39 protein-coding genes (1 of these 39 running past the window's edge) are annotated in these 46,046 nt (G+C 68.6%); 24 read left to right on the top strand and 15 right to left on the bottom strand.

Going from position 1 to position 46,046, the window contains the following annotated elements; translation table 11 throughout:
- Positions 1–149: 149 nt before the first annotated feature.
- Complete coding sequence (gene ald, locus ACFXI3_RS20695; protein ID WP_378401332.1) at positions 150–1,265, bottom strand: alanine dehydrogenase; 1,116 nt, start codon at positions 1,263–1,265, stop codon at positions 150–152.
- A gap of 189 nt (positions 1,266–1,454) precedes the next feature.
- On the opposite strand from ald, the gene ACFXI3_RS20690 reads away from it, so the two are divergent.
- Positions 1,455–2,396, top strand: coding sequence for a zinc-binding dehydrogenase (locus ACFXI3_RS20690; RefSeq protein ID WP_378401330.1), 942 nt, complete (start codon positions 1,455–1,457; stop codon positions 2,394–2,396).
- Positions 2,393–2,854, top strand: coding sequence for a pyridoxamine 5'-phosphate oxidase family protein (locus ACFXI3_RS20685; RefSeq protein WP_378401328.1), 462 nt, complete (start codon positions 2,393–2,395; stop codon positions 2,852–2,854). The genes ACFXI3_RS20690 and ACFXI3_RS20685 overlap by 4 nt, the downstream gene beginning before the upstream one ends.
- Here ACFXI3_RS20685 and ACFXI3_RS20680 read toward each other — a convergent pair.
- Together ACFXI3_RS20680 and ACFXI3_RS20675 are read right to left on the bottom strand one after the other, a co-directional pair.
- Positions 2,823–4,391, bottom strand: coding sequence for a helix-turn-helix domain-containing protein (locus ACFXI3_RS20680; protein ID WP_344270924.1), 1,569 nt, complete (start codon positions 4,389–4,391; stop codon positions 2,823–2,825). The genes ACFXI3_RS20685 and ACFXI3_RS20680 overlap by 32 nt on opposite strands.
- A 71-nt stretch (positions 4,392–4,462) precedes the next feature.
- Positions 4,463–4,951, bottom strand: a complete 489-nt coding sequence (locus ACFXI3_RS20675) for a hypothetical protein (protein WP_344270927.1) — start codon at positions 4,949–4,951, stop codon at positions 4,463–4,465.
- A gap of 171 nt (positions 4,952–5,122) precedes the next feature.
- Here ACFXI3_RS20675 and ACFXI3_RS20670 point away from each other — a divergent pair, with 171 nt between their 5' ends.
- The gene (locus ACFXI3_RS20670; RefSeq protein ID WP_344270930.1) at positions 5,123–6,430 is read left to right on the top strand and encodes a bifunctional o-acetylhomoserine/o-acetylserine sulfhydrylase; all 1,308 of its coding nucleotides are present in this window, start codon (positions 5,123–5,125) and stop codon (positions 6,428–6,430) included.
- On the top strand, positions 6,427–7,554 hold the full coding sequence (locus ACFXI3_RS20665) for a homoserine O-acetyltransferase (protein WP_378401326.1): 1,128 nt from the start codon (positions 6,427–6,429) through the stop codon (positions 7,552–7,554). Before ACFXI3_RS20670 ends, ACFXI3_RS20665 begins: the two co-directional genes overlap by 4 nt.
- 58 nt (positions 7,555–7,612) lie before the next feature.
- Here ACFXI3_RS20665 and ACFXI3_RS20660 read toward each other — a convergent pair whose 3' ends face one another.
- Positions 7,613–8,383: an SGNH/GDSL hydrolase family protein gene (locus ACFXI3_RS20660; RefSeq protein ID WP_344272287.1), complete on the bottom strand. Its 771-nt coding sequence runs from the start codon at positions 8,381–8,383 to the stop codon at positions 7,613–7,615.
- A gap of 195 nt (positions 8,384–8,578) precedes the next feature.
- Between ACFXI3_RS20660 and ACFXI3_RS20655 the strand changes: the two genes are divergently transcribed.
- The 8 genes from ACFXI3_RS20655 (at position 8,579) to ACFXI3_RS20620 (ending at position 17,344) form a co-directional block, all read left to right on the top strand.
- On the top strand, positions 8,579–9,169 hold the full coding sequence (locus ACFXI3_RS20655) for a TetR/AcrR family transcriptional regulator (protein WP_344270935.1): 591 nt from the start codon (positions 8,579–8,581) through the stop codon (positions 9,167–9,169).
- Positions 9,170–9,221: 52 nt separating this feature from the next.
- Positions 9,222–9,719, top strand: coding sequence for a hypothetical protein (locus ACFXI3_RS20650; RefSeq protein WP_086024916.1), 498 nt, complete (start codon positions 9,222–9,224; stop codon positions 9,717–9,719).
- Between the two features lie 196 nt (positions 9,720–9,915).
- Positions 9,916–11,529, top strand: a complete 1,614-nt coding sequence (locus ACFXI3_RS20645) for a carboxyl transferase domain-containing protein (protein ID WP_344270940.1) — start codon at positions 9,916–9,918, stop codon at positions 11,527–11,529.
- Between the two features lie 5 nt (positions 11,530–11,534).
- Positions 11,535–13,520: an acetyl/propionyl/methylcrotonyl-CoA carboxylase subunit alpha gene (locus tag ACFXI3_RS20640; protein ID WP_378401323.1), complete on the top strand. Its 1,986-nt coding sequence runs from the start codon at positions 11,535–11,537 to the stop codon at positions 13,518–13,520.
- Entirely contained in the window at positions 13,517–14,674 is a 1,158-nt protein-coding gene (locus tag ACFXI3_RS20635; RefSeq protein ID WP_344270946.1) for an acyl-CoA dehydrogenase family protein, read from the top strand. Before ACFXI3_RS20640 ends, ACFXI3_RS20635 begins: the two co-directional genes overlap by 4 nt.
- Positions 14,675–14,745: 71 nt before the next feature.
- Positions 14,746–15,255, top strand: a complete 510-nt coding sequence (locus tag ACFXI3_RS20630; RefSeq protein WP_378401321.1) for a GNAT family N-acetyltransferase — start codon at positions 14,746–14,748, stop codon at positions 15,253–15,255.
- Positions 15,256–15,315: 60 nt separating this feature from the next.
- Complete coding sequence (locus ACFXI3_RS20625) at positions 15,316–16,182, top strand: SDR family oxidoreductase (RefSeq protein ID WP_378401319.1); 867 nt, start codon at positions 15,316–15,318, stop codon at positions 16,180–16,182.
- Positions 16,183–16,285: 103 nt separating this feature from the next.
- Positions 16,286–17,344, top strand: a complete 1,059-nt coding sequence (locus ACFXI3_RS20620; protein ID WP_344270955.1) for an alpha/beta fold hydrolase — start codon at positions 16,286–16,288, stop codon at positions 17,342–17,344.
- Here the strand turns inward: ACFXI3_RS20620 and ACFXI3_RS20615 are convergent.
- Positions 17,333–17,728 carry a hypothetical protein gene (locus ACFXI3_RS20615; protein ID WP_378401317.1) on the bottom strand — a complete coding sequence of 132 codons (396 nt, stop codon included), beginning with the start codon at positions 17,726–17,728 and terminating at the stop codon, positions 17,333–17,335. The genes ACFXI3_RS20620 and ACFXI3_RS20615 overlap by 12 nt on opposite strands.
- A 108-nt stretch (positions 17,729–17,836) precedes the next feature.
- Here ACFXI3_RS20615 and ACFXI3_RS20610 point away from each other — a divergent pair, with 108 nt between their 5' ends.
- Positions 17,837–18,784 (top strand): NADPH:quinone reductase, encoded by a 948-nt coding sequence (locus tag ACFXI3_RS20610; RefSeq protein WP_378401315.1) that lies wholly within the window; start codon positions 17,837–17,839, stop codon positions 18,782–18,784.
- Between the two features lie 7 nt (positions 18,785–18,791).
- Here ACFXI3_RS20610 and ACFXI3_RS20605 read toward each other — a convergent pair whose 3' ends face one another.
- Positions 18,792–19,718, bottom strand: a complete 927-nt coding sequence (locus tag ACFXI3_RS20605; protein WP_378401313.1) for an NADP-dependent oxidoreductase — start codon at positions 19,716–19,718, stop codon at positions 18,792–18,794.
- Between the two features lie 75 nt (positions 19,719–19,793).
- Between ACFXI3_RS20605 and ACFXI3_RS20600 the strand changes: the two genes are divergently transcribed.
- Entirely contained in the window at positions 19,794–20,156 is a 363-nt protein-coding gene (locus tag ACFXI3_RS20600) for a winged helix-turn-helix transcriptional regulator (protein WP_378401311.1), read from the top strand.
- A gap of 206 nt (positions 20,157–20,362) precedes the next feature.
- Positions 20,363–21,103: a hypothetical protein gene (locus tag ACFXI3_RS20595; protein ID WP_378401309.1), complete on the top strand. Its 741-nt coding sequence runs from the start codon at positions 20,363–20,365 to the stop codon at positions 21,101–21,103.
- A 1,195-nt stretch (positions 21,104–22,298) separates the two neighbouring features.
- Here the strand turns inward: ACFXI3_RS20595 and ACFXI3_RS20590 are convergent.
- The 5 genes from ACFXI3_RS20590 to ACFXI3_RS20570 all read right to left on the bottom strand — a co-directional run bounded on the left by ACFXI3_RS20590 (position 22,299) and on the right by ACFXI3_RS20570 (position 28,266).
- On the bottom strand, positions 22,299–22,655 hold the full coding sequence (locus ACFXI3_RS20590; RefSeq protein WP_344270973.1) for a VOC family protein: 357 nt from the start codon (positions 22,653–22,655) through the stop codon (positions 22,299–22,301).
- Positions 22,656–23,215: 560 nt separating this feature from the next.
- Positions 23,216–24,427, bottom strand: coding sequence for an acyl-CoA dehydrogenase family protein (locus tag ACFXI3_RS20585; RefSeq protein ID WP_378401306.1), 1,212 nt, complete (start codon positions 24,425–24,427; stop codon positions 23,216–23,218).
- Between the two features lie 28 nt (positions 24,428–24,455).
- Entirely contained in the window at positions 24,456–25,751 is a 1,296-nt protein-coding gene (locus ACFXI3_RS20580) for an acyl-CoA dehydrogenase family protein (protein WP_344272290.1), read from the bottom strand.
- 101 nt (positions 25,752–25,852) lie between these two features.
- On the bottom strand, positions 25,853–27,031 hold the full coding sequence (locus tag ACFXI3_RS20575) for a low temperature requirement protein A (protein WP_378401305.1): 1,179 nt from the start codon (positions 27,029–27,031) through the stop codon (positions 25,853–25,855).
- 53 nt (positions 27,032–27,084) lie between these two features.
- Positions 27,085–28,266, bottom strand: coding sequence for a helix-turn-helix domain-containing protein (locus tag ACFXI3_RS20570; protein ID WP_344270985.1), 1,182 nt, complete (start codon positions 28,264–28,266; stop codon positions 27,085–27,087).
- A gap of 173 nt (positions 28,267–28,439) precedes the next feature.
- Here ACFXI3_RS20570 and ACFXI3_RS20565 point away from each other — a divergent pair, with 173 nt between their 5' ends.
- From ACFXI3_RS20565 to ACFXI3_RS20540, 6 genes are all read left to right on the top strand, one after another.
- The gene (locus ACFXI3_RS20565) at positions 28,440–29,651 is read left to right on the top strand and encodes an acetyl-CoA C-acetyltransferase (RefSeq protein ID WP_344270988.1); all 1,212 of its coding nucleotides are present in this window, start codon (positions 28,440–28,442) and stop codon (positions 29,649–29,651) included.
- A 7-nt stretch (positions 29,652–29,658) separates the two neighbouring features.
- Positions 29,659–31,830, top strand: a complete 2,172-nt coding sequence (locus ACFXI3_RS20560; RefSeq protein ID WP_344270991.1) for a 3-hydroxyacyl-CoA dehydrogenase NAD-binding domain-containing protein — start codon at positions 29,659–29,661, stop codon at positions 31,828–31,830.
- A 72-nt stretch (positions 31,831–31,902) separates the two neighbouring features.
- Entirely contained in the window at positions 31,903–32,352 is a 450-nt protein-coding gene (locus tag ACFXI3_RS20555; protein WP_378401302.1) for a hypothetical protein, read from the top strand.
- Positions 32,353–32,570: 218 nt separating this feature from the next.
- Positions 32,571–35,384: a hypothetical protein gene (locus tag ACFXI3_RS20550; RefSeq protein ID WP_378401300.1), complete on the top strand. Its 2,814-nt coding sequence runs from the start codon at positions 32,571–32,573 to the stop codon at positions 35,382–35,384.
- A gap of 66 nt (positions 35,385–35,450) precedes the next feature.
- Positions 35,451–35,921, top strand: a complete 471-nt coding sequence (locus tag ACFXI3_RS20545; RefSeq protein WP_378401298.1) for a DUF3761 domain-containing protein — start codon at positions 35,451–35,453, stop codon at positions 35,919–35,921.
- 131 nt (positions 35,922–36,052) lie between these two features.
- Positions 36,053–37,456, top strand: coding sequence for an MFS transporter (locus tag ACFXI3_RS20540; RefSeq protein WP_378401344.1), 1,404 nt, complete (start codon positions 36,053–36,055; stop codon positions 37,454–37,456).
- Here ACFXI3_RS20540 and ACFXI3_RS20535 read toward each other — a convergent pair.
- The 4 genes from ACFXI3_RS20535 to ACFXI3_RS20520 all read right to left on the bottom strand — a co-directional run bounded on the left by ACFXI3_RS20535 (position 37,453) and on the right by ACFXI3_RS20520 (position 42,958).
- Positions 37,453–39,015: an acetolactate synthase large subunit gene (locus ACFXI3_RS20535; RefSeq protein ID WP_378401297.1), complete on the bottom strand. Its 1,563-nt coding sequence runs from the start codon at positions 39,013–39,015 to the stop codon at positions 37,453–37,455. The two genes, ACFXI3_RS20540 and ACFXI3_RS20535, sit on opposite strands and share 4 nt — an antisense overlap.
- A 5-nt stretch (positions 39,016–39,020) precedes the next feature.
- Positions 39,021–40,406, bottom strand: a complete 1,386-nt coding sequence (locus tag ACFXI3_RS20530) for an FAD-binding oxidoreductase (protein ID WP_378401295.1) — start codon at positions 40,404–40,406, stop codon at positions 39,021–39,023.
- Positions 40,407–41,197: 791 nt separating this feature from the next.
- A complete protein-coding gene (locus ACFXI3_RS20525) occupies positions 41,198–41,698 on the bottom strand; it encodes a DUF3830 family protein (protein ID WP_067576183.1) in 501 nt (166 codons plus the stop codon).
- Positions 41,699–41,701: 3 nt separating this feature from the next.
- Positions 41,702–42,958, bottom strand: a complete 1,257-nt coding sequence (locus tag ACFXI3_RS20520; RefSeq protein WP_378401293.1) for an aspartate aminotransferase family protein — start codon at positions 42,956–42,958, stop codon at positions 41,702–41,704.
- 94 nt (positions 42,959–43,052) lie between these two features.
- On the opposite strand from ACFXI3_RS20520, the gene ACFXI3_RS20515 reads away from it, so the two are divergent.
- The 3 genes from ACFXI3_RS20515 to ACFXI3_RS20505 form a co-directional block, all read left to right on the top strand.
- Positions 43,053–44,516, top strand: coding sequence for an NAD-dependent succinate-semialdehyde dehydrogenase (locus ACFXI3_RS20515; RefSeq protein ID WP_378401291.1), 1,464 nt, complete (start codon positions 43,053–43,055; stop codon positions 44,514–44,516).
- Complete coding sequence (locus ACFXI3_RS20510; RefSeq protein ID WP_378401289.1) at positions 44,513–45,568, top strand: tartrate dehydrogenase; 1,056 nt, start codon at positions 44,513–44,515, stop codon at positions 45,566–45,568. The genes ACFXI3_RS20515 and ACFXI3_RS20510 overlap by 4 nt, the downstream gene beginning before the upstream one ends.
- Before the next feature lie 72 nt (positions 45,569–45,640).
- Positions 45,641–46,046, top strand: partial view of a DUF4262 domain-containing protein gene (locus ACFXI3_RS20505; RefSeq protein ID WP_378401287.1) — the 5' portion only. 62 nt of this gene lie beyond the right edge of the window; only the first 406 of its 468 coding nucleotides appear in the window; the start codon lies at positions 45,641–45,643; its stop codon lies beyond the right edge, outside the window.

Genomic DNA, 46,046 nt, shown 5'->3' with positions numbered 1-46,046 from the left:
TCTTTGACCCGGGGGGGCCGCCCCCCCCGGTACCCCCTGGGTGCCTCCGGGGGGGTTGGGGTGTTGGTTTTTGTTGTTAAAAAATTATTTGTGGTCAACTACACGCGGCGTGGTCCCTGAGGGCCTCGCCGCTTTTCGTGTTTGGTTGGTTACGCCAGGGCGGTTTCCACTGGGGTGTGGGGGAGGTTGTGGGCGGTGGCGACGGGGGCGTTGGTCAGGGCGCCTGCGTGGGTGTTGAGGCCCAGGGCCAGGGAGGGGTCTGCCGCCAAGGCCTGCTTCCAGCCCTTGTCTGCCAACTGCACTGCGTAGGGGAGGGTCACGTTGGTGAGGCCGTAGGTGCTCGTGCGCGGGACTGCGCCGGGCATGTTGGCCACGCAGTAGAAGACCGAGTTGTGGACCGTGTAGGTCGGGTCGTCGTGCGTGGTGGGGCGCGAGTCGGCGAAGCAGCCGCCCTGGTCGATGGCGATGTCTACCAGGACGCTGCCCGGCTTCATGCGGGAGACCAGGTCGTTGGAGACCAGCTTGGGGGCCTTGGCACCGGGGACCAGGACCGCGCCGATGACCAGGTCTGCTTCCAGGACCGACTCTTCGACCGACAGGCGGTTCGAGGTGACGGTGCGGATGCGGCCGCCGAAGTCGTTGTCGATCTGGCGGAGGCGGTCGACGTTGGTGTCGAGGATTTCCACGTCGGAGCCGAGGCCCAGTGCGACGCGGGCGGCGTTGAGCCCGGCGACGCCGCCGCCGATGACGACCACGCGGGCCGGGTGCACGCCGGGGATGCCGCCGGGCAGAACGCCGCGGCCGCCGCTCGGCTTCATCAGGGCGTACGCGCCGACCTGCGGGGCCAGCCGGCCCGCGACCTCGGACATCGGGGCCAGCAGCGGCAGCGCGCCGTTCGGCTTCTGCACCGTCTCGTAGGCGATCGCGGTGGTGCCCGCGGCCAGCAGCGCGTCGGTCAGCGGACGGTCCGCGGCGATGTGCAGGTAGGTGAACAGCACCAGATCCTTGCGCAGGCGCGGGTACTCCTCGGCGATCGGCTCCTTCACCTTCAGCACGAGTTCGCCCTCGGACCACGTCTCTTCCGCCGTGGCGAGCACCTTCGCGCCCGCGGCGACGTACTCCTCGTCCGTGATGGACGACCCGGTCCCGGCACCCGTCTCGACGAAGACGTCGTGCCCGCGACCGACCAGTTCGTGCACGCCGGCCGGGGTCAAGGCGACCCGGTACTCGTGCTTCTTGATCTCACGGGGAACGGCGATGCGCACTGCTTGCCTCCTGGCGGCGGTTCTGGCGAAGGTGTTGCCACTCACGGTGATCTACCCGGACGGCGGTGTCATCATCCCGTCGCCACAGTCTTGCGCCGGGTCAGTAGTGCTGCCAGGACAACGCACTTGACCTCGACCGCACTTGAGGTAGTTGGCTGGCTCATGGCGGAGACTCGAGGAAGGGCTTACATGCGAGCGGTGTGGCTGCGGGAGTTCGGCGGGCCGGCGGTACTGGAGGCGGGGGACGCCCCCGATCCGGCTCCCGGGCCGGGGCAGGTGCTGATCGAGGTGGCGTTCGCCAACGTCACCTTCGTGGAAACGCAGTTCAGGGCGACCGGCACCGGGCCGTTCGCGGGCGCGCTGCCGATGGTGCCCGGCAACGGCGTCGGGGGCGTGATCAGCCGTGCCGGGGAGGGCGTGAACCCGGCGCTGATCGGAAAACGCGTGGTGACGTCGACCGGCGGCAGCGGCGGTTACGCCCAGCGCGTGGTCGTGGACGCGGAGTTGGTGTTCCCGGTGCCGCACGCGCTCAGCCTCGACGCGGCCGTCGCGCTGCTGGCCGACGGCCGCACGGCGACCGGGTTGGTGCACGCGACCGCGGTGGCGCCAGGGGAACGGGTGCTCGTCGAGGCTGCCGCAGGAGGGGTCGGCAGCCTCTTGGTGCAGTTGGCGAAGGCTGCGGGCGCGGAGGTCGTGGCGGCTGCGGGCGGGGCGGAAAAGGTTGCCCGTGCTCGGGAATTGGGCGCGGACTTGGCCGTCGACTACACCGATCCGGAGTGGACTGCGTTGGCTGGGGAGGTGGATGTGGTGTTCGACGGTGTGGGAGGTGCTGTTGGTACGGCGGCGTTCTCTCTGGTGCGGCCTGGCGGGCGGATGGCGATGTACGGGTTGGCAAGCGGTTCGTGGGCTGAAGTGTCCGAAGAGGACGCTGCGGCGCGGGGCGTGAAGCTGGTCCGGTCGATCGGTGATGCGGCGGCGATGCGCGGGTACACGGAATCGGCGCTGGAGGCGGCTGCGGCTGGGCAGCTCACTCCGGTGATCGGGCAGCGGTTTCCGTTGGAGCGGGCGGCTGATGCGCACGCGGCGATCGAATCTCGGGGGACGATCGGGAAGACGTTGTTGATCGCGTGAGGGACTTCGACGTCGACAGTTTCCTCGCGCAGCCCCTGACCGCCCGGGTCGCGACCGCGGGTCCGACGGTCCGGCCTGCCTGGTATCTCTGGGAGGACGGCGCGTTCTGGATCCTCAGCGGCCCGTGGTCGCGGCTGCCCGACCGGGTGCGTGCGGAGCCGCGGATCGCGGTGACGGTGGACGTCTGCGACCTCGAGACCGGCTTGGTGCGTCAGGTGATCGCGCGCGGACCGGCCGGGATCGAGCCGTTCGACGTCCCCCGGGGACGCCGGAAACTGGCGCGGTATCTGGGCCCGGACGAGTCCGCGTGGGATCCGCGGTTCCGCGCGTATCTGCTGGACGACCCGGCCGAGCGCGGCACGGTGTGGATCCGGATGCGGCCGGAATCGTTGCGGGCCAACGATCTCAGCTACCAAGCCAGCACCGTCAGCTCCAGCGGAGCGCGATCAGCTGGGTGAGCAACGCGAGCCGGACGTCGGGGTCGTCCAGGTTCAGCGGGACCAGTTCCAGCAGCCGTTTCATCCGGTATCGCAACGTGTTCGGGTGAATTCGCAGCCGTTCCGCGGCGGCGCGGGGGTCGCCGGGATGGCGCAGCCACTCGTAGAGCGTGTCGACGTACCCGGCGTTGCTCGTCTCGTCGTGCGCGCGCAGTACGCCGAGCGGGCCGAGTTCCGACACCTGCGCCGCCGCTGCTCCGGCGGCGGCGCGGTGCAGGACCAGCGCGGTCCACGCTTCGTCGTACGCCACGACGCGGCCCTCGACCAGTCCTGCCCGCAGCAGGCCCAGTGCTTCGTCCGCTTGGGCACGCGACGCGGCCAGCGCGGTCGGATCGCCCGGGGCACCCGCGGCCGCGCGAGGCAGTCCGCCTCGGCGGGAAGCGGGTTGGGCGAGCAGCGCCTCCCGCAGTTCCGGCCAGCCGCCCTCGCCGGTGCGGTCCGGGACCACGACGTACAGCAATCCGCCCAGTTCAGCGGCGACCGGACGGCGTCCGAAGCCCTGCGAAATCCGTTCCAGCAAAGCCAGCAACAGACCTTCGGCGTCCCGGCTGTCGCCGCCGCTGACGTCCACGACGACGACTCGGTGCGGCTCGTCAGACAGATCCAGTTCGGCGACCACCCGGCGTGGCGGGACCTGTCCTTCCAAGACCGCGCGCAGCAATTCGGCCGAAGCTCTCCGTTGGGCATCCGTGTGCGCGCGCCGTCGCAGGAGATGCAGCGCGACCACCGGAGCGGCGTCGGCGAAAGCCGCTGCGCGTTCCTCGGAAACCGGACCGGGCACGACGGCCCACATCGAACCCAGCAGTTCGCCGCCCATCCGGATCGGCACGATCAGCCGCGGCAGGGTGCCGTCGCGCTGGGCGGGCACGAAAATCGTTTGCCGGCCACGGGAAAGTTCGCGGAAAACGCCGCGGGAGCGGAACCTGGCCAGTACGTCGTCCGGGATGCGGCGGCCCATGATCGTCGCGACGCGCGCCGGGTCGGTGAGGTCCTGGCGCGCGGAGTAGGCGAGGACGCGCGAGTTGGTGTCCTCGATCGTCACCGACGCGTCGACCACCGCGGCCACGGCGTCGGCGAGCCGGAAAAGGTCGCCGGAACCCGGATCGCCGCCCTCTTCGAGCGCTTCGGATTCGTCGGCGAGCGCGTCCAGAACTGTGCGCAACAGCCAGACCAGCTGGGCCCAGGACGTCGCCGCGTGCACCTGGATCAAGGCGATCCCGGCCGACTTCGCCGCGCGCCGCACCGACTGTTTCGCGGCCAACGGCGGTTTCAGCAGCACCGCCGCCGCGCCCCGCCCGGCGCTCACCCGGACGAGCTCCGCGGCGTCGGCCGACTCGATCGTGGCGACGCCGAGCACCAGGTCACCCGCGGCGATGGCGGACTCCGCACCCGGCTCAGCGATCACCACGTCGCCGACCGCGGGACAGCCTTCGGGCACGAGCAGCGCGTGGAGCAGCGTGGGACCGACCCGGTCCACGACGCTGCGCACCGAAACCACAGCTACCTCCAGCGCTTCTGACGTTCTTGCTGGAACGGTAGAAGACTGTGCCGGTTTCGCCACCCGCGGCACTAGTTAGCGCGACCGACCTTCGGCCACGGCTTGAAGTAAGACACCAGCGTCGCCCCCAGCAGCAGCGTCAGCCCGACGCTCATCGCCCCCGTGCCCGCCACCGCGCTCGCCCCGACGATCTCGCCTCGCGAAGCCTGCTCGCCGTGCGCGACGAACGACGGGACCACCAGCAGGTTTCCGCCGCCAAACAGCGCGAGCGTCGCCAGCAGTTTCCACAGCACCCAGTGGTAGCGCACCAGCTTCCACTTCGTCCCGAGTCCGAGCACGACACCGGTCGCCAGCGCGAGCAGGCTGGCCGGGAAGTAGAGCGTGCCGGCCAGAATTCCGGCGATGACGTTCGCGCTGCGCGTGGTCACCGGGTCGAAGCCGGCGATCGCGAGAATGCTGCAGATCAGCACCGCGAGTTCGGCTCCGATCCAGCCGACCGACGTGACGACGTGGCCGAACAGGAACCACTTCCGGGTCGCCGGGCGCATTCTCCAGTCCATGCGCCTGAGGGTGCGCTGTACCCCGCTGTCGCGTCGTCCGTCAGCGCTCGGCACTTGTTCATACGTACGGGTGCGTAGGACTCTCATCTCGTGAGAGCAGTTGGGCGGTTCGTCCGGCCTGGTTAGCGTCGGCGCCCAGCCGACCCGATCCCGACCGCTAGGAGCGAGCACATGCCGGAAGACACCACGAGCTGGTCCTTCGAGACCAAGCAGATCCACGCGGGGGCGGCGCCCGACCCGGCCACCGGCGCTCGCGCCACGCCGATCTACCAGACCACCTCGTACGTCTTCCGCGACACCCAGCACGGGGCGGATCTCTTCAGCCTCGCCGAGCCCGGCCACATCTACACGCGGATCAACAACCCGACCCAGGACGTGCTGGAGCAGCGTGTCGCCACGCTCGAAGGCGGCGTCGCCGGTCTCGCGTTCGCCTCCGGTTCGGCGGCGGTCACCGCGGCGATCCTGAACCTGGCCAACTCTGGCGACCACCTCGTCACCAGCCCGTCGCTGTACGGCGGCACCTACAACCTGTTCCACTACACGCTGCCGAAGCTCGGCATCGAGGTCACCTTCATCGACGACCAGGACGACGCTGAGCAGTGGCGGGCCGCGGTCCGGCCGAACACCAAGCTGTTCTTCGCCGAGACGCTGGCCAACCCGAGCAGCGCCGTCCTCGACATTCGCAAGGTCGCCGACCTGGCGCACGAAGCCGGGGTCCCGCTGGTCGTGGACAACACCGTGCCGACGCCGTACCTGGTTCGCCCGATCGAGCACGGTGCCGACATCGTCGTGCACTCCGCGACGAAGTACCTCGGCGGCCACGGCACGACGGTCGCCGGCGTGCTGGTCGACGGCGGCACATTCGACTTCGGCAAGGACCCGTCCCGTTTCCCGGGCTTCAATGAGCCCGACCCGAGCTACCACGGTCTCAAGTACTGGGAGGCGCTCGGCCCGGGTGCGTTCGCGGCCAAGGCCCGCGTGCAGATCCTGCGCGACACCGGCGCGGCGATCGCCCCGCTGAACAGCTTCCTCATCCTGCAGGGCATCGAAACGCTGTCGCTGCGCGTGGAGCGGCACTCCACCAACGCGCTAGCCCTCGCGGAATGGCTGGAGGAGCGCGACGAGGTCGAGAAGGTGTACTACGCCGGACTGCCGTCGAGCCCGTACCACGCGGCGGCGCAGAAGTACCTGCCGCGCGGCGCTGGCGCGGTGCTGTCTTTCGAGCTGCGCGGCGGCGTCGAGGCGGGCCGGAAGTTCGTCGACGGCACCGAATTGCACAGCCAGCTGGTGAACCTCGGCGACGTGCGCAGCCTGATCGTGCACCCGGCGTCGACCACGCACAGCCAGCTCGGCCCCGAGGAGCAGGTCGCCGCCGGCGTCACGCCGGGTCTCGTGCGGCTCGCGGTCGGGCTGGAAGGAATCGAGGACCTGAAGGCCGACCTCGAGGCAGGCTTCCGGGCTGCCAAGGCGGCGCTGTGACCGATCCCGGCGCGAGTCTTCCGCCCGTCACCGGCGCGTGGCGGGCGGGGGACCCACCCGGCGGACGGCACTGGTTCACCGGCCCCGGCGCACTCGCGCTGGAGGCCGGCGCCAGCCTGCCCAGCTACACCCTCGCGTTCGAAACGTGGGGAACGCTCAACTCCGACGGGTCCAACGCCGTCCTGATCGAGCACGCGCTCACCGGCGACAGCCACGCCGCGGGCCCCGCCGAACCCGGGCATCCGAGTCCCGGATGGTGGGACGGACTGATCGGTCCCGGCAAGGCTTTCGACACCCGCGAGCTGTTCGTCGTGGCCCCTAACGTCCTCGGCGGCTGTCAGGGGTCGACAGGCCCGTCGTCGCCTTCCCCGGACGGCGAGGCGTGGGGCAGCCGATTCCCGGCGCTGACCGTTCGAGACCAGGTCAACGCCGAAGCGGCACTCGCGGACGCACTCGGCATCGAACGCTGGGCCGCCGTCGCGGGCGGTTCGATGGGCGGGATGCGGGCTCTCGAATGGGCCGTAACTCAACCCGATCGGGTTGCCTCCGCGCTCGTTCTCGCCTCGACAGCTCGTGCGTCAGCCGAGCAAATCGCTTGGGCGGCACCTCAACTGCACGCGATCCGAGGCGACCTGGCCTGGCACGGCGGTGACTACTACTCCGCCGCCGAAGGCCCTTACCGCGGATTGGGCGTGGCCCGGCGGATCGCGCACGTCACTTACCGCTGCGAACCCGAACTGGAGACGCGTTTCGGGAACCGGCCGCAGCAGGACGAAGATCCGCTGGCCGGCGGCCGCTTCGCCGTCGAGTCCTATCTGGACCATCACGCGGACAAGCTCGTCCACCGCTTCGACGCGGGTTCCTACGTGGTGCTCACCGAATCCATGAACACCCACGACGTCGGCCGCGGCCGGGGCGGGGTCGCCGCCGCGCTGGGCCGGGTGACCGCGCGAACGGTGGTCGCCGCCGTGGACAGCGACCGGCTTTATCCGTCGTATCAGTCGCACGAGATCGCCGCGGCGGTCGGCGGCGAGGCCACGGTGCTGACTTCGCCGTACGGCCACGACTCGTTCCTCATCGAGACCGAGCAGATCTCCGCGCTGGTCAAGACTTTGCTGGGCTGAACGCCGGAAAGGCCGCCTCGGGCGAACTCGAGGCGGCCTTCCCGAATTTCGCCGAACGTCAGCCGATCGCCGAGGTCAGCGGCGCGTAGTAGCCGCCCCGCTGCCCGGCGGCAGTCGGGTGGTACGACTCGTCCACCGGCCAGGTCAAGCTGTGCAGGTAGTCGCTGGCCGCCGAGCAGATGTTGTGCCCCACGAACGCGGACCGGACGTCCACGAACTTCCCGCCGGCCGCCGAAACCCGCGACGACACCACCGACGCGAGCGTGTCCGCCCCGGAGTTGATCGCCGTCCGTTTCGTGTCGCTCAAGCCGACACTGCACGATCCGGGCACGGTGTAGAACCGCGGGTAGGACAGCACGACCAGCTGCGCCCCGGGCGCCTTGCTCTTGGCCGCCGAGTACACCTTGTCCAGCAGCCCGGACAGGGTGTTCTGGACGTACGTCTTGGCGGTGTTGACCCGGTCCACGCAGGTCTGGTCGCTTCCCAGCGTGCAGGTCTTGATCACGTCGGTGAAGCCGGCGTCGTTGCCGCCGACGGTGAGCGTGATCAAGGTGGCGTTGGACGGCATCGAGCTGATCTGGTTCAGCACGTCGCCGGTCTTCGCGCCCGAGCAGGCGAGGAAGGTGAAATTGGTGCCGGAGTGGGCGTTGGCCCACAGCTGGCCGTACGCGTTGGCACTGCGTTTGCAGCTGCCGGAATCTCCGTAGCTCCCGGCGCCCACTCCGGCGGAGTAGGAGTCGCCGAGCGCGACGTAGTTTTGCGACGCAGCGCTCGCGCCGGTGGCGAAGCCGAGCGAGGCAGCGAGAGCGACCCCCAGGGCCGCGCACATCCGAAGGACGCGTCGTGATGGTTGACGGGTGGTTGCAGCCATAGGTCACTCCTGTCGTGACAGCTTGACGCGGTAAAGCTTTACCAGGTGCAATCCCCACGAGACACCCCTCAAATCCGGGTGCCTCCACTTGGCCCAGGCAGGAAGTAGCACCGGAAGTTAGCGCTCGCTAACCGCGGGACCTACTATGTGCGGATGTCGGCGAATTCCCTCCCACTGGTGAACGGCGCGAAGCCGAACAGACGGGAACAGATCCTCACCGCCGCCGCCGAGCTGTTCGCCCACCACGGTTTCCACGGCGTCGGCATCGACGACATCGGCGCGGCCGTCGGCATCTCCGGTCCCGCGCTGTACCGGCATTTCCGCAGCAAGGACGCGATTCTCGGGGAAATGCTCAACTCGATCAGCCACTACCTGCTCGAAGGCGGCACCAAGCGCGCCGCGGCGGGCGGCACCCCGGACGAACTGCTGGCCGCGCTCGTCCGGTTCCACGTCGACTTCGCCCTCGACCACCCGGCGCTCATCACCGTGCAGGAGCGCAATCTCGCGAATCTCACCGACGGTGACCGCAAGCAGGTGCGCGCGCTTCAGCGGCAGTACGTCGAGGTGTGGGTGCGGGCGATTCGCGAAGCTGTGCCCGGCCTCGGCGAACGCCAGGCGCGGTCGGCGGCACACGCCGTGTTCGGCTTGATCAACTCGACGCCCTACAACCGCCATCTCGGTGACGGCGCCCTCGCCGATCTGCTGTGCCGTCTCGCGCTGGGCGCCCTTTCCGCGGCGGGCTGAGGCCGCGATCCGGGGTATCCCGCCGACCGCCGGTCTGGTGTTTGATAGGCACGTGACCGCGGACCGGAGCGAGGGCGAGCAGCGGCTCGTCGAGAAGGCACAGCGCGCGCTCGTCGCCATCAGCCTTGGCGAGGACACGGAGGCGCTGGAAGAGGTCACGCCCTCGTCGCAGGAGCCGGGCGAACGCGACGAGGAGACGAAAGAGCTGATGCTGCTGCTCTTCGGCGAATGCAGCGCGATGGTGTCCACGCTCGGCGACGGCGGCACCGCCCCGGTCAAGGTGCAGGTTTTCGACGAGGCGGGCGAAGAGGTTTCGATCGACCAGGCCGATCCGCCGGTCCGCACCGCCGTCCGCACGCTGCTCGCCGAGGTGCACGGCAATACCGCCGCCGCCCGCGAACAGGTCGAGATCGCGTTGGCGAGCGCCGCTCCGAACGAAGTGGACAGTCTCCTGCTGCAGGCGCTGCGCTGGACGATCCGGCTGTCGGTCGAATGCCTCGAACGGGATCTGCCGGTGGCCGGCTGGATCTCCGACGCCGTCGCGGGCTGACCGCTGCCTTCCCTTCACTCACTCGTGGCCGCCCCAATGTGGCATTGGGTGCGTCAGGCGCACCGAACGCCACATTGGGTGCGTCACATGCACCCAATGCCACATTGGGGCGCTGTGGGCTGGACTGGACAGCGGGGTTAACGGCCACTAACATCGGGTCCGGAGTTAACGACCGCTAACGTCTCGACGGAGAGCCATGGACACGCCGGTACTGCGCAGTTCCGCGGATCCGAACAGCGACACCTTCACCCGTAGCGTCACCTCGCACGGCGAATTGGTCGAGGATCTGCACAAGCGGCTCGCCGCCGCCCGGCTCGGCGGGCCGGAGAAGTCGCGCGCCCGCCATGTGGAACGCGGCAAGCTGCTGCCGCGCGACCGGGTGGACGCGCTGCTGGACCCGGGATCGCCGTTCCTTGAGCTTTCCCCGCTCGCCGCGACCGGGCTGTACGACGACGAGGCCCCGTCCGCGGGCATCATCACCGGGATCGGGCGCGTCTCCGGCCGCGAATGCGTGATCGTCGCCAACGACGCCACGGTCAAGGGCGGCACGTACTACCCGCTGACGGTGAAGAAGCACCTGCGGGCGCAGGAAGTCGCGCTGCACAACAACTTGCCGTGCATTTACCTGGTCGACTCCGGAGGCGCGTTCCTGCCGCGCCAAGACGAGGTCTTCCCGGACCGCGAGCACTTCGGCCGGATCTTCTACAACCAGGCCACCATGTCCGCGCGCGGCATCCCGCAGATCGCCGCCGTGCTCGGCTCGTGCACCGCAGGCGGCGCGTACGTCCCGGCGATGAGCGACGAAGCGGTCATCGTGCGCAATCAGGGCACCATTTTCCTTGGCGGCCCGCCGCTGGTGAAGGCCGCGACCGGCGAGGTCGTCACCGCTGAGGAGCTGGGCGGCGGCGACGTGCACGCCCGCCAGTCCGGTGTCACCGACCATCTCGCGGACGACGACGCGCACGCGCTGCGCATCGTCCGCGACATCGTCTCCACCCTCGGCCCGCGCACGCCGCGGCCGTGGGACGTCAAGGCGATCGAGCCGCCCGCGGCGGACGAACGCGAGCTGTACGGCGTGGTGCCGACGGATTCGCGCACCCCGTACGACGTGCGCGAGGTCATCGCCCGCGTCGTCGACGGCAGCCGGTTCGCGGAGTTCAAAAAGGAATACGGCTCGACGCTGGTCACCGGCTTCGCGCACATCCACGGCCACCCGGTCGGCATCATCGCGAACAACGGCGTGCTGTTCGCCGAGTCCGCGATGAAGGGCGCGCACTTCATCGAACTGTGCGACCGGCGCTCGATCCCGTTGGTATTCCTGCAGAACATCACCGGCTTCATGGTCGGGCGCGCGTACGAGGCGGGCGGCATCGCCAAGCACGGCGCGAAAATGGTCACCGCGGTGGCGTGCGCGCGGGTGCCGAAGTTCACCGTGATCATCGGCGGTTCCTTCGGCGCGGGCAACTACTCCATGTGCGGCCGGGCGTATTCGCCGCGGTTCCTCTGGATGTGGCCGAACGCGCGGATTTCCGTGATGGGCGGCGAGCAGGCAGCATCGGTGTTGTCGACGGTGCGCCGCGACGCGATCGAGGGCCGCGGCGGCGAATGGTCCACTGAGGACGAAGAGACCTTCAAGGACCCGATCCGCGAGCAGTACGAGGAACAGGGCAGCCCGTACTACTCCACCGCGCGGCTGTGGGACGACGGCGTGATCGACCCGGCGGACACCCGCACGGTGCTCGGGCTCGCGCTGTCGGCCGCGGCCAACGCGCCCTTGCCCGAGGTCAACTACGGCGTCTTCCGGATGTGATGAGCGTGTTCGACACTGTTCTGGTTGCCAACCGCGGGGAGATCGCGGTTCGCGTGATCCGGTCGCTGCGTGCGCTCGGGATCCGTTCGGTCGCGGTGTACAGCGACGCGGACGCCGACGCCCGACACGTGCGCGAGGCCGACACCGCGGTGCGCCTCGGCCCGGCCGAAGCAGCGAAGAGCTACCTGTCGATTCCGGCGATTGTCGCGGCGGCAACGGAAACCGGCGCGCAGGCGGTGCATCCCGGCTATGGTTTCCTCGCCGAGAACACCGCGTTCGCGCGGGCTTGCGCGGAGGCCGGGCTGGTGTTCATCGGCCCGCCGCCGGAAGCGATCGACAAGATGGGCGACAAGATCCGGGCGAAGGCCACGGTGTCCGCGGCCGGTGTTCCGGTGGTGCCCGGTGCGTCCGATGTGGACATTCCGGAGGGCGGGTTTGCCGAAGCGGCGGCGAAAGTCGGCTATCCGTTGCTGCTGAAGCCGTCCGCGGGCGGTGGCGGCAAGGGCATGCGCCTGGTGCACGAAGAGTCCGAACTGGACGCTGCGATCGAGTCCGCGCGCAGGGAAGCGAAGAGTTCTTTCGGTGACGACACGTTGCTGATGGAGCGGTTCGTCACCACGCCGCGGCACATCGAGATCCAGGTGCTGGCCGACACACACGGCACCGTGCTGCACCTCGGCGAACGCGAGTGCAGCCTGCAGCGACGGCACCAGAAGATCATCGAGGAAGCGCCGTCGGTGCTCCTGGACGAAGCCACGCGGGCGAAAATGGGCGCGGCGGCCGCGGAAGCCGCGCGGTCGGTCGGCTACGTCGGCGCGGGCACGGTCGAGTTCATCATGTCCGCGCACAACCCGGACGAGTTCTTCTTCATGGAGATGAACACCCGGCTGCAGGTGGAGCACCCGGTTACCGAGATGGTGACCGGACTCGACCTGGTGTCCTGGCAGGTGCGGGTGGCGGCAGGGGAGCCACTCGGACTGACGCAGGACGACGTGCGCCTCGACGGGCACGCGGTCGAAGCCCGGGTCTACGCCGAGGATCCGGCGCGCGGTTTCATCCCGACCGGCGGCACGGTGCTGGCCGTGCACGAGCCCTCCGGCGACGGCGTGCGAGTGGACTCGTGGATGTCGGTCGGCGCGGTGGTCGGGTCGAATTACGACCCGATGCTGGCGAAGATCATCGCGCACGGACCGGACCGGGCGTCGGCGCTGCAGAAGCTGGACCGAGCGCTGGCCGACACCGCGTTGCTCGGCCTCGGCACGAACATCGCGTTCCTGCGCGGTTTGCTGGCCGACGAGGACGTGCGCGCCGGAAAGCTGGACACCGAACTGGTGGACCGGCGACTGTCCGAATTGGTCTCTTCGGAAGTCCCGGCCGGGTTTTTCGTCGCCGCGGCCATGGATCGGCTGATTTCGCTGCAGCCGACGGGCGCGGTCGTGGACCCGTGGGACATCCCGAACGGCTGGCGGCTCAGCGGTCCAGGCGGGATCACTTTCCGCTTGCGGACTGGGGAAAACCAGGCCGTCGTACGGGTCGAGGGCACGCCGTCGGACGCTTCGGTGCAGGTGGACGACGCGGAGCCGGTGCGCGTTTCCGCCCGCCGCGAGGGCGATCTGCTCGAAGTACGCCAGGCCAACGGCGTGGAGCGGTATCGCTGCGCCGAAGGTCCACAACGGACAGTGTGGCTGGCCCGCGAAGGCCAGTCGTTCGCGTTCGCCGACCAGGAATTCACGCTCTCCGCGCGCGGCGAGGCGGCGGGCGCTGGTCCGGTGAAGAGCCCGATGCCGGGAACGGTGCTGGTGGTGAAGGCGGCCGAAGGCGACGTGGTGAGCGCGGGGACGCCGCTGCTCGTCGTCGAGGCGATGAAGATGGAGCACACCGTGACCGCGCCGATCGACGGTGTGGTGACTGAGCTTTCGGTGCGGGTCGGCCAGCAGGTCGCGCTCGACGAGACGCTTGCCGTCGTGAGCGCAGCAGAGGAGAAGCAGTGATCGACTTCCGGCTGGACGAGGAATACGAGGCGCTCCGCAAGACGGTCGAGGACTTCGCGCAGGCGGAGGTCGCGCCGGTGATCGGCCCGCTGTACGAGAAGGAAGAATTCCCGTACGAGCTGGTCGCCAAGATGGGCGAGATGGGCCTGTTCGGCCTGCCGTTCCCGGAGGAATTCGGCGGCATGGGCGGGGACTACTTCGCGCTGTGCCTCGCGCTGGAGGAGTTGGCGCGGGTCGATTCCTCGGTCGCGATCACGCTGGAGGCGGGGGTTTCGCTCGGCGCGATGCCCATCTACCGCTTCGGCACCCAGGAGCAGAAGGAAACCTGGCTGCCCATGCTGACCACGGCCGAGGCGCTCGGCGGATTCGGGCTCACCGAACCTGGCGGCGGCTCCGACGCCGGGGCCACCCGCACGCGCGCCCGGCTCGACGGCGACGAGTGGATCATCAACGGCAGCAAGGCGTTCATCACCAACTCCGGCACCGACATCACGAAGCTGGTCACCGTCACCGCGGTCACCGACGTGATGGAGAACGGCCGCAAGGAGATCTCGGCGATCATCGTCCCGTCCGGCACCCCGGGCTTCGCGGTGGCCCCGAAGTACTCGAAGGTCGGCTGGAACTGCTCGGACACCCATGAACTGTCCTTTTCGGACGTCCGGGTGCCCGCCGAGAACCTGGTCGGCAAGCGGGGCCGCGGCTACGCCCAGTTCCTGTCCATTTTGGACGAAGGGCGGGTGGCGATCGCGGCGCTGAGCGTGGGTCTCGCGCAGGGCTGCGTGGACGAATGCCTGAAGTACGCGAAGGACCGCGTCGCGTTCGGCCACCGGATCGGCGAGTACCAGGCGATCCAGTTCAAGATCGCGGACATGGAAGTGCGCGCGCACACCGCGCGGCTGGCGTATTACCAAGCGGCGTCGAAGATGCTGCGCGGCGAACCGTTCAAGAAGGAAGCGTCGATCGCGAAACTGGTGGCTTCGAACGCGGCGATGGACAACGCCCGCGACGCCACGCAGATCTTCGGCGGATACGGCTTCATGAACGAATTCCCGGTCAGCCGCTTCTACCGCGACGCGAAGATCCTGGAGATCGGCGAGGGCACCAGCGAGGTCCAGAAGATGCTGATCGCGCGCCACCTCGGGGTCGGCGCCTGAGACCCAGCGCCGCCGGGGCGTCCGGGCGGAGTCCCGGCGGCGCTGCTTCACCAGATCCTTATGGTGGAGCCATGGAGTTCACTATCCGGCCTGGGGTTGCCGGAGACGCAGACGTAGTGCTGGGGTTCTTTGACGACGCCGTCGAATGGCTGGTCGCGCGAGGCAGCGCGGGCCAATGGGGCACCGAGCCGTGGAGCAAGATCCCGAAGCGGGTCGAGCGAGTGCGCGAGTACGCGGCCGATCCCGAGTTCCGGATGGCGGAGATCGACGGGAAGCCCGCCGGCGCGCTCATCCTCGGGCAAGCGATGCCGTACGCGCCGCAGGTCGACGAGCCCGAGCTGTACGTCCGGCTGCTGATCACTTCCCGCCAGTTCACCGGGCACCGGGTCGGCTCGCGGCTGTTGCAACACTCGATGGACGAGGCGAAACGGCGCGGGGTCGACCTCGTGCGCGTCGACTGCTGGGCGGGCGGCGACGGCGATCTGCCGCGCTACTACGAGAGCCAGGGCTTCAAGCCGACCGAGCAGTTCACCGTCGACGGCTGGCTCGGCCAGGTGCTTGAGCAACGGGTTGGGGGATAGCGGCGCGGGCGGACCCGGAGGACGATATTGGCTAGATGTCAATAGACCGAGGAGTCCGCCATGACCAGGCAGTCGCTCTCCGGGAAGGTCGTCGTCGTCACGGGCGGCGCGCAGGGCATCGGGGCGGCCGCCGCCGCCGCGCTGCACCGGCGCGGCGCCCGGCTCGTGCTCGGCGACCTCGACCGGGTCCGGGCCGAGAAAACCGCAGGTGAGCTGGGGCCGGACGTGGTCGCGTCGCCGCTGGACGTCACCGACACAGCCGCCTTCACCGCGTTCCTGGACGACGTCGAAAGCACCATCGGGCCGATCGACGTGCTGATCAACAACGCCGGCATCATGCCGCTCTCGCCGCTGGACGAGGAAGACGACGCGGCCACGCGGCGGCTGCTGGAGATCAACGTGCACGCGGTCGTGCACGGCACGCGCGAGGCGGTCAAACGGATGAAGCCGCGCGGGCGCGGGCACATCGTGAACGTGGCGTCGATGGCCGGAAAGTCCGGATTCGCCGGGGCGGCCACGTATTGCGCTACGAAACACGCCGTGGTCGGGCTGTCCGAGGCGGTGCACCTGGAACTGCGCGGTACTGGCGTGGAGGTGTCGTGCGTGATGCCCGCGGTGGTGCGCACGGAACTCGCGTCGGGGCTGGGCGAAGCGCGGTTCATCAAATCGGTCGGGCCGGAAGACGTCGCGGCGGCGATCGTCGACGCGCTGGAGCGGCCGAGGTTTGACGTCTTCGTGCCGAAATCGCTCGATCTGACCGGCCGGATCACCCGGCTGTTCCCGCGCGCGTTCGGCGAATGGCTGGTGCGCGCGCTCGGCGGCGACCAGTTGCTGGCGTCCGCCGCGCATTCGCCCGAGCGCGCCGAGTACGAGAGCCGGGCCGCCCGCAGCGCGCCGTCGTCCGTCCCGCCTGGTGGGAGCGTCTGATGTGGACATGCGCTTGCCGGGTGCTTGCGGGAGTGGCGTGTTGATGCCGCGCCCGCGCGCACGGCAAGATGCCCGGCAGACGACGAGTTCCAGGAGGCGCTGAATGGTTTCCCCACCGGCCCGGTTGGCTGCCGCGGCGGCCAACGTCGTGGGCAAGGTTTTCCAGGGTGGGGTCGCCGATCTGCGGCCGATGCCGCGAGTGCTGATCGACCAGGGACCCAACCGGTCGGTGTACCGGATGACCCACGGTTCGTCGGAGGTCTCCGGCCCGCCGGTGCTGCTGGTGCCGCCGCTGGCCGCGCCCGCGCTGTGCTTCGACCTGCGCCGCGGCTGCAGCCTCATCGAGCACCTGGTGGAGGGCGGACGGCCGACCTACCTCGTGGACTACGGCATGGTCGCGTTCTCCGACCGCCGCCTCGGCATCGAGCACTGGATCGACGAGGTGCTGCCGAGGGCGATCCGGAAGGTCAGCGAGGACGCCGGCGGACAAGGCGTGCACCTGGTGTCGTGGTCGCTCGGCGGGATTTTCTCGATGCTGGTCAGCGCGGACCAGCCGGAGCTGCCGATCGAATCGATCACCGCGGTCGGCTCGCCGGTCGATTTCACCGCGATCCCGATCGTCGCGCCGTTCCGCCCGCTCGTGGACCTGACCGGCGGGCATCTGCTCACGCCGGTGTACCGGGTGTTCGGCGGCGCACCGTCCTATTTGGTCACCCGGGTGTTCAGGGCCACCGGGATCTCCAAGGAAATCACGAAACCGCTGGCGATCCTGAAAAACCTCGACGACCGCGACTACCTCGCGCAGATCGAGGCGGTGGACCACTTCATGGGCAACATGTACGCCTACCCCGGGCGGACGTTCGGCCAGCTGTACCACCGCTTGTTCCGCACGAACGACCTCGCCGAGGGCACCGTCGACCTGAACGGGCGCAAGATCAGCCTGTCCGACGTGAAGACGCCGATGCTGGTGGTGGCGGGCGAAAACGACACCATCGCGCCGCGCGCGTCGGTGGAACGCGTGGTGCAGCTGCTGGAAAACGCGCCGGAGGTCCGGTTCCGCACCGCGCCCGGCGGGCACCTCGGCGTGCTCACCGGCCGCCGGGCGCGGGGCACGACCTGGCGGTACCTCGACGAATTCCTGGACGAACGGTCAGCCGGCTGACGGCTGCTGCGGGAAGAACCAGGTCCGCACGTCGCGGGTGAGCAGCGCGCGCAGCGCGAGCCCGGCGAAAATCAGCGGCAGGATGCCGGGCAGGCCCTTGCTGAGCAGCGTGACCAGGCTGTTGAGCACCAGGAGGGCTTCGATGACCGCGGCGGTCACGTAGGCCCATTGCTGGCGCTTCGGCAATACGACCGCGCACACCGCGAGCGCGATCGCGGTCGCGTAGGTGATCACGATGTAGAGCTGGGTGAGGCTGATCAGGTCGACCAGCGAAACGCCGGCCATCCCGGCCAGCAGCAGTGGCCCGATCGCGCTCAGCGCGACCTGGATCCACATGAAGATGCGGGCCTGTTTGAGGTCGGCCGGCGCCACCGGAGCGGTCATGCCGGGCAGATTAGGGCATTTCCGCGCCTTTGCGCGCGGATTCCGGGCGGCGGAGATCAATCCGATATCCGCGCGAAGTCGGTGAAAAACCGGCGGTACCGTGAGCCGGTGATCGCTGCATACGTGACGTCGCTCGGCGACAGTTCCGAGATCAAGGTCGGTCAGCTTCCAGACCCCGAGCCGGGACCGCGCGAGGTGCTGGTGAAAGTGTCCGCGGTAGCGGTGAACCACGTCGACACCTTCATCCGTTCCGGCGCGTATCCCACCGACGTTGCGTTCCCGTTCGTCATCGGCCGGGACTTGGTGGGCACGGTTGTTTCCTCGCCGGTGAACCGCTTCGCGCCCGGCGACCGGGTGTGGTGCAACAGCCTCGGCCACGACGGTCGGCAGGGTTCCTTCGCCGAATACTGCGCGGTTCCCGAGGACCGGCTGTATCACTTGCCGGACGGGGTTTCCGACGACGCCGTCGCCGTCCTGCACACCGCAGCCACCGCGTATCTGGGCCTTTTCGAGCACGCTGACGCCGGTTACGGCGAAACGATCGCAGTGCTCGGCGCGGGCGGCGGAGTCGGCAGCGCGGTCGTCCAACTTGCTTCTACTGCCGGCCTGCGCGTCATCGCGACCGCCCGCGCCGAGGACGCGCAGTGGTGCCGGGAAAGCGGCGCCGACGAGGTTTTCGACTACACCGATCCCGACCTCTATCGCAAACTCCCCTCCGTGGATCTGTTGTGGGACAACGCGGGCGTTCACGACCTGATCTCGGCAGTGCCGCTCTTGTCCCGTGGCGGCCGCATCGTCGCGATGGCCGGAATGCAGTCGGCCCCGACGCTGCCGATCGGCGAGTTGTACACGCGCGACGCGAGCATCCGCGGTTTCGCCATCAGCAACGCCGGGGTCTCCGCGCTGGGTTCCGCCGCCCGCGTCGTGAACCGGGCACTGTCCACGGGAATCCTCCGGCCCCGGATCGGCACTCGCCTGCCCTTGTCGTCGGCCGCCGAAGCGCACCGGTTGCAGGAATCAGGCGAGGCGCGAGGCCGGATCGTGCTGGAGGTCTGAATCGAGGTCAGACGGTGAGGACGACCTTGCCCTGGAGATGACCGCCGTCGAGCAGCCGATGCGCGTCGGCGATGCGCTCGAACGGGAACGTCTCCTGCACGTGGACCCGGAGCTTGCCCTGTTCGACGAGCGCGACGAGCTGCCGTAGCGCGACCGGATCCGGATCGACCCCGATCCCGCTGAACCGCATTCCCGCCGACTCGAACTTCGCGATCAACTCGGTGTCGTCCTCCGCTACCGCCGTGACCAGATGCCCGCCGGGCCGGAGCACGCCGAGGGACCGCTCGACGGTGTCGCCGCCAAGAGTGTCGAGCACAACGTCGATTTCGCTCGCCACTTCACTGAAGTCGACCTTCTGGTAGTCGATGACTTCGTCGGCGCCGAGCCCTTCGACGAACTCCCGTTTGCTCTCGCTGGCCGTCGCTATTACGTGCGCACCAAGGGCTTTCGCGATCTGGATCGCGACGTGCCCGACCCCGCCGCCACCGCCGTGGATCAGAACGCGATCGCCCGCCGTCACGCCGCCGAGGTCGACCAGCCCCTGCCACGCCGTCAGCCCGACAATCGGCAACGCCGCGGCCTCGACGTGCGAAAGCCTCTCCGGCTTGCGGGCCAGATGCAATGCCGGTGCCGCCACTGCTTCGGCATACGCGCCCGCCGCGCGGGGAAACAACGGCATGCCGAATACTTCGTCGCCGGGCCGGAAGCGCCAGGTCAACGCTTCTTCGACCACGCCGCTGACGTCCCAGCCGAGCACGAACGGCGGCTGGCCGAGCAACGGGAACTCGCCGTCGCGCAGTCGTGCTTCCAACGGATTCAGCCCAATCGCCTTGACACGCACGAGGACTTCGGTCGGCAACGCGCGGGGTTCGGGCGCGTCCACGATGGTGAGCACTTCGGGACCGCCGAGTTTCTGCTGAGTGATGACTCGCATGACTCTCCTGGTTTCTGGAGGGGTACGAAAGCCAGGCTAGGATTCCGATAGGTACCAGCAGGTACCTTGGACTTCATGAGCGGTTCCCGCGGCATCTTCCTCGCCGATTGCCCGGCGCGGCTGGCAGTAGAGCTGATCGCCGACAAGTGGACGGTGGTCGTGCTCGCGGCTCTCAGCGAGGGCCCCGTGCGGCACGGCGCGCTGGTCGAGCTGATCGGCGGCATCTCCCGGAAGGTGCTCACCCAGACGCTGCGGCGGCTCGAAGCGCACGGGATGGTTCGGCGTCAGGCGTATGCCGAGGCACCGCCGCGCGTCGAGTACGAGCTGACACCGCTGGGCGCGACGCTGATCGAGCCGATCCACACCCTGACGGAGTGGGCTCGCGCGAATGGGGACGCGGTTCTGGATGCGCTGGATGCGACCGCCGAAAATGCTTGAATAAGGTCTCTTGGCTGCGTTTTTGCGAGCTAATTACTGGATTGACTGAGGTTTTCGTAATCAGTGGAACTGGCGCTGTTGTCACGATTCGGGTTCAGAACGGCGACAGCTGAGGATGGTGCGCAACAAACGCCAGGTCGCACGCGATCCGTGGATCACCGCAGGCGGCAGAGGGGCTGCGCAACTCGATCAAACGGACAATAACTATGAGCGTTCCAGAAGATCGCAGTGTTGTCGAGTTCGAAGAACCGGATCACCGGGACGGCCGGTTGAGACGGCGAATGGAGCTGGAGTTCATCGACAGCGGGCTCGACAGCTTGTCGCTCGAGAACCAGTCAGTCGACGACCTTCGTGCGTCGCTGGTCCGGCTCGACGACATCATCGTCCGGCAGCAGAAGAAACTCGAGCTGCACGAGGATGCACTGGCGACAGAAAGCGGGTCGAAAGGGCGTGCGGACGCCCTCCGCAAGGTGAATGCTCATCGCAGTGCCTTGAAGATCGCCCTCGAGCGGCGTGAGCAGATTCTGGAGTTGATCAACGGACTGACCGTCGGACAGGAGATCGGCAAGCTGAGAAACGCGGTGTCCGGGGTCGACGACGCCGGAACCAAAGAGGAATTCCACCGGTTGCTCGGCGAATTCGAAAGCAAGACCGACGAGATCGACGGCGAACTGAAGGAAACCAGCCGGAATATCGCCGAGGTCGAGGCGGCGGCGATGGCCACCGACATCGACAAGTACGAGCGGAAAGCCAAGGTGTGGCAGAACTTCCTGGCCAAGGAATCCGTCGCTACCTATGTCGGAGCGGCGATTCTGCTGATCATGTGCCTTGCGGTGGTGGCCGCGATGTTCGCCGCGGTGGAGATCAACCAGGTGCTGTCCAGCGCTTTTCTGCTGGTTCTTGGGTACTTCTTCGGGCAATCCACGGGGAAGCGGCAAGTGGAATAGCAGAACCGCTCGGCCCGCCTCTGTGAAGCGGGCCGAGCGGCTGGATCACTTGAGCTGCGCGCTGGTCTTGCCCAGCACCCGCCGAGCCACGATCAACTGCTGAATCTGCTGCGTCCCCTCGAAGATGTCCAGAATTTCTCAGCTGGAATTCGCGGGCCTCGCTCGTTCCGCGGTAAATGGCCTCTGAGCTGCGCTGATGCGTCTCGCTAGTTCTCGTCGTCTGTCGCTGCTCCCTGGCCTCTGACGGCCTGGAGACGGCCTGGCGGCCAGCCACACCTACCCCTGCATCCCGATACGAAGCCAGCACGCGGCCGGTGATGCCGGGGTCAAGACACGCTTCATGGTGTTGACGCGGTGCTACCGGCCGTTGTCACGATCAGGCGTCGGGATGGAGGTCTCTCACGACGGTGCGTAACGGAGATCGAGTCACGAACGACCCGTGTGTCACGACCGCTCGCAGGGGAGGCCGACGTTGGCTCTGAGGACCCGTGTGCCGCCAACGTGCGGTGCTGCGCCAGGTGACCCGGTGGCGGCCGCACCGCCCGGCCGGCGGGCGAAGCGGAGCGGCAGCCCGCCGTGTCGGAAGCGGATGCGGCCGCCACGGCGAGGGGGCTACGTAGGCGACAGGCGCGCGCCGCCACCGGCGGCGCGCCTATATCTTATGGAGTCGAATTCGGCAACTTCGTTCGTAGCTAAGCAGTTGATGGCTGGAGTGTTGAATGACTAAATCGTTCGATCGCTTGTACTTCGGGAAGTCCGCTGCAGAGAACGAAGCCGAGATTGATCCGGTTAAATTCTATAACTCATTCACGGATATCTGGAGCTTACCGGCCCGAATACTTTCCGGTGAAGTATTTTCGCTCACTGGACCGAAGGGGGCGGCAAATCGGCTGTTGTGAAGTATCTTGAACTGGATACTGAAAAGAGATTCGGCGAGGCTGGCTCATTCGTTAAACTGACTAACCTGGATGATCTGCGGAAGTCCAGCTTCACTACTGATGAAAAGAAGAACTCATCGTCTGAGATCGGTGTTGGCAGCTGTCACCTTTCCGATTCAGCTTGGAAGCTGTTTATCTGCATCAGGATTATTGAATCGCTATTTTCTGATCGGCAAGGGCGGCCACTTCGCGGCGTTCGAGCAGCCGGCGTTGTTCGTCGACGAGGTCCGGCATTCTTCCGGCTGGTCCGCTGATGGTCACCCGTACTCGGTGAGCGGCTGGCTAAAGATCAACAAGTGCCCATCGGGTGTCCGTACGTTGAAGTCGCGCATCCCGTAGGGCCGGTCAGCCAGTGGCTCGACGATGTCGGCGCCGCGGGCGCGCAGCTCGTCGTGGCAGGAATCGACGTCGTCGACGATAACCGTCACCCTGGCCGGGCCGACGCTGCTTTCGGCGTACAGGTGGAACTCGGCGGAGTCGCGGATCACGGCCGCGTAGCTAGGTGGGGTCTCCCAGGTGAATATGGTGTCGAATCCGAGCACGTCCGTGAAGTACGACCGCGCTGCCTGCACATCTCGGCACGGCAGCACGGGAACCGCCACCCGCATGACCATTTCGTCACCTTACCTGACTTTGGCTCAAGATCGCTGATCTTGGGCAGGGTGCTGGCTGTTGAGCTGCGGTTTCGTCGTGTGAACGGCGAAAATCTGTGCACTAAGCGGCCGGTTCTAGGCTGTCTCTCGTGGCGTATGTGCGCACGGTGAAGACGGCGTCGGGGGGCCAGGGCGGTGCAGATCGTGCGCACCACCCGCCGCTACCGCACCATCAACATCCAGGCCGGCGAGCACACCCTCACCGCCGTCGACCCGCTATCCGATGACCTCCGCGATGCCCTCACCCCGCATCCACGACCGCGGTGCGCACTAATTTGAGCCAAGTCAGGAGTACCTTGGCCACGCGGACTTGGGTTTCACGCTCCGGACGTACACGCACCTCGTCCCGTCGAGCCGCTAACGAGCGCGTGGGGCAGTGGAGGCGGTGTTCGGAGGGCCTGCCTTTCATGGCGGCCTGGAGGCGGCCTGATCATGAAACCGTCCCCACCAGTGTGAAAGCCGCCCGGTCAATGAGTCCCCAAGGAGGGGCGGCGACCGGGCGGCTTTTCGTTACGTCACAACTACTTCAGCTCAGCAGAAGACTTGCCCAGCACTCGCCGAGCGACGATCAGTTGCTGGATTTGCTGCGTCCCCTCAAAGATGTCCAAGATCTTGGCATCCCGGGACCACTTCTCCAGCAGCGATTCCTCCGTATACCCATACGCGCCAGCAAGCTCGACGCACTTCAACGTCACATCAACGACCGTGCGGCCAGCCTTGGCCTTCGCCATGGAAGCCTGCAGCGAGTTCGGCTCACGATTGTCCGCCATCCACGCCGACTCCAGCGTCAGCAGGTAAGCCGCCTCGTAATCCGCTTCCAGTTGCAGGAAAGTCGCGGCGGCGGCGTGCTGCGTCAACGCGGGTCGGTCGTAGTCGATCGGCACCCCGGCTTCGGTCAGCACACGGCGAGTCTCGTCCAGTGCCGCGCGTGCGACGCCGATCGCCATCGCGGCCACGAGAGGGCGGGTGTTGTCGAAGGTCTGCATGACCCCGGCGAAACCCTTGGCCGTGTCGATTTCCGGCGTGCCCAGGAGGTTTTCGCGCGGAACGCGGCAGTTCTCGAAGCGCAGCACGGCGGTGTCGGACGCGCGGATGCCCAGTTTGTGTTCCACGCGCACGACCTCGAAGCCCGGCGTGCCCTTCTCCACCACGAACGACTTGATCGCGGCGCGGCCCTTCGTGCGGTCCAGCGTCGCCCAGACCACCACGGCGTCCGCGCGCTGGCCGGACGTCACGAAGATCTTTTCGCCGTTCAGGATGTAGTCGTCGCCGTCTTCGGTGGCCGTCGTGGTGATGGCGGCCGAGTCCGAACCGCAGCCGGGTTCGGTGATCGCCATCGCGGCCCACAGGCCCTTGAAGCGCTCAAGCTGCTCGTCGGTCGCCACGGACCCGATCGCTGCGTTGCCGAGGCCCTGCCGCGGCATGGACAGCAGCAGGCCGACGTCGCCCCAGCACATCTCGATCGTGCCGAGCACCACGTTCAGGTTGGCGCCGTTGCGGTTTCCCTTGGGACCATTGTCCTTTTCGGACCGGCGCACGCCGGCCGCGCCCGCCCCGCCCTCGCCGGAGGAGTTCAGGCCGTCCAGCAGCGCGGCGAACATGTCCAATTCGGACGGATAGGTGTGCTCGGCGCGGTCGTACTTGCGCGAGATCGGCCGGAACACCTCGGCCGCGGCCTGGTACGCCTGGTTGATCAGCGCGCCGGCCTTCTTCGGAGCTTCCAGGTTGATCATGAGTTGCCTTTCGGAGCAAGAAAAAGGATCAGAGGAGGACGGCGCCTTCCATCACGCCGATCGCCCGCAGGTCGCGGTACCAGCGCTCCACCGGGTGCTCCTTCACGAACCCGTGCCCGCCCAGCAACTGCACGCCGGCGTTGCCGATCTGCATGCCCTTGTCCGTCGCGAGCTTCCGGGCGAGCGCCGCTTCCCGCGCGTATTCCTTGCCCTGCTCGGCTCGCGAAGCCGCGCGCAGCGTGACCAGGCGCAGACCTTCCAGCTCGATCGCGATGTCCGCCACCGAGAACGCGACCGCCTGCCGGTGGCTGATCGGCTCGCCGAACGCGGTCCGCTCGTTCACGTAAGGCACGACGTAGTCCAGCACGGCCTTGCCGACACCAGCGGCGAGCGCCGCCCAGCCAAGCCGGGAAAGCCTGACCACCTCAGTGAAAACGTCAGCCTTGCCGCCGCCGAGCAATGCGCCCGCGGGCAGCGAAACCTTCTCCAGGTGCAGCTTTCCGGTCGCCGCGCCGCGCAGGCCCATCGCGGGTTCGGACTCGATCGTCACGCCCGCGTTGGACGATTCGACCAGGAACAGCGCCGGTCCGCGACCTTCCAGATCGGCCGAGACCAGGAACAGTTCCGCCTCCGCCGCGCGCGGGACGAGCGACTTCACGCCGTCGAGCTGGTAGCCCTTCGGGGTGCGCTTTGCCTTGGTGGCGGGCTTGAACGGGTCGAACAGCGGCGTCCGCTCCAGCAGTGCGAGCGCCGCGGCCGGCACCTGCTCGCCGGTGAACGCGGGCACGTAATCGGCCTGCTGCTGCTCGTCGCCCCACGCGACCAGCGCGGTGCTCACCGCGGACGGGGCCAGCACGGCCACCGCGAGTCCGAGGTCGCCGTGCGCGAGCGCCTCCGCGACCAGCGCGTTCGTGACGACCGAACGCTCGGTGCCCGCGCCGCCCAGCTCCTCCGGGATGCCGACGAGGCTGATGCCCAGCTCGGCCGCGCGGCTCAGCAGACCCTCCGGCGCGGCGAGCTTCTCATCGGCGTCTGCGGCGGCCGGGCGCAGCTGCTCGGCGGCGAACTCGCTGACCGTCTCGACGATGAGCTTCTGGTCCTCGTCCGGCGTCAGGTCGAACAGCCCGCGGTCGTCCGGCTTCGCCAGCCGAGCCGGCTTGCCCAGGCGCTGGACCGAGGTGAACGATCTGGTCGCCGCCCCCGCCGCGCGGAAACCGCTCCGGGTCCCCGTCTTGACCAGGTTCTGCACCGGTCCGCGCAGCCCGACCCGGTCGATCGCCTTGCTCCCGGCCAACCGGGTGAGCGCGGCCAGGCCGAGGCCCATCGCGTCTCGTTTCCTTGGCGCAGCCATGCAGCATCTCCCTCGCGTTACCTACTGACGAGTAGGTTAACGCGGCGACGCGGAATCCGCCAGTGCGGCCCGGCTCACTCGGCCACCGGCCGCCTGGCCAGCGACGTGCGTTCGAAAGCGATGAGCAGCAGGACCGAGGCCGTGACGATCAGCAGCAGCAAGGCCGCGGGCACGTGTCCGAGCAGCGGCGTGAGCGCGAGCAGCACCGCGGCGAGCACGAGCCGTTGCCGATTCCAGGTGCCGAGGTTGCGTCGTCGCAGCGAGCTGAGCGCGACCAGATACAGCGCGAGCCCGCCGGTCAGCGCCCACAGCGCGACGCCGTGCAGCGCGTCTGCGGGATTGGTGTGCAGGGACAGGAACGTCTTCTTCAGCCCGAGCGCGACGAGGACGATTCCGGCGATCAGCGGCAGGTGGAGATAGGTGTAGGAGTCGGTGGCAAGCTTGGTTCGCGCGATGCCTTCGGCGCGAGCGAGCCGGCGCTCGGCGACATTCGCGACCAGGTCGAAGTACGTCCACCACATCCCGGCGGCGAGCGCGATCCCGCAGATCGCCGACCCGGCGACGAGCCAGGTGATCGGCACGTGCCCGATCCCGATGCCGATCGCCACGACCGATTCGCCGAGCGCGATGATCACGATCAGCCCGAACCGCTCGGCGAAGTGCTCGGGCGAATGCAGCCGCCAGCCGGCGGGGCCGGACAGGTAGACGTTGAGGTAGTCCACCGCCAGCGCGACTACCCACAGGGCTGGCTGCCACGGCCCGCCCACCATGGCGGCGACGGCCAGCAGCACCAGGCTCGGGAGCAACCCGCGCAACATCCGCAGCAGCACCCGGCGCAATTCGGCGTCGTGCTGCGCCGCGCCGAGGTAGGCGACGATGTGCAACAGCCGCACGACGGCGTAACAGGCGACGAACAGCAACGGCCCGTCGAGCCCGCCCGGTTCGTTGGTGAGCGCCTGCGGCACCGCGAGCGCGACGAGGAACATCACCGCCATCGCGCCGAACATCGCCAGCCTCGCGATGCCGTGGTCGACGTGGATCATGGTGCCGAGCCAGGCGTAACTGCACCAGCACCACCACAGCACCATCAGCACCAGCAGTCCCTCGCCGACGCCGAGCAGGCTCAGGTGCCCGGACATCAGCTCGGTCGTCTGCGTGATGGCGTAGACGAAGACCAGGTCGAAGAAAAGCTCGAGGGTCGTGACGCGGTGGCCTTCGTCCGCGCGAACCAGATGCAACCGTCTCGTGGGCACGGCAGATGCTTACACGTCCGGGGGAGCGGCAGGGGCGGTTTCGCGCAGAGCGTTCAGTCGAGCCCGAGAACCGCGTGCAGCACCGCCGTCAGTTCCGTCTGCAGATGCGGCCTGCTCCTGATCCGCCCGGTCCGGCTCAGGTCGTTCGCGATCGTCAGCGCGGCGTGCACCCGGATCTTCGCCTCGCGCGCCGGAAGCTCCGGAAACACCGCGCACAGCAAGGAAACCCACTGATCGACATAGTCGCGCTGGACTCGTCGCAGATCCGCTTTGTCGCGCTCCGGCATGGTTACGCGATCGGCCGTGAACGACACCAGCAGTTCCGGCGTGCGCAGCAGAATGTGCACATACGACGCCGCAAGCCGCCCCAGCGCGGCCCGTTCGTCAGGAGCCTGCAAAGCCTGCTCGGCCGCCAGCGCGAGCCGGTCCGCCGCGCGGTGTCCGATCGCGACCATCAGCGCGGCCTTGCTCGGGAAGTGCCGGTACACGCTGGGCCCGGCGATGCCCGCCGCCGCGCCGATGTCTTCCATGCTCACCGTGTGGAAGCCGCGTTCGGCGAAGAGCCCGGTCGCCGCGCTCAGGACCTGCTCGCGGCGGGACGGCGTGCCGAGGCTGCTCGCGACCGGTGCCACGGGCTCGGCCGGGACCGGCAGCGAGACGTTGAGCACCGCCAGCGCCAGCTCGACCAGCAGCGGCACGAAGCGTTTGCGCGCCACCGAGGTGTGGTGCACCGCGACGCTCCCGAACACCGACAGCGCGGCCCAGCACAGCAGCTCTGCCTCGTCCGCCGACAGCTCCGGACGCAGCGTGAGCAGGGCTTTCGTCCACGCGTCGAGCACCGCGCCGGACCGGCGGCGGATCTCGCGGCGCTGCTCGCGCGGCAGATGCGGACCTTCCCAGCGCCACAGCGCGGCGATCTCCCGGCGCTCGACCGCCTGCGTCGCGAGGCCGGTGAGCAGGGCGTCCAGCTGCTCCAGCGGCGGCGCGGAATCGGCGAGCGCGGCCGCGGTGGCCGACTCCATGTCGTCGATCCCGGCCAGCACGACGTAGGCGAGGATCGCCTGCTTGTCGGCGAAATGCCGGTACAGCGCCGGCCCGGTCACCCCCGCCGAGGCGGCGATGTCGTTGATCCCGACCCCGTGGAACCCCCGCGCACGGAACAGCTCGGCCGCCACGGCGGCGAGCTGGGCCTTGCGGTCGCGAGGCCGCGTGCCGCGGGAGGGAGACGTACTCATGGTGAACTGACCATAGCGTGAATCGAAACTACGGCAACCCATTGACACCATGGGGTTCATCGGGCTTATGTTAATGGCCATTAGCACCTACTGGCCGGTATAGTCGGCGGCGAGATACACCGCAGTGTCCAACCACGAGTGTCCAACCACGCCGCTTCGCGGAGGAGTGTTCAGTGAGTAGCGAGGCCTACATCTACGAGGCGTTGCGCACGCCCCGGGGCAAGAACAAGGGCGGTGCCCTGCACGGCACCAAGCCGGTCGACCTGGTGGTCGGCCTCATCGAAGAGCTGAAGGTCCGCCACCCGAACCTCGACCCGCAGGCGATCGACGACATCGTGCTCGGCGTCGTGTCCCCGGTGGGCGAGCAGGGCGCGGACATCGCGCGCACCGCCGCGCTCGTCGCGGGCCTGCCGCAGACGGTCGCGGGCGTGCAGCTCAACCGGTTCTGCGCGTCCGGGCTGGAAGCCACGAACGTCGCGGCGCAGAAGGTCCGCTCCGGCTGGGACCAGCTGGTCATCGCGGGCGGCGTCGAGTCGATGTCGCGGGTGCCGATGGGTTCGGACGGCGGCGCGCTGTTCATGGACCCGGCCACCGCGTACGACCACTACATCGCTCCGCAGGGCATCGGCGCGGACCTCATCGCGACGATGGAGGGCTTCTCCCGCGAGGACGTCGACGCGTTCGCGGTCCGCTCGCAGGAGAAGGCCGAGGCGGCCTGGTCCGGCGGCTACTTCGCGAAGTCCGTGGTGCCGGTGAAGGACATGAACGGCGTCACGATCCTCGACCACGACGAGCACCGCCGTCCGGGGTCCACTGTGGAGGGTCTGGCGAAGCTCAAGCCGGCCTTCACCACGATCGGCGAGATGGGCGGGTTCGACGCCGTCGCGCTCCAGAAGTACCACCAGGTCGAGAAGATCGACCACGTGCACACCGGCGGCAACTCCTCCGGCATCGTCGACGGTTCCGCCATCGTCCTGGTCGGCAGCGAGGAAGCGGGCAAGCGGGCCGGCCTCACGCCGCGGGCGCGCATCGTCGCCACCGCCTCGATCGGCTCCGAGCCCACGATCATGCTGACCGGTCCGACGCCGGCCACCGAGAAGGTGCTGAAGACCGCGGGCCTGACCCCGGACGACATCGACCTGTGGGAGCTCAACGAGGCGTTCGCGTCCGTCGTGCTCAAGTGGCAGAAGGACCTGAACCTGCCGGACGAGAAGATCAACGTCAACGGCGGCGCGATCGCCATGGGCCACCCGCTCGGCGCCACCGGCGCGATGCTGGTCGGCACCGTGGTCGACGAGCTGGAGCGCCGCGAGGCGCGCCGGGCCCTGGTGACCCTGTGCATCGGCGGCGGCATGGGCGTCGCGACCATCATCGAGCGGGTGTGAGGACCTGATGACCGAGAGCAAGACCATCCGCTGGGACAAGGATTCCGACGGCATCGTCACGCTGACCCTGGACGACCCGGACCAGTCGGCCAACACGATGAACCAGGCCTTCCGCGAGTCGCTCGCCGCGACCGTGGACCGGCTGGAGGCGGAGAAGGACGACATCGCCGGTGTCGTGCTCACCTCGGCGAAGAAGACCTTCTTCGCCGGCGGCGACCTGCGCGACCTGATCCAGGCGCAGCCGGAGCACGCGGCCGAGATCACCGCGTCCAGCACCGCGATGAAGGGCCAGATGCGCCGGCTCGAGCAGCTGGGCAAGCCGGTCGTCGCGGCCATCAACGGCGCGGCGCTCGGCGGCGGCCTCGAGATCGCGCTGGCGACGCACCACCGCATCGCGGCCGACGTCAAGGGCAGCCAGATCGGCCTTCCCGAGGTCACCCTCGGCCTGCTGCCCGGCGGCGGCGGCGTGGTCCGCACCGTGCGGCTGCTCGGCATCCAGAGCGCGCTGCTGAACGTGCTGCTGCAGGGCCAGCGGCTCAAGCCGCGCAAGGCGCTGGAGCTGGGCCTGGTGCACGAGGTCGTGGACACCGTCGACGAACTGGTGCCCGCCGCGAAGGCGTGGATCAAGGCCAACCCCGAGGGCGGCGTGCAGCCGTGGGACGTCAAGGGCTACAAGATCCCGGGCGGCACCCCGTCGAACCCGAGCTTCGCGGCGAACCTGCCCGCGTTCCCGGCGAACCTGCGCAAGCAGCTCAAGGGCGCGCCGATGCCCGCGCCGCGCGCGATCCTCGCCGCCGCGATCGAGGGTTCGCAGGTCGACTTCGACACCGCGATCCAGGTCGAGACGCGTTACTTCGTGAGCCTGGCCATCGGGCAGGTTTCGAAGAACATGACCAAGGCGTTCTTCTTCGACCTGCAGTCGATCAACTCCGGCGGTTCGCGTCCGGACGGGTTCGAGAAGTACACGGCCAAGAAGGTCGGCGTGCTCGGCGCCGGGATGATGGGCGCCGCGATCGCGTACGTGTCCGCGAAGGCGGGCATTGACGTGGTGCTCAAGGACGTCTCGCAGGAGGCGGCCGACAAGGGCAAGGGCTACGCGGTCAAGCTCGAGGAGAAGGCGCTCTCGCGCGGCAAGACCACGCAGGAGAAGTCGGACGCGCTGCTGGCGCGGATCAAGCCGACCGCCGACCCGGCCGACTTCGCGGGCGTCGACTTCGTGATCGAGGCCGTGTTCGAGAGCGTCGAGCTGAAGCACAAGGTGTTCGGCGAGATCGAGAGCATCGTCAACGCGGACGCGGTGCTGGGCTCCAACACCTCGACCCTGCCGATCACCGCGCTGGCCGAGGGCGTGCAGCGGACCGAGGACTTCATCGGGATCCACTTCTTCTCGCCGGTGGACAAGATGCCGCTGGTCGAGATCATCTGCGGGGAGAAGACGTCGCCGGCCACGCTGGCGAAGGTCTTCGACTACACCCTGCAGATCCGCAAGACCCCGATCGTCGTCAACGACAGCCGCGGCTTCTTCACCTCGCGGGTCATCGGCACCTTCATCAACGAGGCCGTGGCCGCGCTGGGCGAGGGCGTCGAGCCGGCGTCGATCGAGCAGGCGGGTTCGCAGGCCGGCTACCCGGCACCGCCGCTGCAGCTGATGGACGAGCTGACCCTGACGCTGCCGCGCAAGATCCGCGCGGAAACCCGCGCCGCGATCGAGGCCGAGGGCGGCACCTGGACGCCGCACGCGTCCGAGGCCGTCATCGACACGATGCTCGACAAGTACGACCGCAAGGGCCGTTCCACCGGAGCGGGCTTCTACGAGTACGACGAGAACGGCAAGCGCACCGGTCTGTGGCCGGGCCTGCGCGAGGCGTTCGGCTCGGGTTCGGCGGACGTGCCGTTCGAGGACCTCAAGGAGCGCATGCTCTTCGCCGAGGCGCTGGAAACGGTGAAGTGCTTCGACGAGGGCGTCCTGACCACGGTGGCGGATGCCAACATCGGGTCCATCTTCGGCATCGGCTTCCCGGCCTGGACCGGCGGCGTGATCCAGTACATCAACCAGTACTCGGGCGGTCTGCAGGGCTTCGTGGACCGGGCTCGCGAACTGGCGGCGCGGTACGGCAGCCACTTCGAGCCGCCGCAGTCGCTGGTGGAGAAGGCCGCCAAGGGCGAGATTTACGAATAAGGCCTGAGCTTGTGGCAGCGGGGCCGCTCCGGGGTTTTCCCTGGCGCGGCCCCGTTTTTCGTGGAGGTGACGATGACGGAACAGCAGCTGCCGGTCTTGGACGAACACCGGGTCGTCGTGCGGGCGGACGCCGAGGCGACCTGGCGGGCGATCAACCAGGTCGTCGAGCGCGTCTCCGGCCGATTGGCGACTGGCTACGCCTGGGCGGTCGGTGCCGCCGACTGGAAAGCGGCCGGCCCTCGTCCGCTCGCTGAGGGCTCGACTGTTCCCGGCTTCCGGGTCGTCGCGGCCGAACCGCACGAGCTGCTCGCGCTGGCCGGGCGGCATCGGTTTTCTGAGTACCGCCTTACCTTCCGGCTCGAAGCTGTCTCGGATGGACAGACCTTGGTCCGCGCCGAGAGCCGCGCCCGGTTTCCTGGAATATTCGGGTCTGGTTACCGCTTGCTCGTCATCGGAAGCGGTGGGCACGCGGTCGGCATGCGGAGATTGCTGGGAACGATCGCCCGCCTCGCGAACAATTAATTCCCTATTCGTGAATTGATCTACGATTTTCGTAGCAAGACCGGAAATTGATCAATGCTCGCCGGGGGACCCGTCGCTCAGCGCAACCACGCGTCCCGCGAACGGCTGAACCCGCCGCCACCCGAACGGCTGCAAGCCGCCTGCGGCAAACCGGGAAACCGTTGCCATGACGGCACAATTCCGGGACCCGTCCCCGGAGCCGCGTGGTTTACTTCGGCATGGACCAGACGGTGGCCGTCGCTGGGGAACAACTCGCGTTCGCTGGGGCAGATCGGCTTGTCAAACTCATCGGGGCGCTTTATCAGCGGCCCCGCGTCGGCGACCGGCCGCGCGAATTGCAGGACGACGGAGAATGGCGGCGCGGTTATCACCGGGAACGCGCGGGGCGGCGAGGGCTGCCCATGGTGTGTCTCGTCGGCGACGCGCGCGAGGGGGCGCTGGAGGAGCTGGGCTCGCGGTTGCAGAACGCGAAACCGGCGGGCACGGTGCGTTCTGTCTACCTCTCGCTCGCTGATCGGCCGGACGTCGACCCGCCCGGCAAGGCCACCGAGGCGACCGTCGAGGTGGTGCGCGACATTCTGTGGCGCGTCCGCAACACCCTCGTCCGCAGTTCTCGAACGCGGGAAAGCCGCTTGCGGTTCCGGCTGTTCACGCTCGTCGACCAGCTCATGGCGAAGCGGTTTCCGGACGGCGAAACCGATACCGAAGCAATCCTGCTGCGCGAGCTGCAGGAGAACGGCCTGCTGGTCCGCTTCCGCTCGGCCATCGACAGCGTCAGCCGCGAGTTGGTGCCGCAGCATCCGGCGTGGCGGTTTCCGTTGCTGCTGTTGCGCTGGTTGACGATCGGCTTCTTCCGGCTCGCTGTCACCGGGCGCGTGCCGGGCCTGTCCGGGCGGTACCGCTGGTTCCTGCGCCAGCCGCATCTCGCGCCGGAGATGTCCGGCAGCTTCGTCCGCTTCGCGATGCGGCTCACCGACGGCGAATGGCAGCACGAATCGCCCCAGTACGTTTCGCGGCTGCTGGTCAACGCGTTCCTGGAGGACCTGCGCCGCGAGTACCGGCTGCGGCCGTGGCAGTTCTGGCGGCGGCGCCGGATGACGTATCCGGTGCTGCTGCTCGACGAGGTCGGCCCGGCCAACGGCGGATACCGGCTGCTCGACCTGATCAACGAGGTCCGCAACCAGGTCGGCCTCTTCGACCCGCTGCTCGTGGTGAGCGCGAGCCAGGCGCCGCCGCCGGACGCCGCGCCGAGCGAGGACCGGCCGAAGTACTACGCCGCCGATTCCGCCGACGCGTACCGGGTGTGGCAGAACCGGCTCAGCGCGGACCGGCGGGCCCGCCGCCCGACCGCGTGGTACCTGCCGATCGGCCTCGACGCGCCGCACACCGAAACCGAAAAAACCGAGGTGCGCAAGCGAATGCTGGCGCTCGGCGAGCACTACGACCTGTCCGGCGGACGCGCCCGGGCGGCGTGGTGGACGACGCGCTGGGTCCGGGCCGGGGTGCCCGCGGTGGTGCTCGCGCTGGTCGCCGGGTTCGCCGCGGTGCGCTATCAGTCCTTTCTGGACAGTCACTGCGGCACCTCGAGCGAGTGGCTGGCGCGGGTGGACGACCAGTGCGTCGGAGTGTCCGACGGCACCTTCACGCTGTTCTCCCCGCTCGACAAAGAGGGGACGATCCAGCAGGTCGAAGCCGTGATCGCGGACCAGAACCGGCGGGCCGAAGAACTGCACCGGCAGCATCCGGAACGGCCGTACATCACGCTGGTCGACCTGGAGGCGCTGACGTCGTCGAACGGCACCGCCGAAGGCCTCACCGCGGAACGGGAATCGCTGGAGGGCTTCGCCGTCGCACAGTCGCGGCAACTCGACGCGACCGCCGCGGCCGAACCGATCGTGCGCATGCTGATCGCCAACGGCGGCAAGGGAATGCTGCAGGGAGCCGCGGTCGCGAAGACGCTGCTGGAGATGGCGAAACAGGATCCCAGCATCGTCGGCGTGGTCGGGCTCGACATGAGCAGTGCGCCGACGTCCGACACGATCCGCGCGCTCGGCGACGCGGGCATTCCGGTGGTCGCCGCGACGCTCACCGCCGACCAGCTCGCGGACCAGAACCCGATCTACTTCCAGGTCGCGCCGCAGAACCGCCGGGAAGCCGCGGTGGCCGCGGCGTTCGCCGCCCAACGGCCCGGCCCCCGGTCGCTGCGGGTCTACTACCCCGACGACGACGCCGATTTCTACAGCATGAACCTCCGCGACGACGTGCTGACAGCCTTTAAGCAGAAGGGTTTCACGGTCGAAGCGCGCGCGTTCGAGCCGGACGGCGGGCCAGCCGGAAAACCTGCGCACCTGCGAGACGGCTACCGGAATGTCGGCAACGCAGGAGCGGCCGGGCGGGACAGCTGTTCCTACGACGGCGACGCGTTTTTCGCCGGCCGAGGCGTCCCCGACTTCGGGGCGTTCCTCGCCGGAGCCGCACAGTGCGGCAGCACCGCGACCATCATCGGCGACGACGACGTCTCGCGTTTCGTCGCGGATTCCATTGCGCGAGAACGCAACCGCGCGCTGCCGTACTACTATCTCGCGCTCGCGAACGCACCGGCCACGCCCGCGAAGGGCCTCGCGCGGGACTTCTACGCCACGCTCAACGCCAAGTTCGCCTTCGAGCACACCGAGAAAGGCCGGTCGTTCGACGGTCACGCCGCGCTGTCCTACGACGCCGCACTGGTGATGATCACCGCGACCGCATACCTGCGCGAGACGTCATCGAACATCCCGGTGACGCCCGGCGCGGTGTGGCGCGAGATCACCGCGATCCACACCTCGCGGCCGGACGCGAACCAGACCAACAAATACATCGAGGGCGTCAGCGGCACCATCGACTACGGCGGCGACATCGGCAGGCACGTCCCGCAGGACAAACCACTCGCGGTACTGCAGGTCCAAGGCGGCGAGGTCGACCCGGCTTTGCAGGGCTTCTGCGGGAAGGCGGTCGTCCGGGCGCCGGATCCTTGGTGCCCGGCGGACGGCTGAGCCGCTGTAACAGTTTTCCGCGGATTCCCGACCTCCTCGATTGTCTGGATTGCGAGGAGGCACCGCATGCTGCGGAAACTGGGGATGGCTTTGGCCGTAGGCGTTCTGGTCGCCGGATGCGGAGCGGCGCCGACCGGCAACGCACCGTCGGCTGTCACGAGTGAGTATTCGCCGCCGCCGACTACGAGCTACAGCGCACCGGAAACCTCGGCAACGCTGACGGCCCCGTCGACTTCGATCGCGGTCCCGGTCACCACGCCGCCGGTCGCGCCGCCGATCACGGCAGCCAAGCCGAAAACGGCACCGAAAACCCAGGCCGCGCCGCGAGTCACCACGCCCAAGGAGCAGCCAGCACCGGACCCCGCGCCCGCCGACTGCGGTGCTGACTACTACCGCAACTCCTCCGGAAACTGCGTCCACCGCCCGGACTCGAACCCCTCCGGCGCGACCGCGCAGTGCAAGGACGGCAGTTACAGCTACAGTCAGCACCGTTCCGGCACCTGCTCCGGCCACGGCGGCGTCAAACAGTGGCTCTGAACCCGCCGGCCCAAGCAAGCGCTGGGCCAAACGGACCAGTCCGCTAAGTCGGATCGATCACGAACCGCCCGTTCCGCCCGCCCCGCCCGGTAGCGTGCGAATCCGGTACGGCATACGGAACGGGGGACGTGGTGGCACGGGCAGGCGCGCGGCCGATCATCGTGGTGCTGGCCTCGTGCGGGCTGGTCGCTTCGTTCATGCAGACGCTGGTCATCCCGTTGATCCCGGCGTTCCCGAGACTGCTGAACACCACACCGACGGACGCGTCGTGGGTCGTCACCGTCACGCTGCTCGCGGCGGCGGTGTGCACCCCGGTCGCCGGGCGGCTCGGCGATCTTTACGGCAAGCGCCGCGTGCTGCTGGTGAGTCTGGCGGTGCTGATCGCCGGGTCCGTGGTCTCGGCGCTGACCAGTTCGCTCGCGCTGATGATCGTCGGCCGCGGGCTGCAGGGCTGCGCGATGGGAGTCATTCCGCTCGGCATCAGCATCATGCGCGACGAACTGCCGCCGGAACGCGTCAGCGGCGCGATTTCGCTGATGAGCGCGACGCTCGGGGTCGGCGGTGCGATCGGGTTGCCGGTCGCGGCGATCGTGGCCGAGCACGCGGACTGGCACGTCCTGTTCTGGGGCGCGGCCGGGCTCGGGCTCGGCTGTGCGCTGCTGATCCTGCGGTTCGTCCCGGAATCGCCGGTCCGCACGCCCGCGCCGTTCGATTTCCTTGGCACGCTCGGGTTGATCGTCGGCCTCACGAGCCTGTTGCTGCCGATCGTGAAGGGCGGCCAATGGGGTTGGGGCAGCCCGGCGACGCTCGGCTTCGCCGCGACCGCGGCGGTCGTTCTCGCGGCTTGGGGCTGGTATCAGCTGCGCCGTCGTGACCCGCTGGTCGATCTGCGTGTTTCGGCGCGGCGGCCGGTGTTGTTCACGAACCTCGCGTCGGTGCTCGTCGGCTTCGCGATGTACGCGATGTCGTTGTCGTTCCCGCAGTTGCTGCAGGCGCCGTCGGCGACCGGCTACGGACTCGGGCTCAGCATGGTCGAAGCCGGGCTGTGCCTCGCACCGAACGGCCTGGTGATGATGGCGCTGTCCCCGGTGTCCGCGCGGCTGACCAACCGCTACGGCGCCCGCGTCACGCTCATGACCGGCGCGACCGTGATCGCGGTCGGTTACGTCTTCGCGATTTTCCTGATGGCCAACGCGGTCGAGCTGATCATCGCGTCGGTGATCATCGGCGCGGGCGTCGGAATCGCTTACGCCGCAATGCCCGCGCTGATCATGAGCGCGGTGCCGGTCACCGAAACCGCGTCGGCGAACGGGCTCAACTCGCTCATGCGTTCCGTCGGCACCTCGACCTCCAGCGCCGTGATGGCCACGATGCTGGCCCACCTCACCATCACCGTCGGCTCGTTCACGGTGCCTTCGCTCGCCGGTTTCCGCGCCACGTTCGCGGTCGCCGCGGTGGCGGCGGTGGCCGGGCTGGCATTGACCGCGGTGGTGCCGCGATTCCGTACCGCCAGCCCGGAACTCGCCCGGGTCTAGAGCAGCGGCGGAACAGCCACGTCGATCAGGTGCGGCCCCGGCTCGGCGACCGCGCGCCGGAACTGCTCGGCCAGTTCCTCCGCCGTCGTCGCCCGGGTCGCCGGAACGCCCATGCCCTCGGCGATCTTCACGAAATCCAGGTCCGGACGGCCGATGTCCAGCAGGTCCTTCGCGCGCGGCCCGTCGCCGGACGCGCCGACGCGCTGCAGCTCCATCCGCAGGATCGCGTACGCGTTGTTGTTGAGCACCACCGTGGTCACGTCGAGGTTCTCGCGCGCTTGCGTCCACAGCGCGGAGATCGTGTACATCGCGCTGCCGTCGGATTCGAGGTTGATCACCGGCCGCCGCGGAGCCGCGATCGCCGCGCCGACGGCCACCGGCATGCCGTAGCCGATCGCGCCGCCGGTCAGGGTCAGCACGTCGTGCCGCGGCGCGCCCGCCGTCGCGGCGGGGAGCATGAGACCGGACGTGTTCGCCTCGTCCACGATGATCGCGTTCTCCGGCAGCAGCGCGCCGATCACGTCGACCCAGTTCTGCACGGTGATCGGACCGCTCGGCAGCTCCGGCCGTCCCGCCTCCTGCAAGACCGGCTCGGTGTCCGCGGCGACGAGTGCGGCGACCGCTTCCAATGCGGCGGCGACGTCCTGGCCGACGGTCGCGAGGACGTGCACGTCCGCGCCTTCCGGCGTCAGCTCGCTCGGCATGCCGGGATAGGCGAAGAACGACACCGGCGCCCGCGTGCCCGCGACGATCAGGTGCTTGATCCCGTCCAGCTGGTACTTGGCCTGTTCAGCGAGATACCCCAGCCGTTCGATGTTCGGCAGACCGGCTCCGCGCTCCAGCCGCGCCGGGAAAGTTTCGGCGAGCGCCTTCGCCCCGGTCGCGGCGGCGATCCGGCTGGTCGCGCGCAAACCGGCTTCGTGGCAAGCGGATCCGCCGACCAGCAACGCCACCGGCTCACCGCTGCGCAGCACGTCCGCGATCTTCTGCACGGTCGTCGCGTCGACCGTCTGCGGCACGCGCGGCGGAATCGGCTCGCACGTCTCACCGCCCTCGCCCCACGACGCGTCGGCCGGGAGGATCAGCGTCGCGACCCGGCCCGGCGCGTCCTGCGCCGCCGCGACCGCCGCCGCCGCGTCCGCGCCGACGTCCTTCGTGTGCCCGGACCGGCGCACCCAGCCTTCGAGCGTGCCCGCGATCGCGTCGATGTCCGATTCGAGCGGGGCGTCGTACTGCTTGTGGTAGGTCGCGTGGTCGCCGATCACGTTGACCACCGGCGTGTGCGCGCGGCGCGCGTTGTGCAGGTTCGCCAGGCCGTTCCCCAGACCAGGGCCGAGGTGCAGCAGCGTCGCGGCGGGCTTGCCGGCGACTCGCGCGTACCCATCCGCGGCACCGGTCACGACGCCCTCGAACAGCGCGAGCACGCCGCGCATTTCCGGCACCGAATCGAGCGCGGCGACGAAGTGCATCTCCGACGTGCCGGGGTTCGAGAAGCACACGTCGACCCCGCTGTCGACGAGCGTGCGGATGAGGGACTGGGCGCCGTTGAGCGTGCTCACTGTGCTCACTTTCCGGTTTGCGCGAACAGGACGCCGGGGTTCAGGATCCCGGCCGGGTCGAAGCTGTCCTTGACCCGGCGCAGCAGCTCGAGCTTCGCGGGGTCTTCCAGCTTGGCGTAGTACTTCGTCTTGGTGCGGCCGAGGCCGTGCTCGCCGGAGATCGCGCCGCCGAGCTCGTACGCGCAGCCGAAGATGTCGGTCAGCAACCGCGAGCGAGTGTCCGGGTCCTTGCAGAAGATCGCCAGGTGGACATTGCCGTCGCCGGCGTGCCCGCAGCCGAGCGCGCCGCCGCCGGTCGCCATCGCCAGCTCGCGGGCCTTGGCCATGAATTCCGGCATCGCGGTCCGCGGCACCACCACGTCGATGATGTCGTCCGCGCCCACGGCTTTGGCATTCCAGAAGGCTTTTTCCCGCGCTTCGATGAGCTTGCGCGCGGCATTGCCTTCGAGCACGTACGCGTCGGTCGCGCCAAGCTCGACCAGCAGTTCGCCGAGCGTCTCGACGTCCTCGCCGAGCCGGTCGGCCACCCGGTTTTCCAGCGCCACAGCCAGATACGCCTGGGTCCGGTCGCGGATTTCCGCCGGGACGCCCAGTTCGAGCTTGTCGTTGTAGACCATCGCGGCCATCGTCAGGTTGTCGATGTACTCGAGGATCTGCGGCGCGAGACCGCTCGCGGCGATCTTCGGCACCGCCGCCATCACCTGCTCGAAGTCGTCGAACGGGGCGAGCACGGTCGCGCTGTGCGGGAGCCGCGGCTGCAGCTTCACGATCACCTCGGTCACCAGCGCGAGGGTGCCCTCCGAACCGATGATCAGCTGGGTGAGGTCGTAACCGCTGGAAATCTTCGACATCCGGCCGCCGACGCGGATGATCTCGCCGGTCGCGAGCACCGCCTGCAGGCCCGAGACGTTGCCGCGCGTGATGCCGTAGCGGATCGCGCGCATGCCGCCGGCATTGGTGCCGACGGTGCCGCCGACGCTCGCGCTCAGTTCGCCGGGATAGACGGGGTAGGTGAGGCCGTGCTCGGCGGTCTTCGCGTCGAGTTCGGCCAGCGTGACGCCCGGCTGGACCACGGCGACGTGGTTGCCGGTGTCGATTTCGAGCACCGAGTTCATCCGCTCGAACGAGACGACCAGCCCGCCTTCGACCGGCCGCGCCGCGGCGGACAGCCCGCTGCCGGACCCGCGCGCGGTCACCGGGAGGCCCTCGGCGGAGGCGATCTTCAGCAGCGCGGAGACCTCTTCGGCAGTCGCCGGCTTCGCGACGTACGCCGGTTTCTGGCCGGGTGTGCTGAGCGCCTCGTCGTGCGCGTAATCGTCGGAAATCGCGTCACCGGTCAGCAGGTTCCCAGCTCCGACGGCGCCTGCCAGCTGTGTTGCGATCTCGCTCATGCCACTCCCTCGTGCGCGCGTACGTCAAGGCCGAAGCCTAGCCGTTCTGCCACCGGACTGGCCATGAATAGTTTTCACATTAGCCGACGGAGGGCGGGCACGAAAAAGGCCACGCCGCGGCGTGGCCAGACGGGAGAACCACAGCAGGGACCGGCCCGCGCCAACAGGCCGGCCCCTGGGTTAATCCTCGGTGCCGGTCAGACGAGCCAGCCGAGCACGTGCGCCAGGTGCGCGAGCAGACCCGAGATCAGGTCGTGGCCGTGGTGCACGTGCTGGGTGAACATCTGCATTGAGGGGCTCCTTGTTCGGATTGTTCTTCTGTGGTGCTCTCGCGAGGAGCCAACGCAGATTTCCACCGGTGCTGTCGCGGTGTCAAAACGCGGTTTTCCTAGTCCTGGCAACGGATCGACGGCCGGAGAATCTTCCCATGTTAAACATGTAAGGCTTTCGGGTTTGTCGCCGGGGGTGCACTGTGGACTCTTCGCCACGGTTCGTAGCGAACGCCGGGTCCGATCACCCTGGGTAGCAGACGCGCACTGCGGCAACCGGGCGGCGTCGCCCCTCGAACCGGTGAATGCGAAGCCACGATTGGTGAGTTGCCGAGGTTCACACCGCCGGGTGATCATCAGGCTTGGATCCCTTGTCCGGCAGTGCATTCCGGGCCGCGTTCATGATCGCGGAGGGTTAACCCGGCTTCACTCTGGCGGCACAATCTGGCCCGATCGGGCAGTGAAAAGGGCCGGTCCCTCCGCAGTGGAGGAACCGGCCCTTGAGGTTGCCGGAAGCGACAGTCAGTCAGCGCGGGCGAACGACAGCGTCTCGCCCTCCACGCCGCGCAGCCACAGATCCTGCGCGGCCGCGGCCATCTCGGACAGGCCTTCCTCGATCGTCGCGAACACGTTGCCGGGCACCCAGCCCGCGTCGCCGTTGATCAGGAGGTTGTTGCGGCCGTAGAAAATCGCGAGATCCGTGGCACCCTGGTCGCTGTGGGCCTCGCTGCCGTCGTCGTAGCCGTACGCCGGATTGCCGATTTCCCATGCCTCGAATCCGAAGTAGACCACGTCGCCGGGAATCGGCGTGATGGTCGGATTCTCGCGGCCCGGCTTCGGTTCGGCGAAGGGCGGCACGAGCGTGTAGACCTCGTTGCGCGCGTACTTCGCGTGGTAGGCCGAACCGCTTTGCGGCAGCGCGTCCCACACCGCCTTGCAGGTGCGCGGTGCTTCGTCGTCGAGCAGCCGCGCGCGGCAGGTGACGCCGCGCTTGTCGAGGCTGATGGTGATGTAGCGCGCCATGCCTCAGCTCCCCGTGACCGACGTGACGACCTCGCCCCAGATGCGCAGCGCGTCGTCGACCTGTTCCGCGTTGACGACCAGGGGCGGCACCATGCGCACGACGTTCGAGTACGCACCACAGGTGAGCAACAGCAGCCCGCTCTTGGCAGCTGCCTGTTGCGCGGCCTGCGCGGTGGCCGTGTCCGGTTCGCCGTCCGCAGTAGTGAACTCAGTGCCCACGAGAAGACCGAGACCGCGTACGTCGCCGATAGCCGGCGTCTTGTCCGCGATGACGCGCGCGCCCTCGAGAAGCTGACGCCCGCGCTCCGCGGCGTTCTCGACCAAGCCTTCGTCCTGAATGACATCAAGCGTCGCGATGGCTGCTGCGCACGACACCGCGTTGCCGCCGTACGTACCGCCTTGCGAACCTGGGTACGCCTTCGCCATCAGCTCTTCCGAAGCGGCGATGCCCGACAGCGGGAAGCCGCTGGCGAGGCCCTTCGCGATCAGCACGACGTCCGGGTGGACGTCGAAGTGGTCGTGGCCCCAGAACTTGCCGGTGCGGCCGAAGCCCGCCTGCACCTCGTCGAGCACCAGCAGGATGCCGTGCCGGTCGGCGCGCTCGCGCAGCCCGGCCATGAACGCGGTGTTCGCGGGAACGTAGCCGCCCTCGCCGAGCACCGGCTCGATGAAGAACGCGGCCGTCTCGTTCGGCGCGGAGACGGTCTGGAACAGGTAGTCGAGCTCGCGCAGGGCGAACTTGGTGGCCGTCTCCTCGTCCCAGCCGTAGTGGTAGGCGTACGGGAACGGCGCGACGTGCACGCCGGACATCAGCGGCGAGATGCCCGCGCTGAACCGCGTGCCGGAAGTGGTCATGGTCGCGGCGGCGACCGTGCGGCCGTGGAAGCCGCCCTGGAACACGATGACGTTCGGCCGCTTCGTCGCCTGCCGTGCCAGCCGCAGCGCGGCCTCCACGGCCTCGCTGCCGGAGTTCGCGTAGAAGAGCGAATCGAGCCCGGACGGCAGGACGTCGCCGAGCTTGCGGGTGAGTTCGAGCAGCGGTTGGTGCATGACGGTCGTGTACTGGCCGTGCACGAGCTTGCCGATCTGCTCGCGCGCGGCTTCGACCACGCGCGGGTGACAGTGCCCGGTGCTGGTCACCCCGATCCCCGCGGTGAAGTCGAGATGACGTTTCCCGTCCACGTCGTAGAGGTAAACCCCTTCACCGTGGTCGACGACGACGGGCGTTGCCTGCTTGAGCAGCGGGGACAGCTGGGCCATGCGGCGCCCTCCTGGGATGCGGGTGGAGACGGTTGTCGATTGTTGACAATATCCATAGCATGAGTTCGGGACAACAGGAACAGGAGCAACCTGGATGAGCGGGATCACCGAGAACGGCGTCGTGGGCGCGGTCGGCAAGGAACTCTTCATCGGCGGCAAGTGGGTCGCCGCGCGCAGCGGGAAGACCTTCGACGTGCAGGACCCCTCCACTGGCGAGGTCCTGTGCCAGGTCGCGGACGCCGGGCCGGAAGACGGTCTCGCGGCGCTCGACGCGGCGGTCGCGGCGCAGTCCGGCTGGGCGGCAGTGGCGCCCCGGGAGCGCGGCGAGATCCTGAGCCGCGCGTACAGCAAGCTCATCGAGCGCCGGGACGAGCTGGCGCTGCTGATGACGCTGGAGATGGGCAAGCCGCTGGCCGAGGCCGCCGGCGAAATCACTTACGCCGCCGAGTTCTTCCGCTGGTTCGCCGAAGAAGCGGTGCGGATCGACGGCGGCTACGCGGTGGCCCCGAACGGCTCGGGCCGGTTCCTGATCACGCGCCAGCCGGTGGGTCCGACGCTGCTCATCACGCCGTGGAACTTCCCGATGGCGATGGGCACGCGCAAGATCGGCCCGGCCGTCGCCGCGGGCTGCACGATGGTGATCAAGCCCGCCGCGCAGACGCCGCTGTCGATGCTCGCGCTCACCCAGATCCTTGCCGACGCCGGGCTGCCCGAGGGCGTGCTGAACGTCGTCACCACCAAGGACGCGGGCGGCGTGATGGAGCCGCTGATCCGCGACGGACGCGCGCGCAAGCTGTCCTTCACCGGGTCGACCGGGGTCGGGCGCAAACTGCTGGAGCAGTGCGCGGAGAAGGTGCTGCGCACGTCGATGGAGCTGGGCGGCAACGCGCCGTTCGTCGTGTTCGACGACGCGGACCTGGACGCCGCCGTCGAGGGCGCGATGCAGGCCAAGATGCGCAACATCGGCGAGGCGTGCACCGCGGCCAACCGGTTCTACGTGCAGCGCGGCGTCGCCGAGGAGTTCTCCCGCCGGCTCACCGAGCGGATGCAGGCGCTGCCGATGGGCCGCGGCACCGACGAGGGCGTCGTGGTCGGTCCGCTCATCGACGAGGCCGCGGTGAAGAAGGTGACCGAACTGGTCAAGGACGCCACGGACAAGGGCGCGCGCGTGCTCACCGGCGGCTCGCGGGTCGAAGGTCCGGGGCACTTCTACCCGGCGACCGTGCTCACCGACGTACCGGTCGACGCTCGGCTGGCCAGCGAGGAAATCTTCGGCCCGGTCGCGCCGATCACGCCGTTCGACACCGAGGACGAGGCGGTCGAGAAGGCCAACGACACCGAATTCGGCCTGGTGTCCTACCTGTTCACCAGTGACCTGAAGCGCGCGCTGCGGGTGTCGGAACGCTTGGAGGCCGGGATGATCGGCCTCAACCAGGGCATCGTGTCCAACCCGGCGGCTCCGTTCGGCGGGGTTAAGCAGTCCGGTCTCGGCCGCGAGGGTGGCACGGTCGGCATCGACGAGTTCCTGGAGACCAAGTACATCGCGGTGAGCCTGTGACACACCGGATTGCGAGCATCCCGGGCGACGGGATCGGGGTCGACGTCACCATCGAAGCGCGCCGGGTCCTCGACGCGGCGGCGGCGAAGTACGGATTTTCCTTGGAGTGGACCGAATTCGACTGGAGCTGCGAGCGGTACACGAAGACCGGCGCGATGATGCCGGAGGACGGTGTCGCGCAGCTGTCGAGCTTCGACGGCATCCTGCTCGGCGCGGTCGGCTTCCCCGGCGTCGCGGACCACGTTTCGTTGTGGGGCCTGCTGATTCCCTTGCGGCGGGCGTTCCAGCAGTACGTCAACCTGCGGCCGGTCCGGCTGCTGCCGGGGACGTCCTCGGTGCTGGCCGGGCGGAAGGCCGACGAGCTGGAAATGGTGATCGTCCGGGAGAACTCCGAGGGCGAGTACTCGGAGATCGGCGGGCGGCACAACGCCGGGCGGCCGGACGAGTTCGTGCTGCAGGAGTCGGTGTTCACGCGGGTCGGGGTGGAACGGATCATCCGGTACGCCTTCGAGCTCGCGCGCACGCGTTCGCAGCACGTCACTTCGGCGACCAAGTCCAACGGGCTGATCCACTCGATGCCTTACTGGGACGAGATTTTCGCCGAGGTCGCCGCGCGGTATCCGGACGTCCGCGCGGAACAGTGCCATGTGGACGCTCTCGCCGCGCGGATGGTGCAGGCTCCGGACCGGCTCGACGTGGTGGTGGCGTCGAACCTGTTCGGCGACATCCTGAGCGACCTGGCGGCCGCGATCACCGGCGGATTGGGCATGGCGCCGTCCGGAAACATCAACCCATCAGGTGACTTTCCGTCGATGTTCGAGGCCGTTCACGGCAGTGCTCCGGACATCGCCGGACAGGGCATCGCGAACCCGGTCGCCCAGATCCTCGCCGGGGCGATGCTGCTCGATCACCTCGGGGAAACCGTTGCCGCACAAGCGATCCGCGCCTCGGTCGACGAGGTGCTGGCCGCGGGCGAAACGCTCACCCCCGACCTCGGCGGAACCGCTACCACAACCTCGCTCGGCGCCGCGGTGGCCGATTCGCTCCGCTGATTTTTCGTCGGTGCCGCGAGGTTCACTCTTCCCTGACCCGGTCGGCGGGTCCCCGAGGGGAGGAGGGCACCGATGTGCCAGATGTGCGAGGAGCCGGAAAGATCCGAGGAGCAGCACCTGAGCGAGGTGCTGGACCGGATCAGGGAGTACGGATGGTGCGTCCAGGGCGTGCGGGAACCAGGTTCCCGGCCGCCTTGGGCGTACACCGCGGGCCTGACCGGGCAAGGGCTGCCGGAACTGGTGGTCACCGGATTGTCGTTGCAGGAAGCGGCATACGTGCTCAACGCCGGGGCCGAACATATCCTGCATACCGGCCCGCCAGAGCCCGGCGAACAGTGGCTGCTGCCCCGGCTTCCCGCGCTGGAAGTGGTGCGGCTCAGCGCGCCCGCGACGCACCTGTACATGGCGGTTTGCTGCTATGGCGCGGGAATCGAAGCCAGGCAGCTGGTCTACGCCGATCCAGCGGGCCGGTTCCCGT

It is taken from the genome of Amycolatopsis sp. NPDC059235, from assembly GCF_042754125.1.
Lineage (GTDB): Bacteria > Actinomycetota > Actinomycetes > Mycobacteriales > Pseudonocardiaceae > Amycolatopsis > Amycolatopsis albidoflava.
The sequence above is the reverse complement of the archived record's forward strand: the minus strand, read 5'-3'. Positions and strand labels throughout refer to the sequence as shown.

Excerpts from the sequence above, each read along its gene's own strand:
- ACFXI3_RS20690 (WP_378401330.1), top strand. The coding sequence starts at position 1,455 with ATGCGAGCGGTGTGGCTGCGGGAGTTCGGCGGGCCGGCGGTACTGGAG.
- ACFXI3_RS20675 (WP_344270927.1), bottom strand. The coding sequence starts at position 4,951 with ATGGACTGGAGAATGCGCCCGGCGACCCGGAAGTGGTTCCTGTTCGGC.
- ACFXI3_RS20670 (WP_344270930.1), top strand. The coding sequence starts at position 5,123 with ATGCCGGAAGACACCACGAGCTGGTCCTTCGAGACCAAGCAGATCCAC.
- ACFXI3_RS20660 (WP_344272287.1), bottom strand. The coding sequence starts at position 8,383 with ATGTGCGCGGCCCTGGGGGTCGCTCTCGCTGCCTCGCTCGGCTTCGCC.
- ACFXI3_RS20655 (WP_344270935.1), top strand. The coding sequence starts at position 8,579 with ATGTCGGCGAATTCCCTCCCACTGGTGAACGGCGCGAAGCCGAACAGA.
- ACFXI3_RS20645 (WP_344270940.1), top strand. The coding sequence starts at position 9,916 with ATGGACACGCCGGTACTGCGCAGTTCCGCGGATCCGAACAGCGACACC.
- ACFXI3_RS20630 (WP_378401321.1), top strand. The coding sequence starts at position 14,746 with ATGGAGTTCACTATCCGGCCTGGGGTTGCCGGAGACGCAGACGTAGTG.
- ACFXI3_RS20625 (WP_378401319.1), top strand. The coding sequence starts at position 15,316 with ATGACCAGGCAGTCGCTCTCCGGGAAGGTCGTCGTCGTCACGGGCGGC.
- ACFXI3_RS20620 (WP_344270955.1), top strand. The coding sequence starts at position 16,286 with ATGGTTTCCCCACCGGCCCGGTTGGCTGCCGCGGCGGCCAACGTCGTG.
- ACFXI3_RS20615 (WP_378401317.1), bottom strand. The coding sequence starts at position 17,728 with ATGACCGCTCCGGTGGCGCCGGCCGACCTCAAACAGGCCCGCATCTTC.
- ACFXI3_RS20605 (WP_378401313.1), bottom strand. The coding sequence starts at position 19,718 with ATGCGAGTCATCACTCAGCAGAAACTCGGCGGTCCCGAAGTGCTCACC.
- ACFXI3_RS20600 (WP_378401311.1), top strand. The coding sequence starts at position 19,794 with ATGAGCGGTTCCCGCGGCATCTTCCTCGCCGATTGCCCGGCGCGGCTG.
- ACFXI3_RS20595 (WP_378401309.1), top strand. The coding sequence starts at position 20,363 with ATGAGCGTTCCAGAAGATCGCAGTGTTGTCGAGTTCGAAGAACCGGAT.
- ACFXI3_RS20590 (WP_344270973.1), bottom strand. The coding sequence starts at position 22,655 with ATGGTCATGCGGGTGGCGGTTCCCGTGCTGCCGTGCCGAGATGTGCAG.
- ACFXI3_RS20585 (WP_378401306.1), bottom strand. The coding sequence starts at position 24,427 with ATGATCAACCTGGAAGCTCCGAAGAAGGCCGGCGCGCTGATCAACCAG.
- ACFXI3_RS20580 (WP_344272290.1), bottom strand. The coding sequence starts at position 25,751 with ATGGGCCTCGGCCTGGCCGCGCTCACCCGGTTGGCCGGGAGCAAGGCG.
- ACFXI3_RS20570 (WP_344270985.1), bottom strand. The coding sequence starts at position 28,266 with ATGAGTACGTCTCCCTCCCGCGGCACGCGGCCTCGCGACCGCAAGGCC.
- ACFXI3_RS20560 (WP_344270991.1), top strand. The coding sequence starts at position 29,659 with ATGACCGAGAGCAAGACCATCCGCTGGGACAAGGATTCCGACGGCATC.
- ACFXI3_RS20555 (WP_378401302.1), top strand. The coding sequence starts at position 31,903 with ATGACGGAACAGCAGCTGCCGGTCTTGGACGAACACCGGGTCGTCGTG.
- ACFXI3_RS20550 (WP_378401300.1), top strand. The coding sequence starts at position 32,571 with ATGGACCAGACGGTGGCCGTCGCTGGGGAACAACTCGCGTTCGCTGGG.
- ACFXI3_RS20545 (WP_378401298.1), top strand. The coding sequence starts at position 35,451 with ATGCTGCGGAAACTGGGGATGGCTTTGGCCGTAGGCGTTCTGGTCGCC.
- ACFXI3_RS20530 (WP_378401295.1), bottom strand. The coding sequence starts at position 40,406 with ATGAGCGAGATCGCAACACAGCTGGCAGGCGCCGTCGGAGCTGGGAAC.
- ACFXI3_RS20525 (WP_067576183.1), bottom strand. The coding sequence starts at position 41,698 with ATGGCGCGCTACATCACCATCAGCCTCGACAAGCGCGGCGTCACCTGC.
- ACFXI3_RS20520 (WP_378401293.1), bottom strand. The coding sequence starts at position 42,958 with ATGGCCCAGCTGTCCCCGCTGCTCAAGCAGGCAACGCCCGTCGTCGTC.
- ACFXI3_RS20515 (WP_378401291.1), top strand. The coding sequence starts at position 43,053 with ATGAGCGGGATCACCGAGAACGGCGTCGTGGGCGCGGTCGGCAAGGAA.